Raw genomic sequence first — 44,338 nt, forward strand, 5'->3', positions numbered from 1 at the left:
TCGGCGGCTTCCTGGTGACCCAGCGCATGCTCGCCATGTACCGCAAGAAGGGTTGAGGCCATGTCGGCGAACCTTGCCTCGCTCCTCTATCTCGTCTCCGGCGTCCTGTTCATTCTGGCGCTGCGCGGCCTGTCCCATCCCACCACCTCCCGCCAGGGCAACCTCTTCGGCATGGTGGGCATGGGCATTGCCATCCTCACCACGCTGATGGTGTCCCCGCCGACCGGCTTCGGCGGCTGGTTCCTGGCCTTCTGGGGCCTCGTGATCGGCGGCGCCATCGGCGCCGTCGTGGCGCGGCGCGTGCCCATGACGGCGATGCCGCAGCTCGTCGCCGCCTTCCACTCGCTCGTCGGCCTCGCCGCCGTGCTGGTGGCGGCGGGCGCGCTCTATGCGCCGCAGGCTTTCGGCATCGGCACGCCCGGTACGATCCATGGGGGCTCGCTCTTCGAGATGGGCCTTGGCGTCGCGATCGGCGCGATCACCTTCACGGGATCGGTGATCGCGTTCCTGAAGCTCGACGGACGCATGTCCGGCAAGCCGATCCTGCTGCCGAGCCGCCACCTCATCAACATCGTGCTCGGCGGTCTGCTGCTGACGCTGCTCGTGCTCTTCATCCGCACCGAGAGCCACACGCTGTTCTGGCTCATCGTGCTGGTGTCCTTCGTACTGGGCGTGACGCTGATCATCCCGATCGGGGGCGCGGACATGCCCGTCGTGGTGTCGATGCTCAACTCCTATTCCGGCTGGGCGGCGGCCGGCATCGGCTTCACCCTCGGCAACCTCGCGCTCATCATCACGGGTGCGCTGGTGGGCTCGTCGGGCGCGATCCTGTCCTACATCATGTGCAAGGGCATGAACCGCTCCTTCATCTCCGTCATCCTCGGCGGCTTCGGCGGCGAGACATCCGCCGCCGCCGGTGGCGCAGTCGAGACGCGGCCCGTGAAGCAGGGCTCGGCGGACGATGCGGCCTTCATCATGAAGAACGCGTCGAAGGTCATCATCGTGCCGGGCTACGGCATGGCGGTGGCGCAGGCGCAGCATGCGCTGCGCGAGATGGCGGACGAGCTGAAGGCCGAGGGCGTCGAGGTGAAATACGCCATTCACCCCGTGGCGGGCCGCATGCCGGGCCATATGAATGTGCTCCTGGCGGAAGCCAACGTGCCCTACGACGAGGTCTTCGAGCTTGAGGACATCAACGGCGAATTCGCGCAGGCCGATGTGGCCTTCGTGATCGGTGCGAACGACGTGACGAACCCGGCGGCCAAGACCGATCCGGCCTCGCCGATCTTCGGCATGCCGATCCTCGACGTGGAAAAGGCCAAGACGGTGCTGTTCATCAAGCGCGGCATGGGCTCAGGGTATGCGGGCGTGGAGAACGAGCTGTTCTTCCGCGACAACACCATGATGCTCTTCGGCGACGCCAAGAAGGTCGTCGACGAGATCCTGAAAAGCCTCTGATTTTTTCCATAAGCTCCAAAGAAAATGCCCGGTCCGAAGCCGGGCATTTTCATTTTCGGATGATCAGGGTTTCCTACGCCGCCTCCTTGAAGCCGACCTGCTCCTGCCGCAGGCTGCGGATCTCGTGCAGCAGCTCACGGTTCGTATGTTCCATTTCACGCAGGCGCTCCTCCATCTCGTCGATGGTGCGGTTGCCCGTGTTCTGGAGCAGGAACACCATGAGGAAGGTGCAGATCGTGGTGCCCGTGTTGATCACCAGTTGCCACGTATCCGAGAACTGGAAAACGGGACCGGTGACGGCCCATACGAATACGAACAGGCAGGCGGTCATAAAGGCATAGGGATGGCCGAGATTGTCGGAGATCCACTCGGCGAGGAGCTCGAAACGGTTCGTGATGAATTTTTTCATGATGCTCTCCTTGCGACCAGCCGCCAAAGGCCCGGTCACAGGAGGCTCAAGCGATCAGCCTACTGTGCGCGCCCTCGACGGCATGGTCTTTCGACTGTCGCTGGACATGGGGGTATGCTTCCATTGATGCACAGGCCTCATTCGGCCTGCAGACTTCCTATGGGCTTCCGAGACTGACATTTCAAGTCTCAAAGGGCATAACCCGCATCACGATCTGTTTGTTCAATTTCGGATTCCATCGATGTCCTCCGTCCACCTCCGCACCGCCTTACCCCATGATCGCGACACGGTCGTCGAGCTGATCCACCAGCTCAACGTGTTCGAAGCCGATCTCGTGGGCGACCGGCGACGGGACTATGATGGAGCCAGTGCCTATTACGACGAGCTCATGATGCGGCTCTCGCGCCGCAACGGCCGGATCATCCTGGCCGAAGAGGGCGGTTTCGTCGTGGGCGCCATGGGCTTTTCCCTCGATCAGGACGCCGCCTATGTGGCGGGCGAGGTCCGCAACCACGGCACGGTGACGGACCTCATCGTCCATGTGGAATGGCGCGGGAAGGGGATCGGGCAGATGCTCCTGAACGAGGCGGAGCGCCTCACCCGGGAGGCGGGCCTGAAACGCCTCATGATCGGCGCGCTTGTCGCCAACGAACGCGCGGTTCGCACCTACAGCCGGTTCGGCTTCGAGCCTTATGTGGCGTTCCTGAAGAAGGAACTCTGAGGAGCGAGGTTGCTTCCAAAGTTAGATGTTATTATGTAGCAATTGACTTTGACCGAGGAGCTTCCGTGAAACTCTCCCTTCGTCTGTTCTCTCCCTTCGTACCCGTGATCGCGATTCTGCTCTCGGGAGGCGCCTCTGCCCAGCCGGGCATGGCTGCCAAGCAAAGCATCTACGATCCGGGGCGCTACATCACGGAGAAGCGGATCAAGGAGGTGCATGAGGCCTTCCAGCATCTCGTGCGTCCCGAGAAGTCGCCCCTATCGATGCTCGATGCGCGTGAGATCGTGACCGTCGGCACCTTCTCGGCCATGGCGCAAAGCTGCGGGCTTCCTTGGGAGGAGCAGATCTTTCTGCCGATGATGGCCCGTTATCGCCACGGGCGAAAATGGAATGAGCAGTACATGAAGTTCGTGGGCATCCTGCACGGAGTCCAACAAGGGACTGTCCTGAAGGCGCTGCCGACGGGCGCTTGCACCCCGGAGATCCGGGAATTTCTGACGGAACATCTCGGGCTTCAAGTTCTCCAATAAAGGGAGCCGGCCCGGTCTGCCGGACAGCCGAGAGGGGACCTCTACATGCAGAAGAAGCGCATGCAGGTCCACATGCGCTTCCAGAAATTCCTCGATGTCGGCGATGCTTCGCAAGGAGGGGGCGGGTGTCATGGCCCCGCGCCCTTCGTGCCTGATCAGCCGCGGAACAGGCCCGCCACGCCGCCCTGGAGGCGCGAGCTGCCCTGGCGGGCGGTCGCGTTGGAGCTGTCGATGCCGAGCGCGCGCTGATAGCTCTCGATCGCCTGCTGGCGGTCGCCCTTGCGCTCGAGCGCCACGCCGCGCCAGGCCCAGGAATCGGCGTCCTTGGGGTTGACGTTGAGTGCCGCGTTGAAATCCTCGATGGCCTTGTCGAACTGGTTCGTCGCCACATAGCTCTGGCCGCGGGCCGCATAGGGTGCCGCGACGAAGGGATTGCGGTCGATGGTGGCGTCGAAGTCCAGGATCGCCTGCGGGTGCATGCCCTGGCGCTGATAGAGCAGACCGCGCGAATGGAGCGCCTCCGCCGATTCGGGCAGCAGGCGGGTGGCCATGTTGAGGTCGTTCAGGGCCTCCTGGTAATGGCCCTGGACGCGCAGCAGGTTGGCGCGGCCGATATAGGCCGGGCCGTAATTCGGGTCGGCCTGGATCGAGCGGCTGAAATCCGAGAGAGCCTGATCGTTCCGGTTCGTCTGGCGCAGGGCCAGGGCGCGGTTCGTGTAGGCCGGGGCGTAGTTGGGATCGATCTGGATCGCCTTCGAGAAGTCGGCCATGGCATCGCTGTAGCGGCCGACGCGGGCATAGGCCGCCCCGCGGGTGTTATAGGCGCTGGGATCGTTCGGGTTGCGCTGGATGACATCGGACAGGGACGCGATGTTCACTTGGCTCGTGCCCTGCGTGTCCTCTTCCACCACGGCGATGCGCTGGGTCGGGGCGCCGCCTCCGATCGTGCTGCAGGCAGCAAGGCTCAAGGCGGTCAGGGCCAGGCTCACGGGCGCGAAATGGCGAAGCGATGGGGCGATCACCTTTGTCTCCAACTTACTTCTCAACATCGTCGAGGGGCGGTTTAGCGGATAAACCTTAACAGCCGTGAAACACGGCAACAGAAAGGCGGGGCCAAGGAAAAAAGTCTGATCCCGGTCAGTGGCTTGGTTCAAAATGCCGCTGAAGGGGCGGGACTCGGACGGGAATCCGCGTCGGAGGCGGGGCCGGAGCCTGGGTCCTGGAAAGGCCGGATCCCTGCAACATCGGACCTGAATTCGGATACAGGCCTATTTCGTAAAGGTTTGAAAGGCCGCACCTTTTCGCGGATGCGCGAGGGAGACTGTTCCAGATATGCAAACAGCGCCCCTGCTGACGCAGAGGGCGCTGATTCACAATCGACGGGCTAGCCTCAAAAGGCCGGCGTATAGATCTTAGCGAGTGGGGCGCGGCTTCGAAGGCAGAAGGCCTTCGCGCTGCATGCGCTTGCGGATGAGCTTGCGGGCGCGGCGGACAGCCTCCGCCTTTTCGCGGGCCTTCTTCTCAGACGGCTTCTCGTAGTGACCGCGGAGCTTCATCTCGCGGAAGATGCCCTCACGCTGCATCTTCTTCTTGAGAGCGCGGAGCGCCTGATCGACGTTGTTATCCCGGACAAGAACCTGCACGCGAATTCCTCGTGTTTTGAGCCGTTTCGATTGTGTAAAAGAAAACGAGGCGCGCTATGCGCACCTCTATTGGCTGGCGTCGATAGCAGAAGAAGCCTTGCCTGTCCAGGGTTGCTTCCGACAAAAAGCGCCGAACCAGGGTGATAACGCCGGGCATTTCGGAAGGTTTCAGGCCCTTTCCGGGAAAACGCGGGTCACATGGCCCATCTTGCGACCGGGCCGGGCCTCGGCCTTGCCGTAGAGGTGCAGATGAGCGCCGGGCTCGGCAAGAAGGCTCTCCCACTCATCGGCGTCGTGACCGATGAGATTCTTCATTTCCACCCGCCCGAGGCGGGAAGCCGCTCCCAAGGGCCAGCCGCAGACGGCCCGGATATGCTGCTCGAACTGCGACGTCATGGCTCCGCCCAGGGTCCAATGGCCGGAATTGTGCACCCGGGGGGCGATCTCGTTCACCACCAGGCGTTCCTGCCCGTTCTCGGTGACCAGGAACAGCTCCACCGCGAGCACGCCCACGTAATCCAGCGCGTCGGCGATGGTCTTGGCGATCCGCATGGCCTCGGCCTCGGTTGCGTCCGAGACATTCGCTGGAACCCGTGTGACGTCCAGGATGTGGTGCCGGTGCTCGTTGGCGCAGAGGTCATAGGCGGCGAAGGCCCCCGCGGCGGTGCGGGCGGCGACCACGGACACTTCCCGCTCGAAGGGCACGAAGCCCTCGAGGATGGAGGGGGCGTGGCCCAGCTCGTCCCAGGCGGCGGCCGGATCCGACTCGGGCCGGATCATCACCTGGCCCTTGCCGTCGTAGCCGAAACGGCGGGTCTTGAGCACGGCGGGGCGGCCGAGCCGGTCGACGGCCTCGGTCAATTCCGCCACGTTCGAAAACGCCGCGAACGGAGCGACCGGGATGCCGAGGCCGGCAATGAAGGTTTTTTCCAGGAAGCGGTCCTGCGACACGGCGAGCGCCTGGGCGTTGGGTGCGAGCAACGTGTGGGCGCTCAACGTGGCGGCGGTCTCGCTCGGCACGTTCTCGAATTCGTAGGTGACCACGTCCACGGCCTTGGCGAAGCGCACCAGGGCCGCCTCGTCCTCGTACGCCGCGACGGTGACCTCGGCCGCCACGTCGAAGGCCGGGCTGTTTTCTTCCGGGGCGTAGATATGGGCCTTCAGGCCGAGCTGCGCCGCGGCGATCGCCATCATGCGGCCGAGCTGCCCGCCTCCGAGGATACCGATGGTGCAGCCGGGACGGATCATGGATCTTAGCTTTCGTCGGAGGGGCGCTCGGCCACGCTGTCGCTCTGGCGCTTGCGCCAGGCGTCGAGCCGTTCCGCCAGGGAGGGATCGTGCAGAGCGAGCACGGCGGCGGAGAGGAGCGCCGCATTCACGGCGCCGGCCTTGCCGATGGCGAGGGTGCCCACCGGGATTCCGGCAGGCATCTGCACGATGGAGAGGAGGCTGTCCTGGCCCGAGAGCGCCTTCGATTCCACCGGAACGCCGAAGACGGGGAGGGGGGTCATGGCGGCGGTCATGCCGGGAAGATGCGCCGCGCCGCCCGCTCCCGCGATGATGACCTGGAATCCCTCCGCCTTGGCGCCCTTGGCGAAGGCGACCAGTCGCTCCGGGGTTCGGTGGGCCGAGACGATGCGGGCGTCATAGGCGATGCCGAGCGCGTCGAGGGTCTCGGCGGCATGGCGCATGGTCGCCCAATCCGATTGACTGCCCATGATGATGGCAACGGGGACGCTCGCCATGATGTTCTCCGGCTTCGAAGGCCCAGGGATTTCAGCCGGACATAACGAAGGCGTCGTCGGCAGGCAAGGCGATGATGCCGAAAACGCGGCCTTTTTCAGGCGATGATGTCGGGCGTGAGCTGGTCTTCCAGCTGGATGATCTGATCCTTCAAGGCGAGTTTCCGCTTCTTGAGCCGCTGAACCTGGAGCTGATCGCCGGCAATCATGCTCTCGAGAGCGTCGATTGCCATGTCGAGATCGCGGTGCTCCTGCTTCAGGCGGGCCAATTCCGCTTCCAGTTCAGCCAATTCGGTCATTGAAAATCGATCCAAATGTCCGTTCCCCAACGGGATCGGGCGATTAGGCGGAATTATGCGCTCTAGCCTCCCGAAGGGCAAGCCGACGGCATCATCTTCTACTCTCGATTTTGGGATTTTTGCCTTCGACTCGCCACAGTGTGTCTGGCAAAATATGCCTGTCAGTAATCAGACAGGAGGAACTGACATGCCGCTACAGAATCATCTGACGGAGCTCGAACGGAAGCACCGGGCTCTTGAGCGCGAGATCCAGGATGCTCTCAACAGACCGGCCCTGGACGATATGAGACTCGCGGAACTGAAGCGGAAGAAACTCCAACTGAAGGATGAGATTACCCGGCTGAGAAGCTCAGATACGGCGGTGCATTAAAGGTCTTCCTTAACATTCCCACCGAAAGCCGTCGCTTCCTTTCAGGAGCGGCGGCTTTTTCGTAAGGGCGGTCAGAGAAGCGCGGCCGCGCCGTCATAGACGAGCTTCCCGCCCACCAGCACCAGCAGCACATAGACGGCCGTGTAGAAGCTCGCGCCCGAGACCCGCCGCACGAGCAGGACGCCCGCCCAGGTGGAGGCGATGGCGATAGGGAAGAGGGCGGCTGCTGTGGCCAGATTCTCCGCCGTGACCTGGCCGAGCGCCATGTAGGGAGGAACCTTGATCCAGTTGAGGATCGCAAACAGGATCGCGCCGGTGCCCACGAACACGTCCCGGGGCAGCTTCTGCGGCATCACATAGATCTGGAAGGGCGGACCGCCCGCATGGGCGATCATGCTGGTAAAGCCTGTCACCCAGCCCCAGAAGAGACCGCGCGGCGTATCGGCCTTCGTGGCCTTGGGCGGAGTGGCGCTGCGCTCGAGGATCATCCGGCGGACGGCGAAGCTGATGGAGATCACGCCCACGGCGAGCTTGATCGCTCCGTCCGAAACCTGTGCCGCCAGCAGATAGCCCATGATAATGCCGACGATCGCCCCCGCCGCCAGCAGAACCACGTTGCGCTTGTCCCAGGCATGCCGGTACGCCCAGACCGACACAACGTCCTGCACGATCAGGATCGGCAGCGTGATAGCCGCGGCCTGAACGGGCGAGACCACCAGCGCCATCAGGGGGAGCGAGAGAAGCCCCAGCCCCGAGAGGCCGCCTTTGGCCAGCCCCATGAGCGTGACCGCCGGAATGGCGGCGGCGTAGAAGAGTGGATCGGTGATCATGGGAAGCCTTGAGAAACTCGCCGAAAGTCGCCGCTGACCACGGCTGCGCTGCCTGCTACCACAAGGACGAACACAAGTCTCATGCGGTGACAGCAACGGGGAAACGCCATGCCTTCAACCCAAAGCCGCTATCATGAGGTCTATGCGCGCTGGAAAGCTGATCCGGAAGGCTTCTGGCGCGAGGCCGCCGAGGAGATCGACTGGTTCAAGCCCGCCGATAAGATCTTCGACCGGGACGCCGGCGCCTATGGACGATGGTTCGTCGGGGCGCAATGCAACACATGCTACAACGCGGTCGACCGGCATGTGCCGCAGCGCGGCGACCAGGCCGCGATCATCTACGACAGCCCGGTCACGCATGCGAAGCGCAGCATCTCCTACGCCGAATTGCAGGACGAGGTGGCGACCCTCGCCGCCGTGCTGCAGGACATGGGCGTCGGGAAAGGCGACAGGGTCATCGTCTACATGCCGATGATCCCCGAGGCCGTCTTTGCGATGCTGGCCTGCGCGCGCATCGGCGCGATTCATTCCGTGGTGTTCGGGGGCTTCGCCGCGAAGGAGCTGGCCACCCGCATCGACGATGCGACGCCGAAGGCCATCCTGTCCGCATCGTGCGGCATCGAGGGCACGAAGGTGGTGGCCTACAAGCCCCTGCTCGACGAGGCGATCCAGCTCGCCGCCTCCAAGCCCGAGGCCTGCCTGATCTGGCAGCGCCCGCAGCTCGAATGTTCCCGTGTGGAAGGACGCGATCTCGACTGGGCGCAGGAAGTGGCCAAAGCCAAGGCGGCGGGCCGGAAGGCTGATTGCGTGGCGGTGGCCGCCACCGATCCGCTCTACGTGCTCTACACCTCGGGCACCACCGGCAAGCCCAAGGGCGTCGTGCGCGACAACGGCGGCCACATGGTCGCGCTCAAGTGGAGCATGAGCCACTTCTTCGGCGTTGCGCCCGGCGAGGTGTTCTGGGCCGCATCCGACGTCGGCTGGGTGGTGGGCCATTCCTATATCGTCTACGCGCCGCTGCTGCATGGCTGCACGGCCATCCTCTACGAGGGCAAGCCCGTCGGCACGCCGGATGCGGGCGCTTACTGGCGTGTCATCTCGCACCATGGCGTCGTCACGCTCTTCACCGCCCCCACGGCCTTCCGGGCGATCAAGAAGGAGGATTCCAAGGCGGAGCTCCTGAAGAAATACGACATGTCCTCGTTCCGGGCCCTGTTTCTCGCAGGCGAGCGGGCCGACCCCGATACGGTCAAATGGGCCGAGGACATCCTGAACGTGCCGGTGATCGACCATTGGTGGCAGACGGAGACCGGCTGGCCCGTGGTCGGCAACCCGCTGGGCCTCGGGGGGCTTCCCGTCAAGCACGGCTCGCCCACGGTGCCGCTGCCGGGCTATACGGTCGAGGTGCTGGATGAAGGCGGCAGATCCGTCCCGCCCGGCACCATGGGAGCCATCGTCATCAAGCTGCCTCTGCCTCCCGGTGCGCTGCCGACCCTCTGGCAGGCGGATGATCGATTCAGGGAGGCGTATCTCACGGTCTATCCCGGCTACTACAATACCTCGGATGCGGGCTACATCGACGAGGACGGCTATGTCTGGGTCATGGGCCGAACGGACGACATCATCAACGTCGCGGGTCACCGCCTCTCCACGGGCGGCATGGAGGAGGTTCTCGCCTCCCATCCGGCAGTCGCCGAATGCGCCGTGATCGGCGTCAAGGATTCGCTCAAGGGCGAGGTGCCCTGTGGCTTCGTGGTGCTGAAATCCGGCGTCAACCGGCCGCAGACCGAGATCGAGGCGGAACTGGTCGCCCTGGTGCGCGAGAAGATCGGTCCCGTGGCGGCGTTCAAGCTCGCGATCACCGTGCCGCGTTTGCCGAAGACGCGCTCGGGCAAGATCCTGCGTGGCACCATGAAGAAGATCGCAGACGGCGATCACTGGAGCATGCCCGCCACCATCGACGATCCCATGATCCTGGACGAGATCGGTGAGGCACTGAAGGGCAGGGGCGTGGCGAACTGACGGCCGCGCCTGTCACTCGAGGCTGGGCGGGTCCCTTCGTCATGGCCGGAGCAGGTCCGGGGATGACGTCAGAGGGTGTGAGCGCCCGCTTCACCGATCCGGGATGATTTCGGGCGATGTCCGCAAGCGAAAAGGCCCGGAGCGATCCGGGCCTTTTGATTGTCTTATTCCTCGTCGTCCGAGCGCTTGAGCTGCTTGAGCTTGGCGAAGACCGAGTTGACGTCGATGTTCTCTTCCTGCGGCTTCGGGCGGCTCATGTCGGCGAAGGGCTCGTCGCGGGTCGGCTCGGCGGTGGTGACCTCGGCCGGCATCAGGGTGCCGCCGTATTCCTGCGGCTCGACCTGTGGACGGTCCTTGGCGGCGCGCTGCACCTCGAAATCCAGGTCGATCTGCGAGCAGAGGCCCAGCGTGACCGGATCCATGGGGCTGAGGCTCGCCGAATTCCAATGGGTGCGGTCGCGGACCTGCTGGATCGTGGTCTTGGTGGTGCCCACCAGGCGCATGATCTGCGCATCCTTGAGTTCCGGATGGTTGCGCACGAGCCAGAGAATCGCGTTGGGGCGGTCGTGGCGGCGCGAAACGGGGGTGTAGCGGGGCCCCTTCTTCACGCGCTTCTGCTCGGGCAGCTTCACGCGCGACTCGGCGAGACGCAGACGGTGGTTGGGGTTGTTCTGCGCCTTCTCGATCTCCTCACGGGTCAGCTGGCCCGTGGTGATCGGGTCGAGGCCCTTGATGCCTGCCGCAACTTCGCCGTCCGCGATGCCCTTCACCTCGAGCGGGTGGAGCTTGCAGAAATCGGCGATCTGATCGAACGACAGGGATGTGTTCTCGACGAGCCAAACGGCCGTCGCCTTTGGCATCAGCGGTCCCTGGGACATGGGGCGAACCTCCTTGGTGCCGGGCACCGGACATCGGCGCCGCACGGCAAAACTCTCTTGCGCTCCGAACCGGTCCGGACCGGAGCATCTCGTCTCACGTTGTGAGGGAAACGGAATGATTATAGGGAGCGCGGGGCGATGTTGCAAATCCTTAAAGGCGCAAAACGATTTTCCCGATATGCTCGCCGCCGTCCATCCGGGCATGAGCCTCGGCGACGTCCTCCAGGGCAAAGGTTGAATCCATCACAGGCTTGCAGCGCCCCTGCTCCAGCAGGGGAAGCACATGGGTTTCAAGGGCTTGGGCGATCGTGGCCTTCTCGGCGACCGAGCGGGAGCGCAGGGTCGAGCCCGTGTGGGTGAGGCGCTTGAGCATGAGGCGGCGGAAATCCAGCTCGACCTTGCTGCCGTTGAGAAAGGCGATCTGGACGATGCGCCCGTCCTGGGCGGCGGCCTCGTGGTTGCGGGGGATATAATCGCCTCCGACCATGTCCAGGATCACGTCCGCGCCGCGTCCCCCGGTTGCTTCCTTCACCACGGCGACGAAATCCTCGGTGCGGTAATTGACCGCCGTATCGGCGCCCAGCCGGCGGCAGGCCTCGCATTTCTCAGGAGATCCTGCCGTCGCGATCACCGTGGATCCGAAGGCCTTGGCGAGCTGGATGGCCGTGGTGCCGATCCCCGAGGTGCCGCCATGGACGAGGAGCGTCTCGCCGGGCTTCAGGCCGCCGCGCTCGAACACGTTGGTCCAGACGGTGAAATAGGTTTCCGGGATCGCCCCGGCTTCCTCGAAGGAGAGGCCCTCGGGAACAGGCAGGGCGTTGCTCTCGTGAACCACGGCGTAATCGGCATAGGCGCCGCCCGCCACTAGCGCCATGACCCGGGCGCCGAGCGGAAAGCGATTGGCGTTCGGGTCCGAGCCCACCACTTCGCCCGCAAGCTCGAGGCCGAAGATGTCCGGAGCACCGGGGGGAGGGGGGTAGCCGCCCTGGCGCTGGAGCACGTCCGGGCGGTTCACGCCTGCGGCCCGGATCCTCACCAGGATCTCGCCCTCCTTGGGCTGGGGCACCGGGCGCTCGACCACCTTCAGGACCTCCGGCCCGCCGCTGCCTTCGGCGATCACCGCGCGCATCGTGCCTGGAATCGGCTCCATAATTTCCCTCCTTTGGTCAAGCTCCGCTCATATAGGGCAAAGTTGGCAAGGAGTGCATGCCGGATTAACGTTCGAGAGGAATCTTCTTGAGGAGGAGAATGCCATGGCCTTCGATCCCTTCGCCGACGAGCCGCGCACGACGTTGAGCGCCCATGAAATCGGCCAGGACCTGTCGATGCTCTCCGTCGACGAGCTCGATGAGCGTGTTGCGTTGCTGGAAAAGGAAATCGCCCGTCTCAAGGAGGCGAAGGCCGCCAAGGAAAGTTCCCGCGCCGCCGCCAGCGCGTTCTTCCGGCTCGGACAAGGTTAACGCGATTTTAAGGATTCCGGGAGCTTCATGAGGGTGTCCGGCTCTCTCCCGCCGGACCTTTAGGGTGGTTCTTCCTCCCACTCTCGTGACGCTTCCCTGTCAGACTCCCGAGCCGCTTCGCGCGGCTCGATTTTTGACCGGCGTCCTGCGCTTAACCTTAAGAAGAAGTTACCAGCGCATCCGGAACGAGGCCGTTCTATATTCCCTTCAGATATCGAACATTTCCCGGCTTCGAGCCGGCAAATCCCTTGGGAGACGGTGGGTGAGCGAACCCGACGTGATCAAACTTGACGTCGATCCTGTCCGCTTCGGGCAGAGCTTCGTGGGGTCTGAAGCCTTCACGGCCCTGTTCCAGGAAGGCATGGAGCTCGTCGAGGAGACAGCCGCCTATCTGGATGGCCAGGGCCGCGAGGATTCGCGCCTTCTGCAGCGCGAGGCGAGCGTGGCCTATGCCAGCGAGAGCATGCGCCTGACGACCCGCCTCATGCAGGTCGCCTCCTGGCTCCTGCTCCAGCGGGCGGTGGCCGAGGGGGAGATCACGCCGGATCAGGCCCGCGCCGAAAAGGCGCGCGTCCGTCTGAACTCCACCGAGACCGCAACGACCCTCGTGGAATGGGAGGCGTTGCCCGCGCGCCTGCGCGAGCTGATCGGCCTCGCGACCCGGCTCCATGCCCGCATTCTCCACCTGGAGCGCCTGCTCACGGAATTGGAGGCGGCTCCGCCTCAGGCGCAGGGGCAGAATCCGGTCGCCGCTCAGATCGGGCTGCTCGAACGGGCCTTCGGTTCAGCCGAATAAGGACAATGAAAAAGCCCCGCTTTCGCGGGGCTTTTTCATGTTCCGTGGAAGATCCGGAGGAAGCCGGATTACTTCTTGGCGCCGATGCCCAGGTTGCCGAACTTCGAGGTGAAGCGCGAGACGCGGCCGCCACGGTCGAGCAGCTGCTGGGTGCCGCCGGTCCAGGCCGGATGGGTGTTCGGGTCGATGTCGAGGTTGAGGGTGTCGCCCTCTTTGCCGTAGGTCGAGCGGGTGGTGTACTCGGTGCCGTTGGTCATGACCACTTTGATGAAGTGGTAGTCGGGGTGAGCGGTTTCTTTGCGCGCCATTTCCATAGTCCTTCTTGCGGCCAGCCACATCTGGTCAGCCCGCAGCGTAAGATCGAGCCTGAATTGGTGAATGCGCGCCTATACCTCAGTTAGAACCTTGAAACAAGCGGGGGCAAAGGTGTTAAACCGCTCCAGTCGCGAATTCCTCGAACCGTAGGCTGCCATGGCCGATCTGCCAAATTCTCACAACCGCTCCAAAGCCGCACTCGGCGCCCTGAAACCTCTCGTCCCCTATGGCCTCGCTTACAAGGGCCGGATCGCGGGCGCGCTCGCGGCCCTTATCATGGCCTCCGCCGCCACCCTGGTGGTGCCGGTGGCCGTGCGACGAGTGGTGGATTTCGGGTTCTCCGAGGAGGGGCACGCCTACATCAACGCCTATTTCGCCCTGCTGATCGTCGTGGTGGCGGTGCTCGCGCTTTCCAGCGCCTTTCGCTACTACCTCGTCATCACCTTGGGCGAGCGGGTCGTGGCCGACCTCCGCTCCGCCGTGTTCCGGCATCTGACCTCCCTCGATCCGGCCTTCTTCGACCAGACAAAGAGCGGCGAGATCGTCTCGCGGCTCACCGCCGACACCACCCAGGTGAAGGCCGCTTTCGGGGTGAGCATCTCGATCGCGCTGCGCAACGTCTTCCTGTTCCTCGGAGCCGTGGCGCTCATGATCTTCACGAGCCCAAAGCTTTCGGCCCTCGTGCTGCTCGCCATTCCGGTGATCGTTCTGCCTCTCGTCTTCTCCGGCCGGGCGGTGCGGCGGCGTTCGCGCGCGGCGCAGGACCGGCTCGCCGATGCATCGGCCTATGCGGCCGAGGCCATCGGGGCTGTTCGGACCATGCAGGCCTTCGGCATGGAGAGCCTCACCGCCTCCCGCTTCGCCCTGGCCGCCGAGGAGGCGTTCGACGCCGCGCGCCTGTCCACCACCATGCGCGCCTTTCTCACGGGAGCCGGGATCTTCATGGTCTCGGCGAGCGTGGTGGGCGTGCTCTGGTACGGCGCTCAGGACGTGCTCGCGGGCGAGATGACGGCCGGCCGGCTCTCCCAGTTCGTGCTCTACGCGGTCTTCGCGGCGAGCTCCCTGGGCCAGCTCTCGGAGGTGTACGGCGAACTGTCGCAGGCGGCCGGGGCGGCGGAGCGCCTGGGCGAGATCCTCGCGGCCAAGCCTGCCATCGAGGCGCCGCGCGAGCCCAAGCCCCTGCCGGAGCCGTCGCCCGGCACCGTGTCTTTCGACGGCGTGCATTTCGCTTATCCCACCCGGGCGGAGCAGCGCGCCCTGCACGGCCTGAGCTTCGCCGTGGCCTCGGGCGAGCGAGTGGCCATCGTGGGCCCCTCGGGGGCCGGAAAGAGCACGATTCTTCAGCTGCTGCTGCGCTTCTACGATCCCCAGAGCGGCACGATCCGGGTCGACGGGGTGCCGGTGACCGAGGCCGATCCCTTCGCCCTCCGGGCCCGCATGGCCCTGGTGCCGCAGGAATCCACGATCTTCGCCGCGAGCGTTCTCGACAATATCCGCTACGGCCGCCCCGAGGCTTCGGAGGAGGAGGTGCGCCGCGCGGCGGAGCTCGCCTCCGCTCACGGCTTCATCCAGGCCCTGCCGCAGGGCTACGAGACCCTCATCGGCGAGCGCGGCGTCACCCTTTCCGGCGGCCAGCGCCAGCGCCTTGCGATCGCCCGCGCCATTCTCAAGGATGCGCCGATCCTGCTTCTCGACGAAGCCACCTCGGCCCTGGACGCGGAAAGCGAGCGCAAGGTGCAGGAGGCCCTGGACCGGCTCATGGAAGGCCGCACCACCCTCGTCATCGCCCATCGTCTCGCGACCGTCCGCTCGGCGGACCGCATCCTCGTCATGGACATGGGGCAGATCGTGGAGGAGGGGACCCATGAGGCCCTGCTCGGCAAGGGCGGCCTCTATGCGCGCCTCGCCCGGCTCCAGTTCACGGGAGCGCAGGAGGCGGGCTTGGCCGCTGAGTAGACGTGTCGCACCGAACCGATTCGTCCCGCCGCGGTTGGTTAAGGCCGGCGCAGACCGGCTTTCAGACATCCGGGGAGATCGGGGATGGCGGCGACCTTCAGGCGACATCCGCAGGATTCCGCCCGCATCAACCTCCATGAGGATTGGGAGATGCGGTACTGGTCCGAGAAATGGGGCGTTCCGCGCCAGCAGATCGTGGACACGGTCAAGCGCGTGGGCCTTCAGGTGAAGGATGTCGCCCGCGCGCTCGGCAAAAATGCCTGACGCTCACCGCTCCGTCAGCTTGAGCTCGATGCGCCGGTTGCGGGCATAGGCCTCTTCCGTCGTGCCGTTGTCGAGGGGCTGGAACTCGCCGAAGCCTGCGGCCACAAGGTGCTGGGGCTGCACGCCCCGGGCGATCAGGGCCTGGACCACGGCGATGGCGCGAGCGGAGGAGAGCGCCCAGTTCGACGGGAATTGGGCCGTGTTGATGGGCCGCGCGTCCGTATGGCCGTCGACGCGGATCACCCACGGAATATCCGGCGGAACCTGCTTCTCCAGTTCCATGAGGGCGCTGGCGATGCGGTCGATCTCGCCCGAGGCTTCGGGCCGCAGGGTGGCCTGACCGACGGGGAACAGCACTTCCGACTGGAAGACGAAGCGGTCGCCCACGATGCGGATGTCGGGCCGGTTGCCCAGAATCTGCCTCAGGCGGCCGAAGAAGTCGGAGCGGTAGCGGGCCAGCTCCTGCACCCGCTGAGCCAGGGCCACGTTGAGCCTGCTGCCGAGATCGGCGATGCGGGCCTGACTTTCCTTGTCCCGGTTCTCGGATGCCGCGAGCGCTTCCTCCAGCGCCGCGAGCTGGCGGCGCATGGCCGCGATCTGCTGGTTGAGGATTTCCACCTGGCTCAGGGCGCGCCCCGTCGCCTGCTTCTCGGCCTCCAGGGCGGTGTTCAGCTCGCCCGCCTGGCTTTGCGCCGCGGTGCCGGAATCCAGAAGCCCCTGCAGGCGGGCCCGCTCGGCCTCGTTGGCCTTGAGGGTGCTCTGCAGGGAGGTGAGACTCTCCTCCACCGTGCGGCGGCCGGAGCGCTCGAGGGAGAGAAGATCGGTCAGTTCCGCGATCTGCCGGTTGAGCCGTTCCAGCACCGTGTCACGGCCCGAGATCTCGGTGGACAGGAAGAACTGCCCCACCGTGAAAACCGAGATCAGGAAGATGATGGACAGCAAAAGGGTGGACAGGGCGTCCACGAAGCCGGGCCAGTAATTGATCTGGCTGACGCGCCCGCGCCTGCGCCCTCCTGCGCCCGAGGTCGGCATCAGGGCAGCCTTTCACGGGAAATGCGGTCGAGCACCTGCTTCAGCTCCTTTTCGCGGGTGGCCTGGGCCTCCACCCAGTCGCGGATCATCTGCTGCTCGGCGCGCATGTGCTGAACGAGGCCCTGGACGCCCTCCGCGAGGTTCGCCATGGCCTGGGTCGCTGCGCGGCCCCCCGCGCCGTCGTTCACGGCGGCGGTGAGGCGGTTGAGGGCCACCGTCAGGTCGTGCGGGGTGGTGGAGCGCAAGGAGCTGTCGATGGGAGCGTCGGAGGTGGTGGTGGCGAGCCAATCCTCGAGTTCCGTGTAGAAGCGGCTCTGGGCCTGGCCTGCCTGGAGGTCGAGAAAGCCGAGAATGAGCGAGCCCGCCAGACCGAAGAGCGACGCCGAAAAGGACAAGCCCATGCCCTGGAGCGGACCGGCCAGAGAGTTCTTCAGCTCGTCGAAGATCGCGGCGGTGTCCTGCCCCGTCCGCAGGGACTTGATGATGTTGCCGACGGAGCCCACGGTGTCGATCAGGCCCCAGAAGGTGCCGAGGAGGCCCAGGAACACCAGCAGGCCCGCCATGTAGCGGAGGATCTCGCGGCCCTCGTCGAGGCGCGCGCCGATGGAGTCGAGCAGCGAGCGCATGGCCGCGACGGACAAAGAGCTGCCTGAGCGGTTGGTGATGAAGGCGGCCATGGGCGCCAGCAGCACGGGCGGATTCGGGGCGACCAGCCCCTCTTCCGTCTGCCTCAGGGTGTTGACCCAGCGCACCTCGGGAAACAGGCGCCAGACCTGCCGGATCGCCAGAATGATGCCGATGAACATCACGCCCAGGATCAAGGCATTGAGGCCCGGATTGGCCTGGAAGGCCGCCCAGATCTGCCGGTACAGGATAAAGGCGATAAACCCTGCCAGAACCAGAAAGACCGCCATGCGGACGAGATAGATCCGCGGTGGGGTAAGGGGTTGGTCCGCCATCATTATCCTGTGCTCATGTGGTTCGGGACGGTCTAATGTGACCGTCCCGGACGCGAGGATCAAGCGCGAGCGCAACCTCCCCTGGGGACACGAGCAAAAATATAGGCGCTCGGGATCAGCCCCTGGCTTTTTTCAAAAGCGCGAGCAGCTCGCGGTGCATGTGTTCGTTGCCGCAGGCGATGGACCCGGTGGCCAGGGGGTTCGGGGTGCCGTCCGCATCGGAGATGAAGCCGCCGGCTTCGCGCACCATGAGGATGCCCGCCGCCATGTCCCACGAATTCAGGCCCCGCTCCCAATAGGCGTCGAAACGGCCGCAGGCGACATAGGCGAGGTCCAGGGCCGCTGCGCCCCACCGGCGCATGCCGCCCACATGGGCCATCACCGACGCGCATTCGCGCAGGAAGAGACCGTGGTCTCCCTTGCCGATGTGAGGCAGGCCGCAGGCCACCACCGCATCGGGCACTTCCGTGCGGGCCGCCACGCGGATGCGGCGGTTATTGAGATAGGCGCCCTTGCCCTTCTCGGCGATGAACAGCTCGTCCTTGGCGGGATCGTAGATCACGCCCGCGACGATCTGGCCGTCGCGCTCGAGGCCGACGGAGATCGCGAATTGCGGAAGCCCATGGAGGAAGTTCGTGGTGCCGTCGAGCGGGTCGATATGCCAGCGGTGGCTGGGATCGGTGCCCTCCACGATGCCCTGTTCCTCCATGACGAAGCCGTAGCCGGGACGGGCCTTTTCGAGCGCCTCGCGCAGGATCTTCTCCGCCTTGCGGTCGGCAGCGGACACGAAGTCGCCGGGGCCCTTGCGGGAAACCTGCAGGTTCTCCACCTCGCCGAAATCGCGCTTCAAGGAGCGCGAGGCCTTCATCACGGCATCGGTCATGACGGTCATGAGGGGCGAGCGGATCATGGGCTAAGTCCTGGCAAAGAGCAAAAGTGAGGAAAGTGGTCGATGAACCACGGGAGGGGTGGCGTCAAGCCGGGATAACCGGGCAGGGCCTCAATTGATCCCGCCTTCGCGGTTTTGCGAAAGCGAGTATTCCTCGTCATGGCCGGGCTTGTCCCGGCCATCTCGACAAGAAAGGCATAGCGCCTCAGAAATCGGGATCACCGAGACAAGGCCGGTGATGACGCGAGGCATCATTCACCGCATCCCGAGCCGCTCGGCGGCGAGCTTTTCGGCGCGGGTCCTGTCCTCGGCAGAGAGATCCTTCAGGGCATTGTCGAGCCATTGGTCGGTCAGCCCCTGGGCTGCGGCAAGGATGTGCCAGGCCGCCGCATCAACCTTGTTGGCCGGAACGCCCCGACCGGCCACCAGCAGGCGAGCCAGGCGGTTCTGGGCGATGGCGCTGCCCTTGGCCGCGGCGCGACGGAAATAGCGGGCGGCCTGCGACTCGCTTTTTTGCACGCCCTCGCCGTTGAAGAGCAGGATCGCGTATTCCACCTCGCCCACGGAGCTGCCGTTCTGCGCGGCGCGCTCGAACAGGCGGGCGGCCTCGGAGGCGTTCTTGGTCACGCCCCGGCCCTGGAGATAGAGCACGCCGAGCGCATGCTGCGCGTCGGGAATTTCCGAGTTGGCGGCGGTGCGCAGCAGCTCGACTGCCTGCTCCAGGTCCATGTCGGAGCCGCTGGTGAGAAGCAGGAGGCCGAGATTGTAGCTGGCGACGGCGTTGCCCTTGGCCGCGGCCTTCTCGAGCCAGGTCTTGCCCTGGACGGGATTTTTCTCGATGCCGCGCCCGTCGAGGGACATCAGCCCGAGGGAGGACATGGCGTTGGGATCACCGCGCTGGGCGGCCAGCAGATACCATTCGGCGGCCTTCTTCGGATCGAGCTTCACCCCCAGGCCCTGGTTGTAGAGTTCTCCCAGGAGAGTCATGGCGGCGGCATCGTTCTTGTTCTTCTCCAGCCGCAGGGTCGCCTCGCGGAAGGCCGTCTGGTAGAGGCCCCGCTGATAGGCGCCATAGGCAAGATCAGGCTGTGCCGCATGGGCACCGGCGACGGAAGCCGCCAGCAGAACGCCGCCGATCAGACCGGAAACCCACCTCAATGAGAGGCCTCCAGGCGGTCGAGAGTCTCGGCGGCGGCCTTCACCGCTGCGGCCGGGCCATCCGGGTGGGACCAGACCGCATCGCCCAGGGCGATGAATTCGGCCTGGGTGGCCGCGAGGGTCTCCACCGCGTCGAGGCTGGGAGCGAAGGCGACGCAGGGCGTCTCGAAAATCTCGGCCCACCAGGCCGCCCGCTCTACGACGCTATCAAGGGAGGGCAGGGAGCCGTCGCGGCGGGGCTCGCCGAAGAGCAGGTAATCGACCCCGGCCTCGCCCAGGGTCATGGCGTCGTCCTTCGTGCGGATGCCGCTTGCGCCGATGGCGCGATCGCCCTTGAGGCGCTCGCGCAGCTCGCGGATCTGCTCAGGGTCCGCGCCGGAGACATGGGCTCCGTCGGCGCCGCCGCGGACGGCGACGTTCGCCAGGTCCGCCTCGCCCTCGGCGGTCACGATGAGGGCCGCGCCATGCTCCTGGGCCGAGGGAGCGATGGCCTTCACCAGGTTGATGAGGCTGCGCTCATCGGCCGGCGCGAGGCGCAGCAGCACGGCCGCCACCGCTCCGCCCTTGCAGGCTTCGGCCAGCGTGGGGGCGAAGGAGGCGTCCTCCAGAACGGGAGTAACGAGGTAAAGGCGGGCGGACTCGGACATCGATCGCGACACTCGGAAAGGAAAGAGAAGCACCCATAACGAAAACGGGGCCATCTTGCGAGGCCCCGCTTGTCGATGATGATTAAGGCGAAAACCGGATCGGTTACTCGGCCGCCTGACGGCTCGACGCGAAGGTCGGGTCGAGCTCTCCGGACGCGTAGCGCTTGGCCATCTCTGCCAGGGTGAACACGCGCTTGATCTTGGAGGCCTGTCCGGCGGTGTTGAACTCCTGCAGGCGCTGCTTGCAGAGCTTGGTCATCGCTTCCATGGCGGGCTTCAGATACTTGCGCGGGTCGAACTCGCCCGGGTTCTCCTGGAGAACCTTGCGGATCTGGCCCGTCATCGCCATGCGGTTGTCGGTGTCGATGTTGATCTTGCGCACGCCGTGCTTGATGCCGCGCTGGATCTCTTCCACCGGAACGCCCCAGGTCGGCTTCATCTGGCCGCCGTACTGGTTGATGATGTCCTGCAGGTCCTGCGGCACGGAGGACGAGCCGTGCATCACGAGGTGGGTGTTCGGGAGCTTCTTGTGGATCTCCTCGATCACGTGCATGGCGAGGATCGCGCCGTCCGGCTTGCGGGTGAACTTGTAGGCGCCGTGCGACGTGCCCATGGCGATGGCGAGCGCATCGACCTTGGTCTCGGCCACGAACTTCACGGCCTCGTCGGGGTTCGTCAAAAGCTGGTCGTGCGAGAGCTTGCCCTCGGCGCCGTGGCCGTCTTCCTTGTCGCCCATGCCGGTTTCGAGGGAGCCGAGCACGCCGAGTTCGCCTTCCACCGAGATGCCGCCGAGATGAGCCATCTCGACCACCTTCTTGGTGACGCCGACATTGTAGTCCCAGTCACCCGGGGTCTTGCCGTCGGCCTTGAGCGAGCCGTCCATCATCACCGAGGTGAAGCCGGCCTGGATGGCGGTCATGCAGGTGGCGGGCTCGTTGCCGTGGTCGAGGTGTACGCAGACCGGAATATGCGGATAGATCTCGGTGACCGCGTCCATCATGTGCTTGAGCATCACGTCGTTGGCATAGGAACGTGCGCCGCGGCTCGCCTGGATGATCACCGGCGCATCGACCTCGTTGGCCGCCGCCATGATCGCGAGCGCCTGCTCCATGTTGTTGATGTTGAAGGCAGGCACGCCGTAGCCTTGCTCGGCTGCGTGATCCAGAAGCTGCCTCATGGTGATGCGGGCCATTTCGTCCTCTCCAATTGATCTTGGCTTCTTAGGAAGCGGAAGCTGAACCTGAGCTTAAGCCATCCCGCCAGTCTTTTCTTCCAGCGAAGGGGGTAGTCCCTTCGCCGGAGCGGAATGTTCAAGCGCGCAGGGCTTCCACGCCGGGGAGCGCCTTGCCCTCGAGCCATTCGAGGAAGGCGCCGCCTGCCGTGGATACATAGGAGAAGCTTTCCGCAACGCCAGCGTGGTTGAGGGCGGCGACCGTATCGCCGCCGCCGGCGACGGAGACGAGCTTGCCTTCCTTCGTGCGCTGCGCGGCATGCCGAGCCGCAGCGACCGTGCCCTGGTCGAAGGGCGGGATCTCGAACGCGCCGAGGGGCCCGTTCCACACGAGGGTCGCCGCGTCGTTGATGGCGGCGCAGATGCGCTCCACCGATTGTGAGCCCACGTCGAGGATCATCTGGTCCTCGGGGATCGCGTCGATGCCGTAGGTCTGGTTGTGAGCGCCCGCCTTGAACTCGTAGGCGCAGACGCCGTCGACCGGGAGAATGATCGCGCAGTTCGAGGCGCGCGCCTTCTCGATGATGCGCATCGCGGTGGCGGCGAGATCCTTCTCGGCGAGCGACTTGCCCACGTTCAGGCCGGTCGCGTGCACGAAGGTGTTGGCCATGCCGCCGCCGATGACGAGGGCGTCGACCTTGGCAACGAGGTTTTCAAGCAGGTCGATCTTGGAGGAAACCTTCGCGCCGCCGACGATCGCGACCACCGGGCGCTTCGGCGCTTCCAGTCCCTTGGTGAGCGCATCGAGTTCCGCCTGCATGGTGCGGCCCGCAAAGGCCGGCAGCACGCGGGCGAGGCCCTCGGTGGACGCATGGGCGCGGTGAGCCGCCGAGAAGGCGTCGTTCACATAGACGTCGCCGAGCTTCGCCAGGTCCTGAACGAAGGCTGGGTCGTTCTTCTCCTCGCCCGCATGGAAGCGGGTGTTTTCGAGAAGAAGCACATCGCCGTCCTTGAGGGCGGCGACGGCGCTGGAGGCTGCTTCGCCGATGCAGTCATCGGCGAAGGCCACTGTCTTTCCAAGGTGCTGCGAGACCGCTTCCGCGACCGGCTTCAGGGACTCCTTGAGGTCGCGTCCCTTCGGGCGTCCGAAATGGGCGAGCAGGATCACCTTGCCGCCCTTGTCGGCGATTTCCCGGATGGTGGGGAGCACGCGCTCGATGCGCGTGGCGTCCGTCACCCGGCCGTTCTCCATGGGGACGTTGAGGTCCACACGGACGAGAACGCGTTTTCCCTTGACGTCGGCTTGGTCGAGCGTGCGGAAGGCGGTCATTTGCGCAGCCCTCCTTAGATGAGCTTCGCCAGGGCGATGGCGGTGTCCGCCATGCGGTTCGAGAAGCCCCACTCGTTATCGTACCAGGACAGGACGCGCACGAAGTTGCCCTCCATCACCTTGGTCTGGTCCATGTGGAACACGGAGGAGTGCGGATCGTGGTTGAAGTCCGACGAGACGTTCGGCTGATTGGTGTAGCCGAGGACGCCCTTCAGCGGGCCGTCGGCCGCAGCCTTGATCGCCGCGTTGATCTCTTCCTTCGTGGTGTTCTTCTTGGCCACAAATTTGAAGTCAACGACCGAGACGTTCGGGGTCGGTACGCGGATCGAGGAGCCGTCGAGCTTGCCGTTGAGCTCCGGCAGAACCAGGCCCACGGCCTTGGCGGCGCCGGTCGAGGTCGGGATCATGTTCAGGGCCGCCGCGCGGGCGCGGTAGAGGTCCTTGTGCATCTGATCCAGCGTCGGCTGATCGTTGGTGTACGAGTGGATCGTCGTCATGAAGCCCTTCTCGATGCCCACCGTCTCGTGAAGCACCTTCGCGACGGGCGCGAGGCAGTTCGTGGTGCAGGAGGCGTTCGAGATGACGATGTGATCCTTCGTCAGCTTGTCGTGGTTCACGCCGTAGACGACCGTGAGATCCGCGCCGTCGGCGGGAGCCGAGACGATGACGCGCTTGGCGCCGGCGGTGAGGTGGGCGGAGGCCTTCTCCTTCGAGGTGAAGATGCCCGTGCACTCCATTGCGATGTCGACGCCGAGCTCCTTGTGCGGCAGGGTCGCCGGATCCTTGATTGCCGTCACGCGGATGCGCTGGCCGTTGATGACGAGGAACTCGCCCTCGACCTGCACGTCCGCCGGGAAGCGGCCATGGACGGAATCGAAGCGCAGCAGGTGGGCATTCGTCTCAACCGGGCCGAGATCGTTGATGGCGACCACCTCGATATCCTTACGGCCGCTCTCCACGATGCCGCGGAGGATGTTGCGTCCGATGCGACCGAAACCGTTGATCGCGACCTTCACCGTCATAGTCTTAGCTCCCTTGTGATGAGGCCCTTGGCCTCTCGCTGTCTCAGAGATTATGGGTTCTGAGAACTTTTTCCGCTACGGCCTCGGCAGTGATGCCGAAGTGCTTGTACAGGTCCTTGTAGGGCGCGCTTGCGCCAAACCCATGCATGCCGACGAAAATTCCGTCGGGCCCGATCACGGAATCCCAACCGAAGCGGACCGCCGCCTCGACCGCGACCTTGATCGGCGCATCGCCGATGATCTCGTGGCGCACCTTTTCGGGCTGGGCCAGGAACAGGTCGAGCGACGGGACCGACACCACGCGGACCGCGAAGCTCTGCTCTTCCAGGATCTTCTGCGCCGCAAGGGCGATCTCGACCTCGGAACCGGAGGCGAAGATGGTGGCACGGGCCTTTCCGCTGGCCGGGGACAGCTCGTAGGCGCCGGTGGCGGAGAGGTTCTTCGCCCCGCCTTCCTTGCGCACCTGCGGCAGGTTCTGGCGGGTCAGCGCCAGGGTCGTCGGGCCGTCCGTGCGCTCGAGCGCCATCTGCCAGGCTTCCGCCGTCTCGATGGCGTCCGCCGGGCGGAACACGCGCATCTTCGGCATGGAGCGGAGCGCCGCCAGATGCTCCACCGGCTGGTGGGTCGGACCGTCCTCTCCGAGGCCGATGGAATCGTGGGTCATCACATAGATGGCCGGAATCCCGGCGAGCGCGGCGATGCGCATGGCGGGACGGGCGTAATCGGTGAAGACCAGGAAGGTCGCGCCTGCCGGCACGTAGCCACCATGGAGCGCGATGCCGTTCATCGCCGCTGCCATGCCGTGCTCGCGGATGCCGTAATGGATGTAGCGGCCCGCGTAGTTGCCGGGCGAGATGGCGGTGAGGTTCTTGGTCTTGGTGTTGTTCGACGGCGTCAGGTCAGCCGAGCCCAGCACCAGCTCCGGCACGACCTCGGTGAGAACCTCGAGCGCGATCTCGCTGGCCTTGCGGGTGGCGACGTTCTGGGGCTCCGCCGCCAGGCGGTCCTTCAGCTTGGCGACCGCATCGGCCAGTCCCTGCGGGCGCACGCCCTTCACCCGGCGCTCGAACTCGCCGCGCTTCTCCTCGGGCAGGGCCTTCAACCGGTCGGCCCAGGCCTTGCGCAGGCGGCGGCCCTTCTTGCCGGCCTTGGCCCAGGCGTCGCGGATATTGTCCGGGATCTCGAAGGGAGCATGCGTCCAGCCGAGCGCCGCCTTGGCGCCGGCGAGCTCCTCGGCGCCCAGCGGCTCGCCGTGGGCCTTGGAGGTGCCGGCCTTCTTCGGCGCGCCGAAACCGATGGTGGTCTTGCAGGCGATGAGGGTCGGCTTGTCGGACTTCTGGGCGCGCGAGATGGCGCGCTGGATGGCCTTGGGGTCGTGGCCGTCGATGCGGAAGGCGTTCCAGCCGCAGGCCTGGAAGCGCTTCACCTGATCGACCGAGTCGGAAATCGAGAGCGGGCCGTCGATGGAGATACCGTTGTCGTCCCAGAGGACGATCATGCGGTTGAGCTTCAGGTGGCCAGCGAGCGCAATGGCCTCCTGGCTGATGCCCTCCATCAGGTCGCCGTCGGAAGCGAGCACGTACGTATGGTGGTCGACGAGGTCGCTGCCGTATTCGGCGTTCAGCATGCGCTCGGCAAGGGCGAAGCCCACCGCCGTGGCGATGCCCTGACCGAGCGGGCCCGTGGTGGTCTCCACGCCCGGGGTCATGAAGTTCTCCGGATGGCCCGGGGTCTTCGAGTCGAGCTTACGGAAGTTCTTCAGCTCCTCGATGGTCATGCCCTTCACCCCGGTCAGGTGGAGAAGGGCGTAGAGGAGCATCGAGCCGTGGCCGGCCGAGAGAATGAACCGGTCGCGGTCCGGCCAGGCCGGGTCGGCGGCATCGTATTTCAGGAACTTGGTGAACAGCACCGTTGCGATATCGGCGGCGCCCATGGGCAGGCCGGGGTGGCCGGATTTGGCTTGTTCGACGGCATCCATGGCGAGGACGCGCACGGCGTTCGCCAGATCGGAATGGTTGACGCGATCGGCGGGGACGGTGTTCAGCACGGCGTGATCCACAAATCTTGAAGCCCCGCAAAGGGGCGGGTCTGTCTGGAAAAGGCGAGGGCTCCTTATCACGCGGGGGTTCCGAGTCAAAGAGATCACAGGCTGCAATTCTCCGATGGGCCGTTGCTCGTTCGGGCTCGCCCGCTAGAGCATCGGACCCAAAAGTGGATTTGCACTTTTGGGGCCCATCCGATGCTCCCTTCCTAAAGGGGCGCATCGTTGGTGCGGAAAACCGGGTCCACTTTTCCGCACGATGCGCTAGTGTCGTTGCGATTCCCGGAGGTAGAATGACGTCCCCCCTTGACGACGCGATGAAAAGGCTTGATGCGGCCCTTGGGCTTCTTGAAGCCTCCGTCGCCCGCCGTCTCGATGCCGAACAGCGCCGGGGAAGCCTGGAAACCGAGCTGCAGCTCATGGAGGACGACCGCTCCCGCCTCGCCGAGGAACTCGATGGAGCGCTCACGCGCCTTCATCGCTTCGAGGCCGCCACGGACGACGTGAGCCGGCGTGTCCAGCTGGCGATTCTCGCGGTTCAGACCGTCCTGACCCAGGCCGGCCAGCTCGCACGGGAAGAGGACTAGGCATGGTTCAGGTCACGGTCACCATTGCCGGTCAGAGCTACCGGATCGCCTGCGCCCCGGGTGAGGAGGCGCATCTGGAGCGGCTGGCCGCGTCCTATGATGCCAAGATCGAGGAGATGCGCGCCGCCTTCGGCGAGATCGGTGATCTGCGCTTGCACGTCATGGCGGCCATGACCCAGGCGGATGAGTTGCACGACACCAGGAGGCGCCTGGCGGCCGCCGAGGCGGAGCTTGCCCGCCTGAGATCCTCATCCGGGGACGAACGCGCCCGGATGATCGAGGCGCGGCTGGCGGAGGGCGTTCACAAGGTCGCCGAACGGATCGAGTTTCTGGTGCGCAGCCTCAACACGACGGGGCAGGGGTAGGGGCTTAAGATAGGATCCTCCTCGTCATGCCCGGCCCTGTGCCGGGTATCCACGTCTTCTGGTGCTGCGGTTCCCAAGATGTCGACGGCCATGGCGGAGCTTTTCGCTCAAGCGTCGAACGATAGGCGCTGCTGGCGCTGGCGGAGCGTGGCCAGGAGTTCCACATAGGGCTCCCTCCGTTCCCGGTGGGCCGCCCTGATCCTGTCCTTGATATGCGCCTTCAGCTCCTGGTCGGCGGTGTTACGCTCGACCTGATCGAGCCGGATTTCGCATTCCACGTCGAGATTGCCGAGCCTGTGCAGCACCTCCCGCATCATGGACGGGATGCTGGGGGAATGGGCCCGGGCGCTTCTGCGCGGCAGGCACACATTGCTGTGCTTGGAAGGGGGCATGTTTCCTCCAGGGCTCTCGGTGCGAATTCCGTAGGGGAAGAGTGATATCGGGCCGGGGCCGAATACTATCCGTAGAACGACGGTGCCGACTACTTACCTCGTTGGGGGTAGGCCCGAGCCCGCGCTCCTGAAGGCGGTCGAAGAAGATGGCCTTGCGCTCACTTTTCCCCTTCCAACCGGCCCGCTTCCTCCCTACATAGGACAGGCGGGGCTGCGGGGCGCGTTAGGAGTTCATATTCCCCGGGGCCTTATCGATCCTGAAGGGAGCTGTCCCTGACCCGGTCCGTGGACCGGGACATACGGCGCCCACCTACTTTGTAGGTTCCCGGGATCGCTTCTCCGACGGCTTTTGTGGCTCCGCACTTCATGCATTCCTCTCCTCCTCCCGTTCTGAAAGAGCAGCTCCGCCAGGAAGCGCTCGCCCGCCGCGACGGGCTCGACAAGGCCTTCCGCGAGGAGGCCGCCCAGGCCATCGCCGAGCGGGCCCGGGGCCTGTCCGACCTTCACGGCGTCAATCCGGTGGGGGGCTACTGGCCCATCCGCAGCGAGGTCGACCCGCGTCCTCTCATGGAGGCGCTGCTGGAGCGCGGGCAGGACGTGGCTCTCTCCCAGATCCTTCACCCCCATTTGAGCTGGCGCCTCTGGCAGCCCGGCGACGTGCTGGTCAAAGGCGGCTTCGGCGTGCGCGAGCCCGGCCCCGACGCGCCGGAGGTTTTCCCCAAGGCCCTCATCGTTCCCCTCGTCGCCTTCGACCGCGGGGGAGGGCGCATCGGCTACGGCAAGGGGCATTTCGACAGGGCTATCGCGGCGCTCGAAGCGCAACATCCGGTCTTGACCATCGGTCTGGCTTATGCGGTTCAGGAGATCGAGCAGGTTCCCGTCGAGGAGCACGACCGCCTGCTCGACGTTGTGATCACGGAAACCGAGCTCATTCGGACCAAGCCTCTATAGAAAGAAAGCCATGCGTCTACTCTTCCTCGGCGACATCGTCGGGCGCGCCGGCCGCAATGCGGTGATCGACCGGCTCCCGGGTCTTCGCGAGCGGTGGAACCTCGATTGCGTGGTGATCAACGGCGAGAACTCGGCCGGAGGCTTCGGCATCACCGAGGCGATCTGCGACGAGGTCCTGAATGCGGGGGCCGATGCTATCACCCTCGGCAACCATACCTGGGACCAGCGCGAAACACTCGTCTATATCGAGCGCCAGCCAAGGCTCCTCCGTCCTGCGAATTATCCGCCCGGTACGCCGGGGCGCGGCGCGAATCTCATCGATACCCGCTCGGGTCATCGGGTCCTGGTGGTGAACGTGATGGGCCGCATCTACATGGACGCGCTCGACGATCCCTTCGCCGCCGTCGACCAGGCGCTCGAAGATTGCCCGCTCGGCCAGGTGGCGGACGCCATCATCGTGGATGTCCATGCGGAAGCCACCAGCGAGAAGGAGGCCATGGGCCATTATCTCGACGGGCGGGCGAGCCTGGTCGTGGGCACCCACACCCATGTGCCCACCTCCGACCACCGGGTTCTGCCCGGCGGCACCGCCTACATGACCGATGCGGGCATGTGCGGCGACTACGATTCCGTGCTCGGAATGCAGAAGGAGGAGCCGATCCGCCGCTTCCTCCAGAAGACCCCCGGCAACCGTCTCGAACCGGCGCTCGGCGAGGGCACGCTCTCAGGGATAGCCGTCGAAACGGACGACCGGACCGGCCTCGCGGCCCGCGTGGCGGCCGTGCGGATCGGGCCGAACCTGGAGGAAACCTGGCCTCGGTTCTGGGAGTGATTGACGGACCTTCGTCAAGGATCACCCTCATCCTGAGAGCCTGGCCCGTAAAGCGCCGGCAGCCCTCCTCCCCCGCAATCCTCGGGCTTATGCGGCTCATCCAGCGTGACGCCGAAAACCCTCCTCCCCCTTGTGGGGAGGAGTTGGAGGTGGGGGTGTTGGCGCCAGACCTTCATCGACTATCGCCCCCACCCCCACCCTGGCCCTCCCCACAAGGGGGAGGGAAAGCATGCGCTTTATTCTGAGACGGCACGCACATCTTGGAAACACCCGAGATCCGTCGGGGAGGGAAGCCTGCGTTAAATCTTTGTAGACCAGACTCACGAATGAGGTTGTGGGTGCACTAACGGTCCGCTCCCTTTACCTCGTCCCGCTCCGCCCCCATCTTTGCGCGACGGAGGACACTTTGGACGCCAAGACAGAGCCGGCCAGCACCAGCAAGCCACCCTATCGCGGGTCGAGTGACCTTCATCAGGCTTATGAGCATCGTAGCGCCTCCGCGGTGCTGCGGGCCGTGATCGACAACGCCGAGGGGGAGGCGATCTCCATCGGCGACATCATCGGAGCCTTCGGCGAGCGCGCTTTCGGTTTCGTGCTCATCCTGTTCTCCCTGCCCAATTGCGTCCCGAACGTGCCCGGCGTCGCGGGCATCGTGGGAACGCCGGTCCTGATCTTCGGCATTCAGATGATGCTGGGACACAAGCAGCCCTGGCTGCCGGGCTTCATCCTGCGGCGGACGGTCTCGGTCGCCAAGTTCAAGCGCCTGATCGACATTACCGAGCCCAAGCTCCAGAAGCTGGAGAGCTATTGCCGGCCGCGGCTGCCCTTCCTATTCGGCCCCCTCGGCGACCGGATGGTGGGGCTGTTCGCCTTCCTGGTGGCCGTCTCGGTGCTCATTCCCTTTCCCGGCACCAATTTCCCGCCCTCCATCGCCCTCGTGATCGCCTCCATCGCGGTGATGGAGGAGGACGGCTACCTGCTGATCGCCGGCTATCTCATCGGCTTGGCCGGCCTAGCCTACACGGTCACGGTGCTGGGGGCCTCCTACCACCTTGTCCTGGCCGCCATTCACAACCTGCCGTCCTGGCTCGGCTTTTAGTTTTTCATCAATCGGCAGGGGGGGCTTGGCCTGTGGCCCTCCGCCGCCTTATAAGCCTTTCATCGTCAACATCCACGCGCCTGACGAGCGCCTGTCACCGGGCCGCTCTCGGCGGTTACCTCGGAGGCCCGATGGCCGGACATTCCCAGTTCAAGAACATCATGCATCGCAAGGGACGCCAGGATGCGATGCGCTCCAAGCTCTTCTCCAAGCTCGCCCGCGAAATCACCGTGGCGGCCAAGATGGGCACGCCCGACCCGAACATGAACCCACGCCTGCGCGCCGCGATCCTCGCCGCCCGGGCCGAGAACATGCCCAAGGACAACATCCAGCGCGCCATCAACAAGGCGGCGGGCAACGATGGCGAGAACTACGAGGAAATCCGCTACGAGGGCTATGGCCCGGGCGGCGCCGCCATCATCGTCGAGGCGATGACCGACAACCGCAACCGCACGGCCTCCGACATCCGCTCCTACTTCACGAAGAGCGGCGGCAACCTCGCCGAGACGGGCGCCGTGTCCTTCATGTTCGACCGGGTGGGCCTCGTGGAGTTCCCGGCCGGGGTCGCCGATGCCGACGCCATGCTGGAGGCCGCCATCGAGGCCGGCGCGGACGATGTGGTCTCGACGGAGGACGGTCACGAGATCTATTGCGATCAGGGCTCCCTCAACGAGGTCACCAAGACGCTCGAGGACAAGTTCGGCGAGCCGAAGGCCTCCAAGCTGGTCTGGAAGCCGCAGACCCCGGTCGCCGTCGACGACGAGACCGGCGAGAAGCTCATGAAGCTCATGGAGTCTCTCGAAGAGCACGACGACGTCCAGAACGTCTACGGCAATTTCGAGCTGTCCGACGCGCTCATGCAGAAGATGGCGGGCTAAGGCCTATCGTCGTCACGGCCGGACGTGATCCGGCCATTCACGCCTCGAGGCGGTTCAAAGACGGGGACACCCGGGACGAGCCCGGGCATGACGCTGGAGAGTAGACATTGACCGAACGCGTCCGCATCCTCGGCCTCGACCCCGGCCTGCGCAACACGGGCTGGGGCGTCATCACCGTCGAGGGGACGAAGCTCTCCTACGTGGCCTGCGGGGTCGTGACCTCCGACGGGGATCTGGATCTCGCGCTGCGCCTCAAGCAGCTTCATGACCGCATCACGGACGTGATCCGGACCTGGACCCCCGATGAGGTCGCCGTCGAGGAAACCTTCGTGAACAAGGACGCGCAGGCGACCCTCAAGCTCGGCCAGGCTCGCGCCATGTCGCTCCTGGTGCCCGCCCTGCACAACCTGCCCGTGGCCGAATACGGCGCGAACCAGGTGAAGAAGACCGTCGTCGGCGTCGGCCATGCCGAGAAGGATCAGGTGCAGGCCATGGTGAAGATCCTGCTGCCCAAGGCGGACTTCAAGAAAGCCGACGCGGCCGATGCGCTCGCCATTGCCATCGCCCACGCTCATCACCGGAAAGCGCGCGCTTTGGTGGCCAGCCTATAAGATGTTACAGAACAGCGCTGCCATTCCGGGACGGCGTGAGCCGATCCGGGATATGGCGCTGATTTCCCTCCACTTTATGGGGGAGGGGGCTATCGGGAGCAGGAAGAACGTGATCGGCAAACTCAAAGGCGTGGTGGATTCCTACGGCGAGGATTTCGTGATCCTCGATGTGCATGGGGTCGGCTATGTGGTTCATTGTTCCTCCCGCACGCTCCAGAACCTGCCGCCAGTCGGCGAGGCGGCCACCCTGTCGATCGAGACCATGGTCCGTGAGGACATGATCCGCCTGTTCGGCTTCCGGTCGGATTCCGAGCGGGAATGGTTCCGCCTGCTCCAGAGCGTGCAGGGCGTGGGCGCCAAGGTGGCGCTGGGCATTCTCTCCGTTCTCGATCCCGGCAGCCTCGCCACCGCCATCGCCACCGGCGACAAGGCCTCGGTCGCCCGCGGCCCCGGCGTCGGGCCCAAGCTCGCGCAGCGCATCGTTTCGGAACTCAAGGACAAGGCCCCCGCCTTCGCCCCCGTCGACCCGACCCTCATCCGCCTCACCGGCGCGGTGGAGGACAAGAGCGCACCCGCGCCGGTGGCGGATGCCATCTCGGCCCTGGTCAATCTCGGCTATCCGCAGGTCCAGGCCTCCGCCGCCGTTGCCGCCGCCATGAAGCAGGCGGGCGAGGAGGCCGAGGCGAAAACGCTGATCCGGTTGGGGTTGAGGGAACTGGCGCGGTAGCGCGACCCGCATGGCGAACTGGCTCATCTTCGCAGGTTTGGGGCCGCCCATCGGCTTCGCCAGCCTTTTGGCCGCGATCGCCGTCCTTGACGGAGCGCCATCATCCGAGGGCGTCGGGTTCCTGATAATGATCGGAGTGCCTTTGTCCTATCTCGTCGGCCTTGTTCCGGCACTCCTGACGACTGCTGCGTTGCGCTGGGTCCAAGCCCGGGCATGGCCTTTCGACTGGCTCTGGGGTGCCCTCGCAGGGGCTGTGACCGGTGTAGCACTCGCCGATGCCGCCGCAATCGTCGCCGGCGAGGAGCCGTTCCCCATAGAAGGAAGGATCATTGGGGTCTATGCCATTGTCGGCGTCGTACCGACCTTGGTCTGCTGGCATCTGAGCAGGAGGCTTGATAAGACCGCCCGGTAGAGGGTGCATGACCTCCAACGTTCCTGTTTTGATCTCGTTAAGAATGGCGTATTAGGGTGCCAGCGCCTATATGAAGCCTTTGGAAGGTAGCTCTCCTTGACCGATTCACGCCGCCTGCTGAGCCCCGAGAAGCGCGAGGACGACGTCGACGCGTCGATCCGGCCGCTGTCGCTGTCCGACTTCACGGGCCAGGCCGCCGCGCGCTCCAACCTCCAGGTCTTCATCAACGCTGCCAAGGCCCGGGGCGATGCCCTCGACCACGTGCTCTTCGTCGGGCCGCCGGGCCTCGGCAAGACCACGCTGGCGCAGATCGTCGCCCGGGAACTGGGCGTGAACTTCCGCTCCACCTCCGGTCCTGTCATCGCCAAGGCGGGCGATCTCGCGGCCCAGCTGACCAACCTCGAAGAGCGCGACGTGCTCTTCATCGACGAGATCCACCGCCTCAATCCTGCCGTGGAGGAAATCCTTTATCCTGCCATGGAGGATTACCAGCTCGACCTGATCATCGGTGAAGGCCCGGCCGCGCGCTCCGTGAAGATCGAGCTGCCGAAATTCACCCTCGTGGGCGCCACCACCCGCGCGGGCTTGCTGACGACGCCCTTGCGCGACCGCTTCGGCATCCCGATCCGGCTCGAATTCTACACCATCGACGAGCTGGAGCTGATCGTGCGCCGCGGCGCGCGCGTCCTCGGCCTCAACATGAGCGAGGAGGGCGCGAACGAGATCGCTCGCCGCGCTCGCGGCACGCCCCGCATCGCGGGCCGCCTGCTTCGCCGCGTGCGCGACTTCGCCATCGTCGAAGGCGTGCAGATCGTCTCCCGCGATCTGGCGGACCGGTCGCTGCGCCTGCTCGACGTGGACCCCATCGGCCTCGACCTCATGGACCGCAAATATCTCACCATGATCGCCACTTCCTTCGGCGGCGGCCCGGTCGGCATCGAGACCATTGCAGCGGCCCTTTCCGAGCCGCGTGACGCCATCGAGGACATCATCGAGCCTTACCTGATCCAGAAGGGCTTCGTGCAGCGCACGCCGCGCGGGCGCATCCTCACGCCCCATGCCTTCAAGCATCTCGGGCTTGCCGAGCCCTCTCGCGAGACTGCGGCGCAGTTCGGCCTGTTCAATGGGGACGAGAATGAGTGAGGCGGGCCATCCCTGGCCCCATCTCTCCGGCCACATGCGGGACGGCGCGCATGTCCTGCCGGTGCGCGTCTATTACGAGGACACGGACTTTTCCGCCCGCGTCTATCACGCGAGCTACCTGCGCTTCCTGGAGCGTGGGCGCACGGAGATCCTGCGCGCGGTGGAGGTGGCCCAGTCCGACCTTCACGCGGAGATGGGCGGGCTCGCCTTCGTGGTCCGCAAGATGAATATCGATTTCCTCGGCGCCGCCGTTATGGACGACGTGCTCACCGTGGTCACGCGGCCCAACGATATGCGGGGCGCCTCGATGACGCTCGCACAGGAGGTGCGTCGCGGGGAGGACGTGCTTGTGCGGGCCGACGTGATGGTGGCGGCCGTCCGCGACGGCCGCGCCGTGCGCATCCCGGACAACCTCCGCGCGGCGCTGTCGACGACCCAGGACATCTGACCCCGGGAACGAACCTCCCGGGCGCGCAGACGTGCCGCAGGGGGAGGTGGGCTGGATCTGCTTCCAGCGCATGGCAGCCCGGACAAAGCTTGGCTATACGGCTGATTTCAGAGTGATTTAGCCCCTTTTAAACCAAGCCTTAACCACACCGAGTGCCTAAAAGAGCACACTCGGAAGGTCTTGCCCGCCCTGGGAGTCCACGCCCTTATTTTCGACAGATTCGCGGGCGAACGAGCAGGGTAAGCAACAAGATTTTCCTAGACACGACTGCGGTGGGCCCTGGGCTCCTCCCAAGGCTGCTCGAAGAGCGAGGACGCAACTGATGAATCCGGCTGATGTGGCCCAGGCCGCTCCTGTGGCCCACGACCTGTCCTTCTTTAGCCTGTTCTGGCAGGCGCATTTCATCGTCAAGCTCGTGATGATGGGGCTGCTCGCGGCCTCCGTGTGGTGCTGGGCCATCATCATCGACAAGACCCTGCTCTATGCCCGCACCAAGCGGGCCATGGACCGTTTCGAGGACGTGTTCTGGTCAGGCCAGTCCCTGGAGGAGCTGTTCCGCTCGCTCCAGAGCCGCCCGGCGACCGGCCTCGCCGCAGTCTTCGTCGCCGCCATGCGCGAGTGGAAGCGCTCCTTCGAAGGCTCGGCCCGCTCGTTCCAGAGCCTCTCCCAGCGCATCGACAAGGTTCTCGACGTCACCATCCAGCGCGAGGTGGAGCGTCTCGATTCCCGCCTCATGATCCTGGCCTCCATCGGTTCGGCCGGCCCCTATATCGGCCTCTTCGGCACGGTGGTGGGCATCATGAACTCCTTCACCTCGATCGCCGCCTCGAAGAACACGAGCCTGGCGGTCGTGGCTCCCGGCATCGCGGAGGCGCTGTTCGCCACCGCCATCGGTCTTTTCGCCGCCATTCCTGCGGTGCTCGCCTACAACAAGCTCCAGTCCGAGGTCGGCAAGCTGCAGTCGCGGCTGGAGGGCTTCGCCGACGAGTTCTCGGCCATCCTGTCGCGCCAGATCGACGAGCGTCTCTCGTCGTCCTCGCGCGCGGCTTGAGGGAGGAGCTTTAGGCCATGGCCATGGTTGCAGCGGGTGGAGCGGGCGGACGTCGCCGCAGGCGCGCAAAGCGCGGCGGCGCGATCAACGAGATCAACATGACGCCGTTCATCGACGTCATGCTGGTGCTGCTCATCATCTTCATGGTGGCGGCGCCCATGATGACCGCCGGCGTGCCGATCGATCTGCCGGAGACGAAGGCCGCGCCTCTCAACTCCGATGCGAAACCCGTGACACTCTCGATCAAGGCGACGGGGCAGGTGTTCCTGGGCGAGACCGAACTCACGGACGAGGCCATCGTCGGCAAGCTCGCCGAGGTGTCGAAGGCTGGCTTCGACGAGCGCATCTTCGTGCGCGGGGACAAGAAGGTCGATTACGGCCGCGTCGCGCAGATCATGTCCATCGTGACAACCGCTGGCTACAAGCGGGTCGCGCTGGTGACGGCAACGGAACAGAATTAGCGCATCGGGCGGTCAAGAGGATAAGGTTTTCCGTATCAACGATGCGCTTCGTGAGAGAGTGAGCATCGGATTGAAAGCAAGGGGCAGAACGACGTGGCGTTGAAGCTGAAATTCAACACCTCCGAACCGGGCTTCTGGGTGTCCGGCGGCGTCCATGTGGCGCTGCTGACGGCCGCCCTGATCGGATTGCCCTATGCCACCGAGTTTCCCGAAGCGCAGGAAGGCATCCCCGTCGAGGTCATCACCGACAATCAGTTCTCGCAGATCACCAAGGGCGAGACGGACGCCAAGTCCGTGCAGCCCACGCCGAAGCCGCGCGCCGATCGCATCGCGGATAAGACCGAGCAGCGCGCTCCCGGCGAAGAAAAGGTCGATACGCCCGCGCCTCCGAAGCGTCCCGAGGACATGAAGGTCGCGGACGAGGAGGCGGCCGCTGCGGCGGCGGCCGCTGCCAAGGCCGCAGAGCAGAAGGCTCAGCAGGCCAAAGCGGAAGCGGAAAAGAGGGCGGCCGAGAAAGCCGAGGCCGAGGCCATCGAGAAGGCGAAGATCGAGCAGGCCAAGGCTGAAGCGGAAGCCAAGGCGCGCGCCGAGGCCAAGGCCAAAGCCGAGGCCGAAGCAGAGGCCAAGCGCGTCGCCGAGGCAAAGGCCAAGGCGAAGGCCGAGGCCGAAGCGAAGGCCAGGGCGGAGGCCGAGGCGAAGAAGGTCGCGGAGGCGAAAGCCAAGGCCGAAGCCGAAGCGAAGGCGCGCAAGGAGGCGCAGGTCGCCAAGAAGCTCGACATGGGCGACCTCAAGCAGTTCCTCGACAACAAGCAGAAGAGCCAGTCCAGCGGCGCCACCGGAGCGGAGGTTCAGAAGACCGCTTCGCTCGGCACGGCGACCGGCACGGCGGCGAAGCTCAACCCGAGCCAGCGCGACGCGCTCATGGGAATCCTGCAGGAGCAGATCCAGCGCTGCTACACCGCGCCGATCAGTGCGTCGGGAAGCGACGGAACGCCGCCGATGCTGGATATCCGCCTCAACCAGGATGGTTCGCTGGCGAGCGAGCCGACCGTTCTTCGCGCAGGCAGCAGCAGCACGGATCAGGCCGTCGCGGGTGCTGCTCTGCGCGCCGTGCGCCGTTGCGCTCCCTACCGTGTGCCCGCCCAGTACATGCAGTTCTATTCGGACTGGAAAATCCTGAACGTCCAGTTCGACCTTTCCTGATCTTTAAGCCCATTACGCTTGAGACATGACATCATGATCAATCGCCTCGTCTCCCGTCTTCTCTTCGTGCTCTCCGTCATCGTTCCGATGGCGGCGCTCGCGCCTGTCGCTCATGCGCAGCTCACCTTCCGCGTGGGTCCCGGCGGACAGTTCCAGCCCATGCCGATCGCTGTCGCCGATTTCTCGGGCGAGGGCGATCTCGGCCAGCGCGTCTCCGGCATCATCGCCGGCAACCTGCAGCGCTCGGGCTATTTCGTCGCTCTCGACAAGTCGCGCTTCCCGGAGCGCCCGTCCTTCGATGCGGCTCCGCGCTTCGACGCCTGGAAGATGGCGGGCGCACAGGCTCTCGTGACGGGCCGCGTCACGCGTGATCCGTCGGGCCGACTGCGCGCCGAGTTCCGTCTGTGGGACATCGATTCCGGCCAGCAGCTCACCGGTCAGCAATATGTCACAGACGCCAATTTCTGGCGCCGCGTCGGCCACATCATCTCCGATGCCGTCTATACGAAGGTCACGGGCTTTGGCGGCTTCTTCGACACGCGCATCGTCTTCGTCGAGGAATCCGGACCGAAGGAGAACCGTCGCAAGCGCCTCGCCATCATGGATCAGGACGGCGCCAATGTGCGCTACCTGACTCAAGGCGAGAGCAGCGTGGTGTCGCCGCGCTATTCTCCCGTGACGCAGGAAATCGCCTTCATGTCGCAGGTGGAAGGCCAGCAGCCGCGCGTGCAGGTGATCAACCTCGAAACCGGGTCGCGCCAGATCGTCGGCAACTTCCCCGACATGACCTCCAGCCCGCGTTTCGCGCCGGATGGGCAGCGCATCGTCATGAGCCTGCAGCAGGGCGGCAACGCCAACATCTATATGATGAATCTCGGCTCGCAGGCGACCACGCGCCTGACCTCGACCGCCGCCATCGACACCTCGCCGTCGTTCTCTCCGGACGGGTCGCAGATCGTGTTCGAGAGCGACCGCGGCGGCAAGCAGCAGCTCTACGTCATGGGCGCCGACGGCTCCAACCAGCGCCGCATCTCCTTCGGCGACGGCTCCTATTCGCAGCCGGCGTGGTCTCCGCGCGGCGACTACATCGCCTTCACCAAGCAGCATTCCGGCGGCTTCGCCATCGGCATCATGAAGCCGGACGGATCGGGCGAGCGCATCCTGACGGAGGGCTTCCACAACGAGAGCCCGGTCTGGGCTCCCAACGGCCAGTACATCATGTTCTTCCGCGATCCGGGCGGCCAGTCCGGCGGCAAGCTCTACATGGTGGACGTCACCGGCCGCGTGGAGCAGCCCGTGCAGACGCCGTCCTTCGCGTCGGACCCGACCTGGTCGCCGCTTCTCAGCGAGAGTCGGCAGTAAGAATAACGCGAAAGGGGCGCTTCATCAGCGCCCCTTTTTTGTTGCGTTTCCCATATTCACTCACGTCATCACCGGCCTTGTGCCGGTGATCCCGATTGCTTCAGGCGCAGCGCCTCTCGTCATCGGGACGGCGGGGACAAGCCCGGCCATGACGGGGAATAACCTGCCTCAGGCGCGCAGGGGAGCGCCTCCGGTCAGATCGTCCTTCCGGCTGCGCAGCTTGAAGGCGAGGACGATGAGCGCGATGCCGAAGACCAGGGCATAGGCCCCGAGCCACCAGGTCAGGACCACGGCTCCGACGAGCGGCGCGATCAGAAGCGCTACGCCGAACAGAACCGAGACGATGCCGCTGAAGATCAGCCAGCCGCGCCCGAAGGCAGGATCCAGCCTGAAGGCGGCGACGATCATCAGGATGCCGGTGATCAGGGACCAGACGGCGAGCAGGGTGACGAAGAAGACCACGGTCAGGCCGGGCATGAGGAAGGCGATGACGCCGACGAGGATGTTGAGGACGCCTTCCAGGATCAGCAATCCCCAGCGCTCGTTGCGGGAGGCCGCCCGAATGCCGGAGACGATGCCGAACACGCCGTCGACCAGCATGTAGGCCGAAAAGAACAGAACGAAGGACAGGAGGGTCGCTCCCGGCCAGAAGAAGGCGATCAGCGCAAAGATGACGGCGAAGACGCCGCGCAGCGCCACCGCCCACCAGTTGCGCGCCAGCAGCGCGCTCATGGACTCGGCGCGATAGAGCGGATCGTAGGAAGATGAACTGGAGGTTCCGGTCGCCATCGTCGTCTCCTTCGGTCGGACCTCCTCGGGGGGAGGCATCCTGTCAATGCCGAGCTTGGCGGCAGGTTTCCATCATTTCTCCGCGGCGGCCGCCTCGTCCTTGATTTTGCTCAATCGCCTGCGGATGGCGAGCTTGCGCCGCCTCAGCCGCATGCGCCGTTTCAGGTGCAGGGCGCGGATCAGGAGCGCGAGGCCGAACCAGATGAGGCCGATCACGATGGGCGAGACGATCACGACCGGGAAGACGGTGATGGCGACCGCGAGCGCCAGGAGAGCGCAGCCGATGATCGCGATGCTGCTGGTCTCGGTCGCGGTGAGCGAGCGCGACCCCATGGCCTTGCCGATGCTGCTGGACAGGGCGAGGGCGCCGGCGGCGAGCCTGCGCACGCCGCCGCGCTTGAAGCGGTGGCCTCGTCTGGAGCGCATGTTGCGCGCGCGCCTGCGGCGGGAATACGAGCCTGGAACGATCTCGGTGGCGTTGGCCAGATCCTCCAGGTACATCGCCTCCATCTGACCTGCAAAGCCCGAATCCTCGACGATCACGTCGAGCTCCCAGTTCGTCGCCCAGCTTGCGAAGTTGAGGTTGGTGGACCCCACCCGGGCCCAGCGCCCGTCCACCACGGCGGTCTTGGCATGCAGCATCGAGCCGTTCCATTCGAAGACCCGGATTCCGGCCTCGATGAGCGAGCGGTAGCCCGCGCGCACGATCGGCTGGAGCGCCGGCACGTCGCTCGATCCCGGCACGAGCAGGCGCACGTCGACCCCGTCGCGGGCCGCTTCGCCCAGCGCCTGCACATAGGAGGTGGTGGCGACGAAATAGGCGTCCGTGAGCCAGAGGTTGCGCTGGGCGGTGGCCGCGATGAACTGGTCGACGCGATAGGTCCGGAACATGCCGGGCTCGCCGCTGATGAGCCGCGCGGCCACATTGCCCGCAGGGGGAATCGCATCGGCCTGGGGCAGGTCGGCTTTCGGAATGGCCCGCATGCCTGAGAGCACCCAGCTTTCGGCGAAGGCCGAATCGAGGTCGGCCACCATCGGGCCTTCGACGGCAATGCCCGTGTCGCGCCAGGGCTCGCCGTCTTTGCCGCCTTCCCAGCTGTCGGAGATGCACAGGCCCGAGACGAAGCCGACCCGGCCGTCCACCGTGATCAGCTTGCGGTGGTTTCGCCGGATCCAGAACGGGTCCGTCAGGCGGGGCGGGTTGAAGACCCGGGCTTCCACGCCGGCCTCCCGCAGCCGCCGCCAGAAGGCGGGGAGGGCGCGAAAGGATGATCCGAGCCAGTCGTAGAGAACCCGCACCTTCACGCCCGCGCGGGACCGCTCCATGAGGGCTTCCGCGAACATCCGGCCGGTTGCGTCGTCCGCGATGATGAAGTTCTCGAAGTGGATCACGTCTCGCGCCGACCGGATCGCCTCGAGCCAGGCCGGGTAGTTTTCCTTGGAATTCCTGAGCAGCCTGATGGCGTTGCCCTGGCGCAGGTCGCTGTCCGCGATGCGCGAGAAGGCGCGCTCCATGCGGAGTTCGTCCAGGGCCGCGCGATAGGGTTGAGCCGACAGACCGGGCTGGTTCGTCACGAGATGCATGACCTTTCAACGCACAAGACGGGCAATCGGCTCACGAGGGCTCCGGGTAAGCAAAGCTCCGACTTCACTATCTGTTAACCCTAAGCTGAAGTTCCACAACTTGGCCATAATTCACCTTAATCCCGGCTGCCTCCCTCAAGGTTGATGGAACCCTCCCTTAACCATCCGCCCGATATGAAAGACACAACGTTCGGCAAACGTGTGTGTAAGGAGTATTCCCAATGATGTCGCTGCGCGCCGTCAAATTCGCCGCCGCCCTTGTCCTCGCCCTTGGGGCAGCGGCCTGTTCTTCCAACAAAGACGGCATGGCCGATGGATCGGGCGGCTTCGGCGCCGGTGGTGCCGCGACCCCGGGCAGCGCCCAGGACTTCGTCGTGAATGTGGGCGATCGCGTGTTCTTCGAAACCGATTCGACCGATCTCACCCCCACCGCCGTCGCCACCCTCGACAAGCAGGCCCAGTGGCTGCAGCGCTATCCCAACTACACCTTCATCGTCGAAGGCCATGCGGACGAGCGCGGTACCCGCGAGTACAACTTCTCCCTGTCCGCCCGCCGCGCCCAGACCGTTCGCGATTACCTGATCTCGCGCGGCATCCCCGGCAACCGCTTCCGTACCGTGTCCTACGGCAAGGAGCGTCCGGTGGCTGTCTGTAACGACATCTCCTGCTGGTCGCAGAACCGCCGTTCGGTCACGGTCCTCGGCGGCGCCAGCTCGTAAGCTGCCGGAGCCGGGTTGTGAAACAGCGGAGCGTCGCCACATTATCGCCGTGGCGGCGCTTTTGTGTTATCGGCACTCCTCGCATCCGACCCCATACGGGAACCAGCATGTTACGACGAATCCTTGTCTTTTTCGCCTTGGCTCTGGCCTGGGCAGGGCCAGCGGCCGCGCAGGACGCGGCCGATGCCATCGTGCGCCTCAACCGGCTCGAGAACCAGATGCGCCAGATGTCGGGCCAACTCGAGCAGCTCCAGTACGAGAACCGCCAGCTGAAGGATCAGCTCCGCAAGTTCCAGGAGGACGTGGAGTTCCGCTTCCAGGAGAGCGGCGGCCGCGGAGGCTCCAAGCCGTCGGCGACGCCGGCGCCCCGCCCGGCGCAGCCGCAGACGCCGCCTCAGCGGCGCAGCGACGTGTTCGATCCTTCCCAGGATCCCTACGCCCCGGGCGCTCCGCGCCCGCTGGGCACCACTCCCCCCTCCGCGCCCCTGGCCGATTCCGACATGGGCGGGCAGGGCGAGCAGTTCGCCGGCATCGGCGAGCTGATCGAGGAAGAGGGCCAAGCAGGGCCAGGCGGCGCCATGAGCAACGGGATGCCTCTGCCCCAGGGCGCTCTTCCTGGACGTCCCGGCCCGAGCGTGGCGGCGACCGGCACCGGGGATCCGCGGGCCGATTTCGAGGCGGCCTATGCCTCCTTCTCGCAGAAGGACTATGATCAGGCTGAAATGGGTTTCCGCCGCTTTCTCCAGTCGAACCCGCGCGACGGGCTGGTGCCCGAGGCCACGTTCTGGCTCGGTGAAACCTATCTGCAGCGTGGCCGTTACCGCGAGGCCGCCGAGCAGTTCCTGAGCGTCTCCTCCGACCATCCGAACGCCGCCAAGGCTCCCGACTCGCTGCTTCGTCTTGGCATGGCTCTCAACGGACTGGGCGCCCGCGACCGGGCCTGCGCCGTTTTCGCCGAGCTCGACCGCAAGTATCCGCAGGCCTCCGCCAATGTGCGCCAGGGCTCCGAGCGCGAGCAGAAGCGCAACAAGTGCACCTGATCCAGGCCGACCAGTCGAGCACCCGAACCGTGGCCGCTCCTGCGCCTGACGATCCGCTCCCGACCGACGATCCGGAGCTTCTCTTTTCGAATTTAAGCCATGCCACGGGCATTCTGGCGGCCGTTTCCGGTGGTCCCGATTCCATGGCCATGATGCATCTGCTCGCCCGCTGGGGCTCCGAGCGCCGCCCGCCCGTCCTCGTCGCAACGATCGACCATGGCCTGAGACTCGAAGCCGCCGAGGAAGCGGCCTTCGTCGCCCGGGAGGCCGCCGCTTTGGGCTTTCCCCATCGCACCCTCGTCTGGGCAGGCGAGAAGCCGCGGACCGGCCTCCAGGAGGAAGCCCGCGAAGCGCGCTACCGCCTGCTCGTCCGGCAGGCCCGCGAGGCGGGAGCCTCCCATCTCGTCACCGCCCATACCCTGGACGATCAGGCCGAGACGATCCTCATGCGCCTCGCCAAGGGCTCGGGCCTGAAGGGCCTCAAAGGCATGCGCCGCGAGCGGGAAAGGGACGGCATCATCCATGCGAGGCCGCTCCTCGACCATTCCAAGGCGACCCTGCTGGGTCTCTGCCGCCGGAACGGCTGGCGTTACGTCAATGACCCATCCAACGAGGACCAGCGCTTCGCCCGGGTGCGCTGGCGCAGGCTGATGCCGCTTCTGGCCGAAGAGGGGCTGACCGCCGGTCGCCTGGCGCGCCTCGCCGAGCGGGTCGCGCAGGCCGACGAGGCCCTGGACACCAAGGCGAGGCAGGCGCTGGACGCGGCGGATCCCATCGCCGGGGAGGGCGTGTTCTCCTTCCGGGCAGCCTGCCTCGCTCAGGAGCCTTTCGAGATCGGCCTGCGGATCCTGGAGCTGTCCTTAAGCCGGATCGGGCTCGAAAACAGCCGCCTGCAGCGCCTCGAAACCTGCCTGGAACGTCTCCGGGCGGCGATTCTGGCCGGCGAGGGTCTGCGCCTGACGATCGCAGGGGCTCTCCTCCATCTCGACCGGTCCGGACGCTTGAATATGAGGCCGGAACCGCCCCGCTCACGAGGTCGTTAGCCAATTCTCTTAGCCAAGAGCTACGGATGATGCCGTATGCGCGCCGCATTCCCTTGGCAATGGAGAGCGGTATGCCTAAATTGAGTATAGCCGCATGGGGAGATTTGATGTCTTTTCCGTGCTTCATCTCCCTCTGGGGCAGAACCTGAACCGATGAATTCAAATTTCCGCAACTTCGCCTTGTGGGTTGTCATTTTCCTGCTGGTGCTGGCGCTCGTCACCCTTTTCCAGAGCCCGGGCCATCGGGGCGGCGGCAGCGACATCGCCTATAGCCAGCTCCTGAGCGACGCCGATGCCGGGCGCATCACGAGCGTCATCATCTCCGGTCCGGAGATCAGCGGCACCTATAACGACGGCCGGACCTTCTCGTCCTATGCGCCGAACGACCCCACCTTGGTCTCGAAGCTGCAGCAGAAGGGCGTGCAGATCACGGCTCGCCCGCAATCCGATTCGACCCCCTGGTTCATCGCCGTCCTGATGAACATCCTGCCGATCGCGCTCTTCATCGGCGCCTGGGTCTTCCTGTCGCGTCAGATGCAGAACGGCGCCGGCCGCGCCATGGGCTTCGGCAAGTCGAAGGCGAAGTTGCTGACGGAGGCGCATGGTCGTGTGACGTTTGACGACGTGGCGGGGATCGACGAGGCCAAGGAGGATCTGCAGGAGGTGGTCGAGTTCCTGCGCGATCCGCAGAAGTTCCAG

Annotated in this window: 52 protein-coding genes and 1 other RNA gene (1 of these 53 cut by a window edge); 30 read left to right on the top strand and 23 right to left on the bottom strand. The window is 65.4% G+C overall.

All coding sequences use genetic code 11. The features are described 5' to 3' along the window. A protein-coding gene (locus tag ACS5Q0_RS16645) for a proton-translocating transhydrogenase family protein (protein WP_473127770.1) crosses the window boundary here: on the top strand, positions 1–56 show its 3' end. The gene continues 394 nt to the left of window position 1, outside the view; only the last 56 of its 450 coding nucleotides appear in the window; its start codon lies off the left edge, out of view; it ends in the stop codon at positions 54–56. A 4-nt stretch (positions 57–60) separates the two neighbouring features. Further along, positions 61–1,458: an NAD(P)(+) transhydrogenase (Re/Si-specific) subunit beta gene (locus tag ACS5Q0_RS16650; protein ID WP_473127771.1), complete on the top strand. Its 1,398-nt coding sequence runs from the start codon at positions 61–63 to the stop codon at positions 1,456–1,458. A 73-nt stretch (positions 1,459–1,531) separates the two neighbouring features. On the opposite strand, the gene ACS5Q0_RS16655 is transcribed toward ACS5Q0_RS16650, so the two are convergent. After that, a complete protein-coding gene (locus ACS5Q0_RS16655; protein WP_473127772.1) occupies positions 1,532–1,867 on the bottom strand; it encodes a low affinity iron permease family protein in 336 nt (111 codons plus the stop codon). A 241-nt stretch (positions 1,868–2,108) separates the two neighbouring features. Between ACS5Q0_RS16655 and ACS5Q0_RS16660 the strand changes: the two genes are divergently transcribed. Together ACS5Q0_RS16660 and ACS5Q0_RS16665 are read left to right on the top strand one after the other, a co-directional pair. Then, positions 2,109–2,588 (top strand): GNAT family N-acetyltransferase, encoded by a 480-nt coding sequence (locus ACS5Q0_RS16660; protein ID WP_473127773.1) that lies wholly within the window; start codon positions 2,109–2,111, stop codon positions 2,586–2,588. A gap of 65 nt (positions 2,589–2,653) precedes the next feature. Further along, positions 2,654–3,118, top strand: a complete 465-nt coding sequence (locus tag ACS5Q0_RS16665; protein ID WP_473127774.1) for a hypothetical protein — start codon at positions 2,654–2,656, stop codon at positions 3,116–3,118. A gap of 155 nt (positions 3,119–3,273) precedes the next feature. Here ACS5Q0_RS16665 and ACS5Q0_RS16670 read toward each other — a convergent pair whose 3' ends face one another. The 5 genes from ACS5Q0_RS16670 to ACS5Q0_RS16690 all read right to left on the bottom strand — a co-directional run bounded on the left by ACS5Q0_RS16670 (position 3,274) and on the right by ACS5Q0_RS16690 (position 6,802). Continuing rightward, positions 3,274–4,140, bottom strand: coding sequence for a tetratricopeptide repeat protein (locus ACS5Q0_RS16670; protein ID WP_473127775.1), 867 nt, complete (start codon positions 4,138–4,140; stop codon positions 3,274–3,276). 390 nt (positions 4,141–4,530) lie between these two features. Then, positions 4,531–4,761, bottom strand: coding sequence for a 30S ribosomal protein S21 (gene rpsU / locus ACS5Q0_RS16675; protein WP_009763401.1), 231 nt, complete (start codon positions 4,759–4,761; stop codon positions 4,531–4,533). A gap of 168 nt (positions 4,762–4,929) precedes the next feature. Beyond that, positions 4,930–6,009 carry a 5-(carboxyamino)imidazole ribonucleotide synthase gene (locus ACS5Q0_RS16680; RefSeq protein ID WP_473127776.1) on the bottom strand — a complete coding sequence of 360 codons (1,080 nt, stop codon included), beginning with the start codon at positions 6,007–6,009 and terminating at the stop codon, positions 4,930–4,932. A gap of 5 nt (positions 6,010–6,014) precedes the next feature. Beyond that, positions 6,015–6,506: a 5-(carboxyamino)imidazole ribonucleotide mutase gene (gene purE / locus ACS5Q0_RS16685; protein WP_473127777.1), complete on the bottom strand. Its 492-nt coding sequence runs from the start codon at positions 6,504–6,506 to the stop codon at positions 6,015–6,017. A 95-nt stretch (positions 6,507–6,601) separates the two neighbouring features. Then, positions 6,602–6,802, bottom strand: coding sequence for a YdcH family protein (locus ACS5Q0_RS16690; RefSeq protein WP_370438669.1), 201 nt, complete (start codon positions 6,800–6,802; stop codon positions 6,602–6,604). A gap of 187 nt (positions 6,803–6,989) precedes the next feature. On the opposite strand from ACS5Q0_RS16690, the gene ACS5Q0_RS16695 reads away from it, so the two are divergent. Further along, the gene (locus ACS5Q0_RS16695) at positions 6,990–7,172 is read left to right on the top strand and encodes a YdcH family protein (RefSeq protein ID WP_370439377.1); all 183 of its coding nucleotides are present in this window, start codon (positions 6,990–6,992) and stop codon (positions 7,170–7,172) included. Positions 7,173–7,243: 71 nt separating this feature from the next. Here the strand turns inward: ACS5Q0_RS16695 and ACS5Q0_RS16700 are convergent, their stop codons facing one another. Beyond that, positions 7,244–8,002, bottom strand: coding sequence for a sulfite exporter TauE/SafE family protein (locus tag ACS5Q0_RS16700; RefSeq protein ID WP_473127778.1), 759 nt, complete (start codon positions 8,000–8,002; stop codon positions 7,244–7,246). Positions 8,003–8,110: 108 nt separating this feature from the next. Here ACS5Q0_RS16700 and ACS5Q0_RS16705 point away from each other — a divergent pair, with 108 nt between their 5' ends. After that, positions 8,111–10,024 (top strand): propionyl-CoA synthetase, encoded by a 1,914-nt coding sequence (locus tag ACS5Q0_RS16705; protein WP_473127779.1) that lies wholly within the window; start codon positions 8,111–8,113, stop codon positions 10,022–10,024. A gap of 164 nt (positions 10,025–10,188) precedes the next feature. Here ACS5Q0_RS16705 and ACS5Q0_RS16710 read toward each other — a convergent pair whose 3' ends face one another. Together ACS5Q0_RS16710 and ACS5Q0_RS16715 are read right to left on the bottom strand one after the other, a co-directional pair. Then, positions 10,189–10,902: a DUF1013 domain-containing protein gene (locus tag ACS5Q0_RS16710; RefSeq protein WP_473127780.1), complete on the bottom strand. Its 714-nt coding sequence runs from the start codon at positions 10,900–10,902 to the stop codon at positions 10,189–10,191. Between the two features lie 151 nt (positions 10,903–11,053). After that, positions 11,054–12,055: an NAD(P)H-quinone oxidoreductase gene (locus ACS5Q0_RS16715; RefSeq protein ID WP_473127815.1), complete on the bottom strand. Its 1,002-nt coding sequence runs from the start codon at positions 12,053–12,055 to the stop codon at positions 11,054–11,056. Positions 12,056–12,155: 100 nt separating this feature from the next. Here ACS5Q0_RS16715 and ACS5Q0_RS16720 point away from each other — a divergent pair, with 100 nt between their 5' ends. Together ACS5Q0_RS16720 and rcdA are read left to right on the top strand one after the other, a co-directional pair. Further along, positions 12,156–12,362 carry a DUF1192 domain-containing protein gene (locus ACS5Q0_RS16720; protein ID WP_473127781.1) on the top strand — a complete coding sequence of 69 codons (207 nt, stop codon included), beginning with the start codon at positions 12,156–12,158 and terminating at the stop codon, positions 12,360–12,362. Between the two features lie 262 nt (positions 12,363–12,624). Continuing rightward, positions 12,625–13,158 (top strand): protease adaptor protein RcdA, encoded by a 534-nt coding sequence (rcdA, locus tag ACS5Q0_RS16725; RefSeq protein ID WP_473127782.1) that lies wholly within the window; start codon positions 12,625–12,627, stop codon positions 13,156–13,158. Between the two features lie 68 nt (positions 13,159–13,226). On the opposite strand, the gene rpmE is transcribed toward rcdA, so the two are convergent. Continuing rightward, positions 13,227–13,466, bottom strand: coding sequence for a 50S ribosomal protein L31 (gene rpmE / locus ACS5Q0_RS16730; RefSeq protein ID WP_473127783.1), 240 nt, complete (start codon positions 13,464–13,466; stop codon positions 13,227–13,229). Between the two features lie 163 nt (positions 13,467–13,629). On the opposite strand from rpmE, the gene ACS5Q0_RS16735 reads away from it, so the two are divergent. After that, positions 13,630–15,429 carry an ABC transporter transmembrane domain-containing protein gene (locus ACS5Q0_RS16735; protein WP_473127784.1) on the top strand — a complete coding sequence of 600 codons (1,800 nt, stop codon included), beginning with the start codon at positions 13,630–13,632 and terminating at the stop codon, positions 15,427–15,429. 84 nt (positions 15,430–15,513) lie between these two features. After that, on the top strand, positions 15,514–15,693 hold the full coding sequence (locus ACS5Q0_RS16740; protein ID WP_473127785.1) for a DUF3606 domain-containing protein: 180 nt from the start codon (positions 15,514–15,516) through the stop codon (positions 15,691–15,693). A gap of 3 nt (positions 15,694–15,696) precedes the next feature. On the opposite strand, the gene ACS5Q0_RS16745 is transcribed toward ACS5Q0_RS16740, so the two are convergent. The 10 genes from ACS5Q0_RS16745 to tkt all read right to left on the bottom strand — a co-directional run bounded on the left by ACS5Q0_RS16745 (position 15,697) and on the right by tkt (position 25,879). After that, on the bottom strand, positions 15,697–16,725 hold the full coding sequence (locus tag ACS5Q0_RS16745) for a peptidoglycan -binding protein (RefSeq protein ID WP_473127786.1): 1,029 nt from the start codon (positions 16,723–16,725) through the stop codon (positions 15,697–15,699). Next, positions 16,725–17,684 carry a MotA/TolQ/ExbB proton channel family protein gene (locus ACS5Q0_RS16750; RefSeq protein ID WP_473127816.1) on the bottom strand — a complete coding sequence of 320 codons (960 nt, stop codon included), beginning with the start codon at positions 17,682–17,684 and terminating at the stop codon, positions 16,725–16,727. Before ACS5Q0_RS16750 ends, ACS5Q0_RS16745 begins: the two co-directional genes overlap by 1 nt. A 115-nt stretch (positions 17,685–17,799) precedes the next feature. Next, the gene (locus ACS5Q0_RS16755; protein WP_473127787.1) at positions 17,800–18,594 is read right to left on the bottom strand and encodes an inositol monophosphatase family protein; all 795 of its coding nucleotides are present in this window, start codon (positions 18,592–18,594) and stop codon (positions 17,800–17,802) included. Between the two features lie 90 nt (positions 18,595–18,684). Beyond that, positions 18,685–18,828, bottom strand: a complete 144-nt coding sequence (locus tag ACS5Q0_RS16760; protein WP_473127788.1) for a hypothetical protein — start codon at positions 18,826–18,828, stop codon at positions 18,685–18,687. Beyond that, positions 18,829–19,731, bottom strand: a complete 903-nt coding sequence (locus ACS5Q0_RS16765) for a tetratricopeptide repeat protein (RefSeq protein WP_473127789.1) — start codon at positions 19,729–19,731, stop codon at positions 18,829–18,831. Beyond that, positions 19,728–20,378 carry a thiamine phosphate synthase gene (locus tag ACS5Q0_RS16770; protein ID WP_473127790.1) on the bottom strand — a complete coding sequence of 217 codons (651 nt, stop codon included), beginning with the start codon at positions 20,376–20,378 and terminating at the stop codon, positions 19,728–19,730. Before ACS5Q0_RS16770 ends, ACS5Q0_RS16765 begins: the two co-directional genes overlap by 4 nt. A 103-nt stretch (positions 20,379–20,481) precedes the next feature. Beyond that, entirely contained in the window at positions 20,482–21,570 is a 1,089-nt protein-coding gene (fba, locus tag ACS5Q0_RS16775; RefSeq protein WP_473127791.1) for a class II fructose-bisphosphate aldolase, read from the bottom strand. A gap of 118 nt (positions 21,571–21,688) precedes the next feature. Next, the gene (locus ACS5Q0_RS16780) at positions 21,689–22,879 is read right to left on the bottom strand and encodes a phosphoglycerate kinase (RefSeq protein WP_473127792.1); all 1,191 of its coding nucleotides are present in this window, start codon (positions 22,877–22,879) and stop codon (positions 21,689–21,691) included. A gap of 14 nt (positions 22,880–22,893) precedes the next feature. Then, entirely contained in the window at positions 22,894–23,901 is a 1,008-nt protein-coding gene (gene gap, locus ACS5Q0_RS16785; RefSeq protein ID WP_473127793.1) for a type I glyceraldehyde-3-phosphate dehydrogenase, read from the bottom strand. Positions 23,902–23,944: 43 nt separating this feature from the next. Then, a complete protein-coding gene (tkt, locus tag ACS5Q0_RS16790) occupies positions 23,945–25,879 on the bottom strand; it encodes a transketolase (RefSeq protein ID WP_473127817.1) in 1,935 nt (644 codons plus the stop codon). A 356-nt stretch (positions 25,880–26,235) separates the two neighbouring features. On the opposite strand from tkt, the gene ACS5Q0_RS16795 reads away from it, so the two are divergent. After that, the gene (locus tag ACS5Q0_RS16795; RefSeq protein WP_473127794.1) at positions 26,236–26,529 is read left to right on the top strand and encodes a DUF4164 domain-containing protein; all 294 of its coding nucleotides are present in this window, start codon (positions 26,236–26,238) and stop codon (positions 26,527–26,529) included. A gap of 2 nt (positions 26,530–26,531) precedes the next feature. After that, positions 26,532–26,894 carry a cell division protein ZapA gene (locus ACS5Q0_RS16800; RefSeq protein WP_473127795.1) on the top strand — a complete coding sequence of 121 codons (363 nt, stop codon included), beginning with the start codon at positions 26,532–26,534 and terminating at the stop codon, positions 26,892–26,894. Between the two features lie 107 nt (positions 26,895–27,001). Here ACS5Q0_RS16800 and ACS5Q0_RS16805 read toward each other — a convergent pair whose 3' ends face one another. Beyond that, the gene (locus ACS5Q0_RS16805; protein ID WP_473127796.1) at positions 27,002–27,286 is read right to left on the bottom strand and encodes a hypothetical protein; all 285 of its coding nucleotides are present in this window, start codon (positions 27,284–27,286) and stop codon (positions 27,002–27,004) included. Positions 27,287–27,491: 205 nt separating this feature from the next. Here ACS5Q0_RS16805 and ssrS point away from each other — a divergent pair. The 14 genes from ssrS to tolB all read left to right on the top strand — a co-directional run bounded on the left by ssrS (position 27,492) and on the right by tolB (position 38,464). Then, a non-coding RNA gene (gene ssrS / locus ACS5Q0_RS16810) (6S RNA) lies at positions 27,492–27,648 on the top strand. Positions 27,649–27,652: 4 nt separating this feature from the next. Then, on the top strand, positions 27,653–28,237 hold the full coding sequence (locus ACS5Q0_RS16815) for a 5-formyltetrahydrofolate cyclo-ligase (RefSeq protein WP_473127797.1): 585 nt from the start codon (positions 27,653–27,655) through the stop codon (positions 28,235–28,237). 10 nt (positions 28,238–28,247) lie between these two features. After that, positions 28,248–29,069 (top strand): TIGR00282 family metallophosphoesterase, encoded by an 822-nt coding sequence (locus tag ACS5Q0_RS16820; RefSeq protein ID WP_473127798.1) that lies wholly within the window; start codon positions 28,248–28,250, stop codon positions 29,067–29,069. Positions 29,070–29,475: 406 nt separating this feature from the next. Beyond that, positions 29,476–30,168, top strand: coding sequence for an exopolysaccharide biosynthesis protein (locus ACS5Q0_RS16825; protein WP_473127799.1), 693 nt, complete (start codon positions 29,476–29,478; stop codon positions 30,166–30,168). 131 nt (positions 30,169–30,299) lie between these two features. Then, positions 30,300–31,046: a YebC/PmpR family DNA-binding transcriptional regulator gene (locus ACS5Q0_RS16830; protein WP_473127800.1), complete on the top strand. Its 747-nt coding sequence runs from the start codon at positions 30,300–30,302 to the stop codon at positions 31,044–31,046. A gap of 107 nt (positions 31,047–31,153) precedes the next feature. Further along, the gene (gene ruvC / locus ACS5Q0_RS16835) at positions 31,154–31,657 is read left to right on the top strand and encodes a crossover junction endodeoxyribonuclease RuvC (protein ID WP_473127801.1); all 504 of its coding nucleotides are present in this window, start codon (positions 31,154–31,156) and stop codon (positions 31,655–31,657) included. Positions 31,658–31,766: 109 nt separating this feature from the next. Beyond that, positions 31,767–32,384, top strand: a complete 618-nt coding sequence (gene ruvA / locus ACS5Q0_RS16840; protein ID WP_473127818.1) for a Holliday junction branch migration protein RuvA — start codon at positions 31,767–31,769, stop codon at positions 32,382–32,384. A gap of 10 nt (positions 32,385–32,394) precedes the next feature. Beyond that, positions 32,395–32,796, top strand: a complete 402-nt coding sequence (locus ACS5Q0_RS16845) for a hypothetical protein (protein WP_473127802.1) — start codon at positions 32,395–32,397, stop codon at positions 32,794–32,796. 96 nt (positions 32,797–32,892) lie between these two features. Beyond that, the gene (gene ruvB / locus ACS5Q0_RS16850) at positions 32,893–33,939 is read left to right on the top strand and encodes a Holliday junction branch migration DNA helicase RuvB (RefSeq protein WP_473127803.1); all 1,047 of its coding nucleotides are present in this window, start codon (positions 32,893–32,895) and stop codon (positions 33,937–33,939) included. Then, complete coding sequence (gene ybgC, locus ACS5Q0_RS16855; RefSeq protein WP_473127804.1) at positions 33,932–34,387, top strand: tol-pal system-associated acyl-CoA thioesterase; 456 nt, start codon at positions 33,932–33,934, stop codon at positions 34,385–34,387. The genes ruvB and ybgC overlap by 8 nt, the downstream gene beginning before the upstream one ends. A gap of 322 nt (positions 34,388–34,709) precedes the next feature. Beyond that, positions 34,710–35,438 carry a protein TolQ gene (tolQ, locus tag ACS5Q0_RS16860; protein ID WP_473127805.1) on the top strand — a complete coding sequence of 243 codons (729 nt, stop codon included), beginning with the start codon at positions 34,710–34,712 and terminating at the stop codon, positions 35,436–35,438. Positions 35,439–35,455: 17 nt separating this feature from the next. Continuing rightward, positions 35,456–35,899, top strand: coding sequence for an ExbD/TolR family protein (locus ACS5Q0_RS16865; protein ID WP_473127806.1), 444 nt, complete (start codon positions 35,456–35,458; stop codon positions 35,897–35,899). A gap of 99 nt (positions 35,900–35,998) precedes the next feature. Beyond that, positions 35,999–37,102 (top strand): cell envelope integrity protein TolA, encoded by a 1,104-nt coding sequence (gene tolA / locus ACS5Q0_RS16870; RefSeq protein WP_473127819.1) that lies wholly within the window; start codon positions 35,999–36,001, stop codon positions 37,100–37,102. Positions 37,103–37,189: 87 nt separating this feature from the next. Continuing rightward, entirely contained in the window at positions 37,190–38,464 is a 1,275-nt protein-coding gene (gene tolB / locus ACS5Q0_RS16875; protein WP_473127820.1) for a Tol-Pal system beta propeller repeat protein TolB, read from the top strand. A 168-nt stretch (positions 38,465–38,632) separates the two neighbouring features. Here the strand turns inward: tolB and ACS5Q0_RS16880 are convergent, their stop codons facing one another. Next, the gene (locus ACS5Q0_RS16880; protein ID WP_473127807.1) at positions 38,633–39,253 is read right to left on the bottom strand and encodes an HdeD family acid-resistance protein; all 621 of its coding nucleotides are present in this window, start codon (positions 39,251–39,253) and stop codon (positions 38,633–38,635) included. A gap of 72 nt (positions 39,254–39,325) precedes the next feature. After that, a complete protein-coding gene (locus ACS5Q0_RS16885) occupies positions 39,326–40,837 on the bottom strand; it encodes a phospholipase D-like domain-containing protein (RefSeq protein ID WP_473127808.1) in 1,512 nt (503 codons plus the stop codon). A gap of 221 nt (positions 40,838–41,058) precedes the next feature. Between ACS5Q0_RS16885 and pal the strand changes: the two genes are divergently transcribed. From pal to ACS5Q0_RS16905, 4 genes are all read left to right on the top strand, one after another. Beyond that, complete coding sequence (gene pal / locus ACS5Q0_RS16890) at positions 41,059–41,556, top strand: peptidoglycan-associated lipoprotein Pal (protein WP_473127809.1); 498 nt, start codon at positions 41,059–41,061, stop codon at positions 41,554–41,556. 107 nt (positions 41,557–41,663) lie between these two features. Continuing rightward, positions 41,664–42,596, top strand: a complete 933-nt coding sequence (gene ybgF, locus ACS5Q0_RS16895; RefSeq protein WP_473127810.1) for a tol-pal system protein YbgF — start codon at positions 41,664–41,666, stop codon at positions 42,594–42,596. Then, a complete protein-coding gene (gene tilS / locus ACS5Q0_RS16900) occupies positions 42,587–43,639 on the top strand; it encodes a tRNA lysidine(34) synthetase TilS (protein ID WP_473127811.1) in 1,053 nt (350 codons plus the stop codon). Before ybgF ends, tilS begins: the two co-directional genes overlap by 10 nt. A gap of 153 nt (positions 43,640–43,792) precedes the next feature. Beyond that, positions 43,793–44,338: ATP-dependent metallopeptidase FtsH/Yme1/Tma family protein (locus tag ACS5Q0_RS16905; RefSeq protein ID WP_473127812.1), on the top strand; the 546-nt coding region annotated here is incomplete at its 3' end.

The sequence above is a fragment of the Microvirga sp. HS2 genome (assembly GCF_055792805.1).

Excerpts from the sequence above, each read along its gene's own strand:
- ACS5Q0_RS16650 (WP_473127771.1), top strand. The coding sequence starts at position 61 with ATGTCGGCGAACCTTGCCTCGCTCCTCTATCTCGTCTCCGGCGTCCTG.
- ACS5Q0_RS16655 (WP_473127772.1), bottom strand. The coding sequence starts at position 1,867 with ATGAAAAAATTCATCACGAACCGTTTCGAGCTCCTCGCCGAGTGGATC.
- ACS5Q0_RS16660 (WP_473127773.1), top strand. The coding sequence starts at position 2,109 with ATGTCCTCCGTCCACCTCCGCACCGCCTTACCCCATGATCGCGACACG.
- ACS5Q0_RS16680 (WP_473127776.1), bottom strand. The coding sequence starts at position 6,009 with ATGATCCGTCCCGGCTGCACCATCGGTATCCTCGGAGGCGGGCAGCTC.
- purE (WP_473127777.1), bottom strand. The coding sequence starts at position 6,506 with ATGGCGAGCGTCCCCGTTGCCATCATCATGGGCAGTCAATCGGATTGG.
- ACS5Q0_RS16690 (WP_370438669.1), bottom strand. The coding sequence starts at position 6,802 with ATGACCGAATTGGCTGAACTGGAAGCGGAATTGGCCCGCCTGAAGCAG.
- ACS5Q0_RS16695 (WP_370439377.1), top strand. The coding sequence starts at position 6,990 with ATGCCGCTACAGAATCATCTGACGGAGCTCGAACGGAAGCACCGGGCT.
- ACS5Q0_RS16700 (WP_473127778.1), bottom strand. The coding sequence starts at position 8,002 with ATGATCACCGATCCACTCTTCTACGCCGCCGCCATTCCGGCGGTCACG.
- ACS5Q0_RS16705 (WP_473127779.1), top strand. The coding sequence starts at position 8,111 with ATGCCTTCAACCCAAAGCCGCTATCATGAGGTCTATGCGCGCTGGAAA.
- ACS5Q0_RS16710 (WP_473127780.1), bottom strand. The coding sequence starts at position 10,902 with ATGTCCCAGGGACCGCTGATGCCAAAGGCGACGGCCGTTTGGCTCGTC.
- ACS5Q0_RS16720 (WP_473127781.1), top strand. The coding sequence starts at position 12,156 with ATGGCCTTCGATCCCTTCGCCGACGAGCCGCGCACGACGTTGAGCGCC.
- rpmE (WP_473127783.1), bottom strand. The coding sequence starts at position 13,466 with ATGGCGCGCAAAGAAACCGCTCACCCCGACTACCACTTCATCAAAGTG.
- ACS5Q0_RS16735 (WP_473127784.1), top strand. The coding sequence starts at position 13,630 with ATGGCCGATCTGCCAAATTCTCACAACCGCTCCAAAGCCGCACTCGGC.
- ACS5Q0_RS16740 (WP_473127785.1), top strand. The coding sequence starts at position 15,514 with ATGGCGGCGACCTTCAGGCGACATCCGCAGGATTCCGCCCGCATCAAC.
- ACS5Q0_RS16745 (WP_473127786.1), bottom strand. The coding sequence starts at position 16,725 with ATGCCGACCTCGGGCGCAGGAGGGCGCAGGCGCGGGCGCGTCAGCCAG.
- ACS5Q0_RS16750 (WP_473127816.1), bottom strand. The coding sequence starts at position 17,684 with ATGGCGGACCAACCCCTTACCCCACCGCGGATCTATCTCGTCCGCATG.
- ACS5Q0_RS16755 (WP_473127787.1), bottom strand. The coding sequence starts at position 18,594 with ATGATCCGCTCGCCCCTCATGACCGTCATGACCGATGCCGTGATGAAG.
- ACS5Q0_RS16760 (WP_473127788.1), bottom strand. The coding sequence starts at position 18,828 with ATGATGCCTCGCGTCATCACCGGCCTTGTCTCGGTGATCCCGATTTCT.
- ACS5Q0_RS16770 (WP_473127790.1), bottom strand. The coding sequence starts at position 20,378 with ATGTCCGAGTCCGCCCGCCTTTACCTCGTTACTCCCGTTCTGGAGGAC.
- fba (WP_473127791.1), bottom strand. The coding sequence starts at position 21,570 with ATGGCCCGCATCACCATGAGGCAGCTTCTGGATCACGCAGCCGAGCAA.
- ACS5Q0_RS16780 (WP_473127792.1), bottom strand. The coding sequence starts at position 22,879 with ATGACCGCCTTCCGCACGCTCGACCAAGCCGACGTCAAGGGAAAACGC.
- gap (WP_473127793.1), bottom strand. The coding sequence starts at position 23,901 with ATGACGGTGAAGGTCGCGATCAACGGTTTCGGTCGCATCGGACGCAAC.
- tkt (WP_473127817.1), bottom strand. The coding sequence starts at position 25,879 with ATGGATGCCGTCGAACAAGCCAAATCCGGCCACCCCGGCCTGCCCATG.
- ACS5Q0_RS16795 (WP_473127794.1), top strand. The coding sequence starts at position 26,236 with ATGACGTCCCCCCTTGACGACGCGATGAAAAGGCTTGATGCGGCCCTT.
- ACS5Q0_RS16800 (WP_473127795.1), top strand. The coding sequence starts at position 26,532 with ATGGTTCAGGTCACGGTCACCATTGCCGGTCAGAGCTACCGGATCGCC.
- ACS5Q0_RS16805 (WP_473127796.1), bottom strand. The coding sequence starts at position 27,286 with ATGCCCCCTTCCAAGCACAGCAATGTGTGCCTGCCGCGCAGAAGCGCC.
- ACS5Q0_RS16815 (WP_473127797.1), top strand. The coding sequence starts at position 27,653 with ATGCATTCCTCTCCTCCTCCCGTTCTGAAAGAGCAGCTCCGCCAGGAA.
- ACS5Q0_RS16820 (WP_473127798.1), top strand. The coding sequence starts at position 28,248 with ATGCGTCTACTCTTCCTCGGCGACATCGTCGGGCGCGCCGGCCGCAAT.
- ACS5Q0_RS16830 (WP_473127800.1), top strand. The coding sequence starts at position 30,300 with ATGGCCGGACATTCCCAGTTCAAGAACATCATGCATCGCAAGGGACGC.
- ACS5Q0_RS16845 (WP_473127802.1), top strand. The coding sequence starts at position 32,395 with ATGGCGAACTGGCTCATCTTCGCAGGTTTGGGGCCGCCCATCGGCTTC.
- ybgC (WP_473127804.1), top strand. The coding sequence starts at position 33,932 with ATGAGTGAGGCGGGCCATCCCTGGCCCCATCTCTCCGGCCACATGCGG.
- tolQ (WP_473127805.1), top strand. The coding sequence starts at position 34,710 with ATGAATCCGGCTGATGTGGCCCAGGCCGCTCCTGTGGCCCACGACCTG.
- ACS5Q0_RS16865 (WP_473127806.1), top strand. The coding sequence starts at position 35,456 with ATGGCCATGGTTGCAGCGGGTGGAGCGGGCGGACGTCGCCGCAGGCGC.
- tolB (WP_473127820.1), top strand. The coding sequence starts at position 37,190 with ATGGCGGCGCTCGCGCCTGTCGCTCATGCGCAGCTCACCTTCCGCGTG.
- ACS5Q0_RS16880 (WP_473127807.1), bottom strand. The coding sequence starts at position 39,253 with ATGGCGACCGGAACCTCCAGTTCATCTTCCTACGATCCGCTCTATCGC.
- ACS5Q0_RS16885 (WP_473127808.1), bottom strand. The coding sequence starts at position 40,837 with ATGCATCTCGTGACGAACCAGCCCGGTCTGTCGGCTCAACCCTATCGC.
- pal (WP_473127809.1), top strand. The coding sequence starts at position 41,059 with ATGATGTCGCTGCGCGCCGTCAAATTCGCCGCCGCCCTTGTCCTCGCC.
- ybgF (WP_473127810.1), top strand. The coding sequence starts at position 41,664 with ATGTTACGACGAATCCTTGTCTTTTTCGCCTTGGCTCTGGCCTGGGCA.